Raw genomic sequence first — 57,513 nt, 5'->3', positions numbered from 1 at the left:
GTGGAAAGCAAGAGCAGCATTGATGCAAAGCTTACGTCACTGTCTGCTGGTCTGCGGATGAACATGGTTCCTGACCGAGCGGAAGCAACACTGGTTTCCCAAGATCGATCAACGGCGGTATTGGTTGAGTTGTTCAAAGCTTATCTGGACAATAACGGCTTAACTGGAGATGTACGGGTGGACGGGGATCAGGTCGTTTTAGGCTGCAACGGGGTTTCTGTACACGGAATGGACCCGGAAAAAGGAATCAATGCTGGAACCGAATTGATCCACTTTTTACATACCCTTGCACTGGATGGACGTGCAGCGCAGTTCGTTCAGTTCGTCGAAAAATACTTGTATCGCCAGCACTATGGTCAAGCACTCAACATCGCTCATACCGATGAAGAGATGGGGCCACTGACGATGAACACAGGAATCATCCGCTATGAATCAGACGGAGCCGCTCAGTTTGACATCAATATCCGCTATCCGCATTCACAGCCGTATGAGAACTGGCAGCCAGCGGTGAAACAGGTGCTTGGTGAGTTCGGCTATACACTGGAAACACTGGATCATCTGAAACCGCATCGTGTGGCGCCAGACCATCCGCTAGTTACAACCTTGCAAAGAGTGTATACAGAGCAAACAGGACAGGAAGCTGATGCTATGGCAATCGGTGGTGCGACATATGGTCGTTCTCTCGATGTGGGAGTTGCATTTGGCATGCTGTTCCCTGGCCGCCCTGATTGTGCCCACCAGCGTGATGAACATGTCTTTATTGAAGATATGCTCAAGGCAACTGCACTGTACGCTCAAGCTATTTACGAGTTGGCGAAGGCGTAGCGAATTACGATATGAACCTTGTCTCTAGAGAGGCAAGGTTTTTTGTTCCTAAAAAAATTGGTTAAAAATTCTTCCACGTAATATCAATACTTAGCATCCCTACGTGTTTTTCCTTGATCGTTGCCTTATCTTTTGTAGCTAATTCCGGTTTGTGAAAACAAACGAGGTCCTGATGGTAACCAAACATGCGGCAAATGTCAGGACGAGCCGAATGTATCCCGCACTGATCTTTATGTAAGTCATAGAAAATACAAGTTCCGAAAAAACGTGGCTGATTCTCTAACTCATCCCGAATCTTTCGTGGCATGGTTCTGATTTTCTTTTGAATTTTTTTCATTTCGCTCACCGTTACGGGAACAGGACCACAACATAAACCCCTACAACCTTGGCAAGGTAATTCATTCATCTAACTACTTCCCCCTAAAATTTTCATTGAAAAATGGAATGAAAAAACAAAAAAAAGCTACCTTGGGCAGGCAGCTTCTGAAAACTCGATAATTTCATTAATTTACATGTGCGACAAAGTTAGAGTAACAACATGGCTGGATGAATTCCACGCATCCATTACAGTGTCTTAGTAATTATACCATATATGAACAACTATTTCAGTTTTGTAATCGGAACCTGAAAAATAATCAAAAAAATACTGGTTAAAATGAAACTAAGCACCCAGCCCCAAAGCGGACGTTTGTAATGCAGGTACAATATCGAAAAGGTACACAGGTTAAGTAAAATGGACCAGCCAAAGTGCCACCCGTTTTTGTAGCTGATCACTCCAGCTAGGATAGAAATAAACTCTAATATTCCAAATAGGCAAGTCCACAGCACGAAATACAGAGGAAGAAGAGGTTTGTTTGATGGAAGGTAAGTACAAAACAAAATCGTAAAACAGGGGTATTGAGTAAAAATCATGATCAGCGTTTTTATTGTGCCATTGGGAACAAAATAATCGTGAAAGACCCATTGAGGATGGTCGTAAGTAAGTACCAAATGTAATAAGTTGATCGTGATATAAAAAAGAATCGTGGGGTAGTATTCCTGCCAGTTCCTCCAGTTGCCCCATTTCCATGTTGAGAAAATTGCCAAAAGGGAGTATAGATAAACCATTTAAGGCCACCTTTTACAGTGAGAGTAGTATGCAGTTAACATTTTGCTCCACACAGAAGAATGTTATGCTTCCCTAAAAGTTTGACTCATACGGCACTACTCCAGTCTCGCCATGCCAAACGAAATGTCCTCAAAATCGTCTCTGCCATTTGCGTAAAAAACAGATACTCCTTCTTTGGCAACATGAGCAAACGCTACCCGATGATTGAGCCCATCCCAGTCGATTCTATTTTGGCTGTTTGCTTCATTGCTTGCGTATTGACGGGCAGACTCCTGATCATCCCAAATGGTTATGCTTTCTACATTCGTATGTTCACGAAAAACCTGGTTTACGGCACGTAAGCTTTTCAGTTTTCTCTCAAAACTGTTTTCGTACGAGGGAAGAGGTAGATACACCACAATTCCTTTTTTATCTTGGCTATTTGGATAGGTTTGAAGTGGCAAATCACGAATGGATAGAATTGCTTCTAATTCAGCGAAATTGTCTTGCGGTGGTTGAGCAGTCTGAGTTTCCGGTGGAACAATGCTGCTGGTGTCTGTCGGTGAGCTGCAACCACCCAATAGGAAAAGGGCGGATATAACTATACAGGTTGAACTTCTCTTCAACGAAACCGCCTCCAGAATTACACTTGTCATACAAAGGTACCCCCATTTCATAGTTGTTAAGGCGCGAAACAAGAAGAAAGATGTTCATGAACTATTTTAGAATAAGGGTGGTTTTCGATTCCCCTTTTCTTTCAACTCCATTGATTGTCTGCGTTACAGTAAATGTGACGAAGATATACTTTTGTTGTTCGGGTGCTAATTTAATCAATTTTGTATAGTATCCGGTCTTTTTATCATATTCTGTGAAGATTTCCTCATAATTGGTAAATAGCCCATCCGCCTTAAATCGATGTTCAAATTGTTGTCTGCTTGATACCGAACAGAAATATATACATCCTGATCATCATAAACAGTTGCTTCAATTGGGTTGGACATGACATCCAGGATTGCATAATCTAATATTTTTACACTGATACCGCCGACACTAATCCATTGCTTTCCTTTGGAATCTTTCATCGTCATAGTAAAGTGGATATAATACTCTCCTGACTCTTCCGGAATAAAGGAGCCGTATGTATAATATTTAGATCCAATTTGCATGGTTTTCGCATTTTCAATGTCCCAGTATTTTTGGGAATCTACAGTGTAACGAAAACTACTTTTAACAATTTCACCATCAATGGGTGTTACTGCCTTCACATTTACCTTCTTATTCAGCTCCAACTTATTTTTGTTTGTAATGGTTATAATCGTATCAGATGGAGCTGGTGCAGCAATCGAGCTGGGAAGTATAAATATTTGCAAGAAAATGAAGAGAAAACAACACTTCCAAAATTTCATAATGATCCCCCTTGTGAAAAATTGTATCTTTTAAGTTTATCACAATTGGAAAATGTTGGGGTTAATAAGGGATGGAACCAATTTTCTCGATTCTCAACATTTCTTTCCTTTTTGGTGATAATAACGTAGTATAGGTGAAGCGGTCTTTTTAGGGAAGGAAGTGGAACAATGGTGAAATCATTTGAAGAGTTTGGCTTGCGATCGGAAGTTATGCAGGGGATTAAAGACCTTTTTTATAAAGAACCAACCCAAATTCAAGCAGAAGCAATACCGTTAATTTTGGAAGGGAAGGATGTAATCGGTCAAGCGCAGACGGGCACGGGGAAAACCGCAGCATTTGTCTTGCCGATCTTGCAACACTTGCAAATCCAAAAACGGGATATTCAAGCACTCATCCTTACACCAACAAGGGAATTATCCATCCAGATTGCTCAGGAAATTGAAAAGTTGGGCAAGCATTTGGGGGTTAATGCTCTATCATTGCATGGTGGCACAGACATTGAGCGGCAGATGAACAAGCTGGAGAGAGCCGTACATATTGTAGTGGGAACTCCAGGACGAATCTTGGATCATCTTACCCGTGAAACCTTGCATTTTGGACGCATCACCACATTGGTTTTGGATGAGGCTGACAAAATGCTGGAGATGGGTTTCCTGGAAGATGTGGAGAAGATCCTGTCTACTACTTCGACCAACAAACAAGTGCTGATGTTCTCAGCGACCATGCCAGATCAGGTGAAACGGTTGGCTCAGGTGTTTATGAAGCAACCACCTCACTTGAAAATCGAGACAAAACAGAAAACGGTAGAGCGAATCGAACAAATCTACTACCAGATCAACCAAACGGACAAGATGGATGCCCTTCTGGATATTATTGAAGTGGCGAAGCCGTATCTGGCCATCGTCTTTGCCAATACGCAAGACCGGGTGAAGCATCTGACACAGCGTTTGCAGACGGAAGGCTATGATGCCAAGGCGCTCTATGGAGATTTGTCCCAGAAAAAACGCGAGCAACTGATGAAAGAATTCCGCAACATCAAGTTTCAGATTCTTGTAGCTACAGATATTGCTGCTCGTGGTCTGGATGTGGAAGGCGTAACACATGTCATCAACTATGACCTGCCTTCTGATACGGAAAGCTATATCCATCGTGTCGGCCGTACAGGTCGAGCAGGTCAAACAGGGATGGCGATTTCATTCGTTTCGCCTCGTCAAAAGGCAATCCTAACCCGAATTGAGAAAGCAATCAAGACTACGATTGAGCAAAAATTGCTGACACCTGGACGTCATCTAGATGCTGGCCGCAGAGAGCGTTCCAAGGAACGAGAAGAGCATTTTTCTGAGCTTCGCAAGCAAAAAGTAGTCGAAAAAGAAGCGGAGAAGAAGAAAAAAGAGACTCCGTTAAAAGAAGCGCTCAAGAAAAAATCAAAAGTAAAACCGGGCTATAAGAAAAAACTCGCTCGTGAAGCTGAAGATCTGCAAAAGACATACGACCAAAGCATCAAACGCCAAGAGGCGATCAAAGCAAGAAAAGAAGCCCGTGCAAAAGCAGCACAAGAAAAGGCAAACAAAGCTAAAGTTGGACAGCAGACGAGAACGGGACAGACCCGATCAGGGCAATCGAGATCAAGCCAGTCTCGATCAGGTGCGCCTACTGCAGGAAGAAGAAAGTAAAAAACAAAAAATCGTAAGCGATGCAAAACCCTTTGCCGATGTGGCGAAGGGTTTTCTTTGTTTAAAAAATAAATGTTTTATCACATTAACTTAAAAAATTATCGAATCAAGCTCTAAGTATATAAAATATTTATACAAACCATTATAATGGCAAAAAAACGCAGGAGAGGGATGACTGCAAATGGAGGGAATCATCAGTTTCGGTGAAGGGCTTTTATTTGGGATGTCTCTGCAATTATCCATCGGCCCCGTATGCTTGACTGTTTTACAGCTTGCCATGACGGAAGGCTATAAAAAAGCGTTGCAGATGGTGCTTGGTGTAACGATCGTTGATGCTCTTTACATCGTAGCGGCCAGTCTTGGAATGGATCGTCTATTGGAGATAGAACAACTGCGGAATTTACTCGTTTTGTTGGGTGGGGGACTTCTCATTTATTTTGGAATCAGTTATCTTCGCTCGGCAGGAAAAGCTTCCCATCATCGTTTGGTTAAGGGTAATCCGTTCTGGTATGGAGTTGTGCTGACCCTCACCAACCCGTTGACGATTCTGTTTTGGGCGGGCATCTTTGGAGCATTGCTGGCATCTTCCCACATGAACAATGTGCAGATTTTCTCTCTTCCCTTATTTTCTCTAGGCTGCGTTTTTTCCACACTTCTGTTCTTGTCTCTCATTGTCTATATTGGGAAGACGCTCTCATTTTTGTTTCGACCTGCCGTTCAAAAGATATTTCATCTTCTGCTAGGTCTAGTCTTTCTCTTCTTTGGCTTACGCATGTTGCTGCTAACATTCGACAAATAATTAGAATCCCTTGTGGCGTTTTTCCCATAATAGAAGTAAAATTACTTTTAGTAGTTTGGGAGAATTGGGAAACGGGAACTAGAAAAAATAGAGAGTACAACAGGACCGTTATTACAAGGGGAGAGATTGTCGATGAGCGAAGAAGTTTGTTCGGTCTGCGGATGCCCGAAACCATCTAACCTTGATTATTGTACGTTTTGCAATGACAAGGAAAAGAGTGAATATAAACTAGTAAAGGACTTTCTCAGATCCAATCCGAATTCAAATGCCATGCAGGTGGCGAATGCGACAGGAATCTCCGTTTCGAAAATAACCAAGTATTTGCGAGATGGATTACTCTATCGAAGTGATGATAGAAGAACCAGATAAGCGTAAAAAGACCTACGATCCAATCAGAATCGTAGGCCTTTTTTTTTTCAAAGCTGTCAGGTAGAGTACTCTACAGCCAGCGAAGCCCCTTGGGGTAATGATTTTTCAATTGTCCATCCACCATTTTTCCCCATCCGAGTGAAAATCCGTCGACTGTAACCAACGTCCAGCCATTTTTCCCGGAAACGGTAACACTTTCTCCTTTCAGATAGCGCAGTAGCATGGGATCATCGGCACTAAAGTTAATCGAGCGGGAAACATCCTCTTTTCGTAGCGCTAACGCAAGTGCATGAGAGGGTTCCATCCGGTTTTTTTTCACTGTGCCCAGATGCCAGCCCGCGCGGACAATTTTCAACCCTTCCAGAGGCAACTGTGCTTGAGGAAGGTGGTACAACTGTTCACCGAATAAGATTAGAGAATCAGGGGAGACACGGCCTTCCAGACTAGCAGCAGCATCCTTGGCGAAAGTAGCCCAAGCAGCAAGTGCTTCTTTGGAAATTGCAGCCGCTTGCTTTCCTTGCTTTTTGCCTTTCTGTCGTTTCGAGCCTGCCAGTCTTTCAGCAGATTCCGTCTCTTCCAGTGATTTGGTCAGTTTGGCTACGAAGTGACCTTCGCCTTCTAATAAATGCGGCCAGAGACGTGCCGACTTTGCCAGACTGGGGTCCGCACCAGGTGCCCAATCAGGATGTCCTGGTGAGAAACAGGAGGCATGTGGCACGGTCTCGATGACGTATTCGGGGTGAGCATCAAGGAACTTCGCAAGGGTGATCTCATTCTCCAACGGTGCAAAGGTACAGGTAGAATAGACCATAGCTCCACCAGGCTTCAGCATGGCATGTGCTGCCTCAAGAATATCCACTTGCATCAGATGACATTTAAGCACTTTGGCTTCTGACCAGTCATCGATGGCTTCTGGCAGCTTCCGAAACATTCCCTCTCCCGAACAAGGAGCATCGACCAGGATTCGATCAAAAAAGTGCGGGAAAAACATCGCCAATCGCTCCGGTGTTTCATTGGTGACAAGCGCATTGGTTATGCCCAGACGTTCGATGTTTTCAGAGAGAGCCTTTGCCCTGATGGGATGGATTTCGTTAGAGATGAGAAGTCCCTCACCTTGCAGTGCTGCTGTCAGTTGCGTTGATTTCCCTCCTGGAGCGGCACACAGATCAAGCACAACTTCTCCCGGTTGGGCGGCGAGCGCCGCAGCTACAGACATGGCACTTGGTTCTTGTAAATAGTAGAGACCTGCTGAGTGGTAGGGGTGTTTCCCTGGACGATCCTCCCCTGAATAATAGAATCCCTCCGCACACCAGGGAACGGGGCGCAGTGAAAAGGGAACCATTTCTCGAAGAAGTTCTGTATCAATCTTTAATGGATTCACCCGCAGGCCATGCCAGGCAGAATGGCTGTAGCTGTCGTGAAATGTTTGATACTGCTCTCCTAGCAGTTGTTGCATTCGATTGATAAATGGAACGGGTAATTGACGTTGCATATAAGCCTCCGTAACAAGGGTATCGAAATAGAGGAAAAATGAAGAACCATGTCGAAGATCACATGTATGTGAGGTGAAATTACCTTGAAAGTATCCCGTGTCGAAAAACATAGAACCCAAAAGCGCGTGGATGGAGACGTGAGCCTTTTTTGGATAATGGGATTGCTTTTTTCTGTCTTCGTACTTTTGTTTGAGTTCTTTATAAAGATACCTGAGCAAGCCGAATGGTTGCAAGAGATGGAAATGGCACTGTTCAGTGCAAGCTTTACCCTGCTCGCTTTCTACCTGCTTGGACTGACGTTTGTTTTTTCACGGCAAGAGGAAGCAGGTCTGGTCAATCATCAAATCATCATCTATGTATGGTTGGGAGCCATTTTGTTTCACTTGTTTCTCATGATCTATAACGTGGGTAATGAACATGTCTACAAGGCCGGCATCATTCTTTTTTTGGGCCCGCTGTTTCTCACCATTTTTCATTTTATCACGTATCTCGCAGCTTTGCGTGAATCTCGCAGGCAAGAGAGTCTGGCTACTTCTGCTTCCTATGAACGAAGCGCCTACCAGTACATTTTAGAGGCAACGAAGGTACATAGTGAAATTGTCCGTCTCAAGACCTTGTACCCAGAAGTCGATCAGATGCTCAATGCAAATGAATTTCATGGAAAAATGGATCGGTTTATTCTTGAAATGCAACAATTCCTGCAAGCAGAACGGTTTGAACGCAAAGATGTGGAAATGTTAGAAGGTCATTATTATTTCCTGGAAAACTTGCTTACTCTTGCGAAACAACATCCAGGAGTGATGGAATCAAGAGTTTTTGGGCATCGAGATGTGCAATCGTAAATATATATTGGAGGGACCAGTATGTTTTGGAAAAAGAATAAAAGTGTGGAAGCAGAAGTAGCAGCAACGATTCAAGCACCGACGCCAGTGGTAAATAATGCTGAAAAGGAACTCAAAAAAGAGATACAAAGCCAGTATGAACGAATGGGCAGAATTATTCATCAGCACGGAATCGTAAACAATCAACATGGAGAGCTTGCCAGACTAACCAATCGGGTGAAAAATACGGTTGAACAGATTCAATCCATTAGCGAAGCATCAGACCAATCGGCCAACCAGTTATTCGCACGAGGCGAGAAGTTAACCGGGATCTCCAATCAATCGGTCGTCCGCTCTCAGGAAGGGAAAAAGGCGTTGGAGGATGTGGTTTCTGTCATAGCTACATTGGAACAGGAATCCGCTCAAAGCTCGCTTTCCATGAGTCGTCTGGAGGAACGTTCCACCGAGATTACCAGCATCGTTCAGGTAATCAGTGATATCGCCAGCCAGACCAATTTGCTTGCTCTCAATGCGGCAATTGAAGCAGCTCGTGCAGGAGAACAGGGACGTGGTTTTGCGGTTGTTGCCGATGAGGTTCGTAAATTGGCAGAAATGACGGCGAATTCTACGAAAAGCATCGCCCAACTGATTGAAACCATCCAGCAAGAGACCAAGGTTGCACTGTCCAATTCTGAAAAAAGCACTACCGCTATCAAGAGTGGTTTAACTATTACAAAAGTTGCATCCGAGAAAATGGATGAAATCGTAGATGCATTTGGCAAAGTAAGTGAAGAGGTTGGCGGTGTAATGACGATCATCCGCAACCAGAAAGCACTTGCTGATGATATTGCCGAGCAGACCACCCAAGCCAAGGGATTGCTTGATGAAGTGCACGACCAAATTGTCCTGCATGTGAAAGAAGCAAGCGTAGTGGACGAAGCATTGGAAGAGAGCGTCAAAGAACTGAAGAATATGCTTAAAGGATAATCGAGGTAGTGATAAAGGACTATTGGCCAGATTTGGGGCCGTAGTCTTTTTTTTGTAAAATTACCTTCAAATCTGTATTGAAACTACCTCAAGAATAAGTTATGGTTATTCGATATGAAATTCTCAAAAAGGTGTGGAATAAATGATCAAGACGATACAGATTAACGGCACTCCGGTTTTGTTTGTGGTAAATAAGGACTACTTCGTTACCAGTCAAACCGGACGGACAATCAAGGGAAAACTAACAGAGATCGGCTCTGAATCATTACAGTTCGAATGTCCCATTCCTGGGGGGAAAGTTCAGCGACAATCGATCGAGATCAATCAAATTGTGGAAGCGAAGAAATTTTAGTCAGTCACTTCAGGTTCCATCATTACCATATTTTGATCATTTGCGTGCTGGTAACATTATGCTAACTTGAATAGAGTACCGCGATCATATCCAACTTTTTGGAAATCGTCGGTACGTTTTTGCAAAAAAAATTAGCCGAAACTTGAAAAAGTGCGGGGGACAAGCATTCGTTCAGTGGCAATCACTTGAGCGGATGCAAATAAGGATTTCTGCTTTTTGAAATCCTTTGGGGTGAATTGCGATAAGATCAAATTCAAAAAGGAGGATGTTTTCCGGACTTTTTGAAATTCCTCTTATGCAACGGGTTACTCCTTAATCCGAATCCGACAGCTAACCTCGTAGGCTCAGGAGGAGAGTATAATTGAAGAAAAGCTTTTCCAGAACCCTGCTTGCAGTAAGCTTGGGGTTGTTACTCACGGGCATGTCATCCAGTGCATTTGCTGCTGAAGACACGCATGTGATCGCAAAGGGAGATACCTTCTGGAAAATCTCCAAGTTGTATCAGCTTTCACTGAAAGAATTGTTGAAAGCAAATGACGAGAAAGACCCGAATCGACTTGTTCCTGGAGCGGTTATTCAACTTCCAGAACAGCCAAAACAACAAGAAGTGCCTCAGCCAAAGGCGCTATCAGCAGAGAAAAAGGAACAAGCAGCGAAAGCCGTACCGACCGTCACCACTTATGCAGGAAAGACAGTCCACTATGAACGGATAATTGCTGCCAAAGCAACAGCTTATACAGCATCGGCCGCCGAGAACGGAGGCTACGCTGGGCGGGATTATTTCGGAAACCAACTAAAAGTGGGAAGTATTGCAGTCGACCCATCTATTATTCCACTAGGTTCTACCGTTTACATAACGGGGTACAAGGCGAATCCAGTGATTGGCAGCGGAATAATGGGGAAAGCCGTGGATATCGGAAGTGCGGTAAAAGGCCCTAAAGTCGATATTTTCATTCCAGGTTTGGAACATGCGATTGATTTTGGGATTCAAAACGTAAAGGTCTACGTTTTGAAAAAGTAACAAATGACAAAATGAAGCCCACCTCGACTGTGCGAACGTACAAGTCGGGTGGGCATTTTTTTTCGTATGTAACAAACCTTCAAGAGGAAACTTTTCGTAACGCAAGCAAAGTCAAAAAGCTGAGCGCCTGCTGAAGCTCTAGTGACAAATGTTCGGCAAGCTCAGGAGTTACACCTTCTTTGTACACGGGCTGTTCTACAATCAATTCAAAACCATTTTCCAGTGCGAGCTGACTGGCTTCCCATGGCATCAAGGTGTTTTGGATCGTAGGTTCACCGTACAGTCTGCGATAACTGTGTGTCCGTGGCGCAGCGGTCGGGCCAAGGATGCCTAGGAGCAATACTCCACCTGGTTTCAACAACCGTGACAATTCGTGCAATGTGTAGAGAGGAGATTCTGTCCATTCAATTACGTTAATTGCCAGTATACCGGCAAAGGAAGATGAATGATAGGGCAACTGAGTGACGTCACCTGTGTCGAATGAAAGAGCAAGCTGTGGCTGAAACCTCTCTCTGGCAAGCTCCACCATTTCCTCTGACAAATCTACCCCAGTAACTGTATACCCTTGCACCGCCAGTTTCCAACTGCCATAGCCATCTCCACAACCAGCATCAAGAACAGCCCCTGATTCAGGACGAACCAGCTTTGTAAAGAGGGGGAGTACTGTTTTACGGCTGCCGGATTCCCACATATTTTCGCTGCGAGAATGCCAATCGGCGGCGTTGTGATTCCATTGCTTTAGAACACTCGAATTCCAGTTGCTTTTTTTACTTTGCATAAAGTGGCTCCTTTCAATGGTCAGCAGAAATGGAGAATAGCAATAATTCAATCATACCATAGATTCCCATTTGTTTTGGAGTGGTTTCAAGAGTGGCGTAGAATACTAGAGGACTTCTTTAATGGATAAAAGCTTTTAAGCGTCACCCCACACTCTTGCACTGGTAAGCGCTTCCATTATAATTGTAAGAAAAATGTGATATTTATCACAGGAGGCTGAGTGAATGAGCACAACTGACTTTTTTCCAATTCAGGATTGGGATTATGTGGAGCTATATGTAGGCAATGCCAAACAGGCTATGCATTTCTTCACGAAAGCATTTGGCTTTGAAGCGTTTGCCTATGCCGGTTTGGAAACAGGCTCTCGTGAAAAGGTTTCCTATGTACTGAAACAAAATCACATCACCTTTGTCCTGTCCGGCGCACTTGCCCCAGAACATCCGATTGCTGAATTCATCAGGAAACATGGTGAGGGCGTAAAAGATATCGCTCTTCGTGTCGAAGACTGTGAAAAAGCATTCCATGAAGCAGTAACTCGTGGAGCCATTCCAATCAGTGAGCCAACCGAATACTCGGATGAATTCGGAACAGTGAAAAAAGCTACCATTGCCACGTATGGTGACACCATCCACTCGTTTATCGAGAGAAGCAACTACAAGGGAGCGTTTTTCCCCGAATTCAAGGCATATGAATCGCCTTTCAAGGGAGAGAGCACGGGTTTGATTGGCATTGACCACATTGTCGGCAATGTAGAGGTGATGGATGAGTGGGTTGGCTATTACGAAAAAGTCATGGGCTTTACAGCTACTCAAAACTTCGATGATGACGATATCTCAACCGAATACTCTGCCTTGATGTCCAAAGTGATGCAAAGTGGTACTGGACGGATCAAATTCCCGATTAACGAGCCAGCAGAGGGACGACGCAAATCTCAAATTCAGGAGTTCCTTGACTTCTACAAAGGACCTGGCGTCCAGCATATTGCTCTTTTGACCAACGATATTGTCGATACTGTCTCCAAGCTGCGTGCCAACGGAATTGACTTTTTGTATGTGCCTGATACCTACTATGAGGAATTGCAAGAGAGGGTAGGTGCCATCGAAGAGAACATGGAGCAACTGAAAGGGTTGCGCATTCTGGTTGACCGTGATGATGAAGGCTATTTGCTTCAGTTGTTTAGTAAGCCGCTGGTCGACAGACCGACCCTGTTTTTTGAGATTATCCAACGCAAAGGAAGCAGACGTTTTGGTAACGGAAATTTCAAAGCGCTGTTTGAAGCATTGGAGCGTGAGCAGGAGTTACGTGGAAATTTATAAAGGAGCACAATCATAAGAGAACACAAGCCACCAGGGGGTAGCCAATCCATTCCTGGTGGCTTTTTTTGGGTTTTGACAGAAAATTTAATGAATTTAATGCAATTAATAGAACTTATTCATTTATCGTGTTTCTCTTTCCCGCTTTCCGCTAAAATGACAGAACAAAACCATTTCAGTCATAGGAGAGGGGAGAAAGCCTTGGAAGTATTAGGACTTATCGTTTTAAATGTCATTTTGCCCGTCTTCGCACTCATCGTAGTAGGCGCTTTTCTCCATAGAAAATTTTCCTTTGATATGAACACCTTGTCAAAACTAAGCAATTACTTCCTGATGCCAGCGATTGGCTTTGTCAATGTGTACGAAAGCAAAATGGCGGGAGAAATGCTGGTTGCCATTATCGGTTTTTTACTCCTGCAAAATCTGTCGCTCATGATTCTGGCTCATGGAATAGCCAAAGTGGCAAGATTTGATAAAGGTCTCTCCGCCACATTTAAAAATAGTGTGGTACTCAATAATTCAGGCAACTTCGGGCTTCCTGTCAGCCAGCTTGTTTTTCAAAACAATCCGGTAGGAGCATCGATTCAGGTCATCGTCATGATTTTTCAAAATCTCATTACGTATACATACGGATTGCTCAATTCCGTTTCGACACAACACAGCCAGACTTCCAAGATCATCACCGAGTTCCTGAAACTGCCGATCCTGTATGCGTTATTGCTGGGGTTACTTTGCAACTACTTCTCGATAACGTTTCCTTTATTCATCTGGAACCCGATTGAAAATGTAGCGAACGCATTTCTGGCAATGGCACTGCTGACTTTGGGAGCACAGAGCGCCTATTTGAAAATAACCCGTATAACATTGCCGCTGTTTCTCAGTTTGACGGGCCGGCTGATTCTTTCCCCAGTCGTTGCCTTTATCCTGATATACTGCTTACGGTTAGAGGGAACGGTTGCACAGGCGTTGTTTATTGCCAGTTCATTTCCTTCATCGAGGAACAGTGCCCTGTTCGCCTTGGAATATAACAACCACCCTGAATACGCTGCACAAACCGTTTTGCTTTCTACTCTAGTGAGCAGTATCACGGTGACAGTCGTCGTATATTTATCGAATAATTTGTGATAAACGCTTGAGAAATCAGGCGTTTTTTTGTTGTGTTTCACAAGTTTGCCAAATTTAACGCATAAAAATGTCACGTGAAAATTGTTACGAAACCGTGAAATAGTGACATTAATCATCAGTTTTGAGTAGATATCAACATTTCTAAGATGGTTACTAAAAATAATGTTCGGTTTTTGCTTGAAAAAATTGTCGAACTTGTGAAAAAGATAAGAGGCTATTTACCTGTTTGTGTATACTTTTTGACAACCAAAAAAGCTGTGATTTTTGTTCCATGTACATGTAATCGGGTTGAGGTAGATTTAACTTGTGAAACGCTTTCAGCCCTAATCTAATCCATAATTTCAAATTTTTGAGAGGATGATTGTAATGAAGTACGGAAAACATCTTGGACTGTCTTTTGTAGCTTTAACACTCTTGCTTGCTGGTTGCAATAGCAGTCAAGTCGCTCAAAAACAAGAACCAGCAGCAGCACCGACACAAGCAACAGCAGCGGCAGCAACAACAGAAAAACCGAAATTGGATCAACCTCCTGTGCCAATGAAAATTCAGCGTGAAGGAAATGTCGTCAACATCGAGATGACTGCGCAAATCACGAACGTTGAGATTAACAAAGGTGAAATGTACAATGCATGGACTTTTAACGGTACTGCTCCAGGACCAGTTGTTCGTGTGAAAGAAGGAGACATCATCAACTTCACTCTAAAAAATATGGACCCAAGCATTCCTCACTCCATGGACTTCCATGCGGTACATGCAGCGCCAAGCAAAAAATTCATTGATGTAATGCCAAATGAAAGCGGTACTTTCACATATCCAGCGAATCGTCCGGGTGTATTCATGTACCACTGTGGTACTAAACCAGTTCTTGCTCACATTGCAAACGGAATGTACGGTGTCATCATCGTAGAACCGAAGAATGGCTATCCAACGGATAAAGAGATTGATGTTGAGTATACACTTGTTCAAAGCGAATGGTATAAAGAGAATGATTTGAATTCCTTTATGAATGATGTTCCGAAATATGTTGTATTCAACGGAAGTACGTTTGGTTTGAAAGAGAAGCCTTTACTTGCTAAAGTTGGTGACAGAGTTCGATTGTATGTGAACAATGTTGGACCGAATGAGGTTTCTTCCTTCCACGTAGTAGGTACGATACTTGATCGTGTATACCTTGATGGTAACCCTGCCAACATTCTCACAGGTATGCAAACTGTAATGTTACCAGCTTCTGGTGGAGCAGTTGTTGAATTTACTGTAACTGAAGAAGGCGACTACTCAATCGTTACTCACCAATTCAACCATGTTCAAAAAGGTGCTTCAGCAATTTTGCGTGTAACAAAAGACGGCAAAGATAACAACACAGCACCAATGAGCCACTAAAAAAATCACTTCAAGATGCCTTAGCCTGGGGAACCCCTCGCTGAGGCATCTTTCTTTTGGGCTTTTCTATAGACAATCAAACTGATCTATATCAAAATAGTAGCAATGGAAAGAAGTCTGAATTTTTTACACTAATCCTCCTAAATGGTCAGTATGCACAGAAAACAGTTCAATCAAGTGAGAGAGAAGGTGATACCTGTGAACATGAAGGTAGAGTTGCTCGTCGGAAACCAGGTTTCGTTCGCACAATCGCCCCCTTATACCTCCTAAAAAGGACACAAGAAATAGGGGCTGACCACCCCTAAAAGGGGGAACCATTGATGGGTAAAAAGTTCTTGCTTCACCCGCTCACGGTACGATACGGCGTTTTCATGCTGGGATTGGCCGTCATGGGGTATGGAATCGGAATGATGATAGAAGCCAATCTGGGCGTGGCTCCATGGGATACGTTGCATATTGGATTACAAAAGACGTTTGGACTGACCATCGGCATCTGGTCACAGATCGTCGGGTTGACCATTATTATTGCGTCCTATGTGATTGGCAGGATCAGACCAACCATCGGCATGTTTTTAAACATGTTTTTCTTCGGACTGTTTATTGACTTGTTCATGTGGCTGGATTGGATTCCGACCGGTGACACCGTAATCGAGCGCATTGTCATCTTTACGGCAGGGCTGCTCATCTATACGTTTGGCACAGGAATGTATATCTCACCTCGAGTGGGAGCAGGACCACGTGACAGCTTTATGCTGGCGCTTCATGAACGAATGGGTTGGGGCATCGGCAAAGTCAGGGTCGGGATTGAATGCACGGTTACGTTAGTGGGCTTTTTGTTAGGTGGCCCAGTTTCGTTTGGGACACTGGTTACGGCACTGGCGATCGGACCATTAATCAAGCAGTTTATCCCGCTTTGGGAGCGAATGATGGCCAAACCGTACGGAAAAGTACAGAAGGAACATCTGACTCACTAGCAGCTCAAGTAGAACCACCACGTCAGCAGTCACTTGCGTGGTGGTTTTTTACATTCAAAATCAGAGGGGGAAGAGTGTATGGTATTGATTCGTTTGGCAACGGTTGAAGACATTGAGCAACTGACCCAAATGCGTTGGGATTATTCTGAGGAAGAGAAGCGGCCGAATTCATCTACCTATGAGGAGTTTTATCAAGTATGCAGATCATTTTTGCTGAATGCTTTGACTAGTGGAAACTGGTTTATCTGGGTTGCTGAGACTGAGGGCGTGATCGTGTCCCATATGTATTTGCAAATCATTCATAAAGTCCCCAGACCAGGGCAATCTCCAGACCCTTATTTCGGCTATGTGACCAACGTTTACACACGCCCGGGATATCGAAGCCAGGGTATCGGAAGCAGTATGCAGACAGCGATCGAAGAGTGGTCAAAACAAAATGATGTAGAGTTTTTGATTGTATGGCCGAGCCAGAAAAGCGTCCCGTTTTATGCGGCCAATGGTTATGCCAGATGTGAAGAAGCAATGGAAAAGTTTTGGTGAGGAGGAAGGTCAAAAAATGATCCCTACAATTGAAACGGAACGAATGATCCTTCGCCCTTTTATCTTGGAGGACGCGAGTACCGTTCAAGTACTGGCTGGCGATAGAGAAGTCGCAAAAACGACTTTACATATCCCTCATCCCTATCCAGATGGAGCGGCAGAGCAATGGATTGCCAGACATAGTCACACTGCCACCAAAGGAGGAGGATATGTATTTGCCATCACAAAACGGCCATGGCCGTTTTGTCGACCGCAAGCGGTCATATCTACTTTTATGAAAAACGTCGAGACGTTTTTCACAGAAAATCATACGTCTGAATTAATGGGTTGCATCAGCATACTGATCGATCAGGAAAACCATGTAGGGGAACTGGGGTATTGGCTAGGCAAACCTTACTGGCAAAACGGCTATACAACCGAGGCAGCCGAGCGAGTGCTCCAATTTGGTTTCGAAGAACTGAAATTGAACAGGATTTACGCATGTGCCATGCAAAAAAACAAAGCATCCACGAGCGTGATGCAAAAAATCGGATTGAAATATGAAGGAACAATGGCACAAGCCGTTTATAAATGGGGAGTCTATGAAGATGTCTCTATCTATGGTCGTGTTCGATCTGAGTAATGGGCCCGGATGTTTTTTCGATTAAACAGCTTGGCCGTCCCGACACATACAAGCACCGACAAAGGGAAGGTCAACAGATACATATTCGTAAAGTAAGGCACTGCTTCCGCACTGACAAACATCATGACAGCCTTCCAAGTGACGATACCATCTCCGCCACCGTCACCACCAGTTGCAACAAAGAAAGCACCGATCAAAAAAATCAGGATTTTTTCTGACAGGGCAGGAACAAGGCTCATCCAAAAAGCAGCTTTCTCGATCGGGTATTCTTGAGATCTTGCAGCAAATAGCCCACCAATCACATAAGGAACGACGACCATTACCGAACCGAGCACGAGCCCAGAAACATCCCGGTGCTGGTCAATGGGTAAACCGATGATTCCCATATAGGTCCACGAGCTACAAAACAAAACAACAAAATAGGACACGGTAATTACAAACCAGCCGTCTGTTGTTCTCATCAATTCCACTTCCTACTCATTTTTCTAAAATATGTATCCAGTATAACATAGACAAAGAAATAGCCCCTTCAACGATCAGAAGGGGCATTGGATATTGGTTGATGTTTTACAAAGGCTTTGTCTTTCTAATCAACGAGAGTACTACGAGAAGCAATAATACGCCAAAGCACACCACCGTGCTGATCAAATTGTTGAGATCAGTTAGAATCGCAAACATAATGATTACTAGAGCTGCTATTGTCATATAATTGCTATAGGGAAACAGTCGGACATGGAACAACGGTAATTTCGTATAAGATTTACGCAGCTTGATCTGAGCCAGACAGATCGTAATCCACAAGAGCAGCGTGACAAAACCTGGTATACCCATCAGGTAAGCAAATACGTTGGATGGGGTCAGATAAGCTGCCAGTGCCCCGATAAACAGACACAAGGAGCTGATAGCCAGTGCGTTTACAGGCACCCCTTGTTTGCTCAAACGGGTAAATGAATGGGGAGCTTGCCCGTCCGTAGCGAGCGAATAAAGCAGTCGAGTTGTTACGTACATCCCTGAGTTGGCAGCAGAGACAACGGCGGTAAACATGATGAAGTTCATCACATGAGCAGCGCTGTCTAGTCCGAAGGCAGTCAATACTTGCACGAATGGGCTGCTGGCTTGTCCCAATTCATCCCACGGCACTAAACCGCAAATAATCAAGAGTGGCAGGATGTAGAACAGCGCAACACGAAAGACAACGCTTTTAATGACCTTGGGCAGTACTTTTTGTGCGTCTTTGGTCTCAGCGACGGTGACACCAATCATTTCCGCACCACCGTACGAAAAGAGTACAATCAAGAGAGAAGTTAGCACGCCACCCCATCCATTCGGCAAAAATCCACCGTGTGCCGTGTAATTGGCAAAAGGAGAAGTTGCCCCGGTTGAAGGTCCGAACAAAAGATACCCACCTAGCAAAATGAAAACAACAAGGCAGAGAACTTTGATGCCTGCCAACCAGAATTCCAATTCACCGTAATTTTTTACATGGGTGATATTGAGCAAAATCAATCCGGCTCCAACAAGCAAGGCGAGCAACCATAAGGGTGTAGAGGCAAACCAGAATTGCAAAAATGAACCGGCAGCAACGATCTCAACTGCCATGACCAACACCCAGTTAATCCAGTACATCCACCCCATGATGAACGAGACTTTAGGACCCAATGCTTTCTGAATCAGTTTTCGAATGTCGAGCGAGGGATAGGCAGAAGCCATTTCGCCAAGTGCACTCATCACCACCAATAGCATAAGTCCGCCGATCGCATAGGCAATGACAACCCCGGGGCCTGCAATCGAGATCGATTCAGCGCTTCCCTTGAATATACCTGTTCCTATCATGCCGCCGATAGCCATCATTTGGATATGGCGTGGAAGTAAGCCTGTTTTTAATTGTTGTGTAGACATAGTGAATTCTCCTTGTGCTTTGTTACATAAAAGCATAACAGCATAAAAGCACAAAAGTAAGTAGTATTTAAAAAGTTTCAATAGAGGAATAATTCACTATAGTTAGTCAGAAAGAAAACAAAAGAAAGAGGGTAGGAAAAACATGATTCGATTCGGCGTTATCGGAACCAACTGGATTACAGAGGAATTGATCCATGCAGCAAGTGAAATAGAGGATTTTTCATTGACCGCAGTCTATTCCAGAACGGAAACGAAAGCGAAGGAATTCGCAGCAAGGTTCAACGCTCCTCATGTATATACAGACCTCGATACCATGGCCAATAGCAGTGAAGTGGACGCAGTATATATCGCAAGCCCCAACTCGCTCCATGCAGAGCAGGCAATCACGTGCATGAAACACGGGAAGCACGTACTTTGTGAAAAACCGATCGCTTCGAATGCAAGAGAGGTTCAGGAAATGTTTCGAGTCGCCAGAGAGAACAATGTTCTATTGATGGAAGCGGTCAAATCTACCATCACACCGAATTTCCGTGCGATCCAGGCTAATTTGCACAAGATCGGCAAGCTCCGTCGTTTTACCTCCAGCTTCTGTCAATATTCCTCTCGCTACGATGCCTATCAGGCAGGGACGATCTTGAATGCGTTCAATCCGGCCTTCTCAAGTGGTTCTTTGATGGATATCGGGATGTACTGTGTCTATCCGATGGTTGTGCTGTTTGGCAGACCTTCTGGTATTCAAGCAAGCGGTTTGCTGTTGGAATCGGGAGTGGATGGACAAGGAAGTATGCTCGTGAAGTATGAGGACAAAGATGCTGTACTGATGCATTCCAAGATAACCAATTCCAACCTGCCCTCAGAAATTCAGGGAGAGTTAGGCACCATTGTTATTGATAAAATCAGTAGCCCGAATAAAGTAGAAATACGATACAAGGACGGAACACTGGAAGACCTTACCCAGCCACAGGTGCCTCGGACAATGGTCTATGAGGTAAGGGAATTTATCGAGTTGATTACCAAAGGCGAGGTAGAATCGCCAACCAATTCCTATCGTAACTCCTTGATCGTCATGGAAATCCTGGATGAAGCAAGAAAACAGATGGGAGTAGTGTTTCCTGCTGATAAGAGGTCAGGAGAATGATATGGCAGGAAACATTCTGTATATCCCTTTAAGCATCATCATTTTGACGGTACTCCTGATTGCGGCGGTAGTAGTGCGAGTGAAAAAGGGGAAGATTGCGCTACGTAAATTTTTGCTGATTTGCCTACCAGCATTCTTGGTTTTACAAGTGTATTTCTGGAATCATGCAGTCAATAACTATGTGAAAAGCTTCTTGTTTCCGAGTAAAACCTTTACGTGCAACTACAAAGAGGACATGAAAAATTTGCATATTCCTCTCCCAAAAAGAACGGTATTTCATGGGAAAGAAGATGGTTGCTCGCCGTTCTACACCACGTACGCAGATATTGGAGAGATCACTTCGTTCTACGAAGAAGAACTGCAAATAATGAAAAATAGAAATGAAATTTTGAATTACCATTCTATCGAACGAGATAGTGGCTATTGGGCAGAAGAAAAAGGATTCATACTTGAACTTTTATCGGGTGCTGAAGTGGAAGTAATCATATACCGAAGAAATGAGACAGATCGTTGGACAATAAAAATTAATGGAAATGAATAAGCCGTTTCAAGGAACGATCTGTTATAATATTGTTTGGGGTAGAACCCTTTATTGTTCCATTCAGGAGGTTTATTCTCATGATTATCAAATTCATTCGCTTGCGTTAATAAAAGCAAATCATCAAATGTGCCCATCATTTTTTAAAAAGCAAGATGATCAGGGTTATTTTTTGTACCTATTTATTAACGAAAAAACGAATGAAATGAGGAATCATCATGAACGAAAAGATCATCCAATGTAACGGTGTTGAAATCTGCACAGAGAGTTTTGGCAACCCAACGAATCCGGCAGTCTTGCTGATTATGGGAGCTACGGCCTCCATGATTTGGTGGGACGAGGTTTTTTGCCAGAAACTCGCTGACAGTGGGCGATTTGTCATTCGCTATGACAGTCGAGATGTCGGGCGTTCTGTGGTATATGAGCCAGGGAATCCGCAGTACTCCATTGATGACATGGTGGATGATGCGGCAGGAGTGCTTGATGCGTATGGCATTGACCAGGCTCATATTGTGGGCATGTCACTGGGCGGAATGATTGCTCAATTGCTTGCGCTGAAAAACCCACAAAAAGTCCTTACGCTTACACTTGTTGCGTCGAGCGTGTTTAGTCCGGATAACCCTGATTTACCTCCGATTGACGAGAAAATTCTTGCCTACCATGCAAAAGCGGGGTCAGTGAAATGGGGAGATGTACAAACGGCTACAGCCTTTATGGCAGAAGGCTGGGGATTGCTCTCGGGATCGAAGCGTCCAGCTGACAAGGAAAGGGCGTATCAGCTCGCAGAGCAGGAAGTAAAAAGAGCCAACAATCTGCTTAGCATGTTCAACCATTCTCTGCTCAAAGGTGGAGACTCCTATTTTGGGCGTATCAAAGAAATTAACGTACCAACCTTGGTGATCCACGGAACAGAAGACCCGGTTCTTCCATATGAACATGGTCTGGCTCTTGTGGAGGAAATACCCCATGCACAATTGCTCACCCTTGAAGGGGCGGGTCATGAGGTTCACCGTGATGATTGGGATACAATTATTGACTCTATTTTGAAGCACTCTCATGTAGTATAATAGAAGTGATTGATAGATAAAAAATAATTCAAAGGGTTACAACCTGTGTCATTTTGACCGATTGTAACCCTTTTTCATAGACGAACGAGAGGGGGGCAGACATGTCTTTTACCTCAAATAATTCCTTGCAAAAGAAAATCCTGTTGCTTCTCATATCGTGTCTGCTATTTCTTCCTTTCTATACAGGTTCTAATGAAACGATCAATGCGGATACGACTACCAAATATACTTCGCAAAACACAGGTGTTTTTCATCTTTCCACGGTCCGCTTGAAATCCTTCTCGACCAAGTATTCGTGGCAAAAGATTCAGCTTGATTTTGCCAAAATCGGAAAAGATATTGAGCCGTATTCTCGTGAAATTCTTACCATTTGCTTTCTGTTAATCATTCAGACCATACGCAAATGGATCTTCCTGATGCCGATCAAGTATCGGTCGAGGTTCTTGATTTCCCTTCTCTGAGGAACGATTACACATTCCAAGGAGGAGAAAACGAATATGAAATACACAGACCAAGAAGTAAAAATGATCAAGAAGACAGTCAAGGAACTAAAAGTATTTGGTGTTTGTTTTGTGCTATTGATTCCGGTCATGTTTTTAATCAAATATCTCGTAGAATAACACACGTGTAACTCCCCTCTCTGCTGATTGGGGAGTTGTCTTTTCAAAGGAGTGAGGTACATGCCGATGTCTGCGTTTTATCAGCAACTGCGTCAGAAAATAGGGACACAACTCATTTTCAATCCCTGTGTCGCAGCGATTATCCGCAATGAAAAGGAAGAGATTCTATTCCAGAGGCCATCACTAGACAGTGACATTTGGAGTTTGCCTGCGGGAGCGATCGAACTGGGAGAAACACCTGCCGAGGCAGTCATTCGTGAGGTGTGGGAAGAGACGGGACTACACGTCATCCCGCAGCAATTGCGGGGGGTATTTGGCGGGAAAGAATACCGATATACATATCCAGACGGGAATCAGGTGGAATATGTCATTTTCATGTTTGAATGTTCTTTCGCAAGTGGGACACTCCAGGCGATTGACGGCGAATCGGCTGATTTGCGTTATTTTGACGTGCATTCTTTGCCGAAACTGGCACTACCCTATCCGCTAGAGATTTTTCATCCAACCTCATCGGAAAAAACCTACTTCCAGTCAAAAAAATAAAAGAACAAAACTTGAGTCCAATACACGTTACAGTCGTGCTCTCGGCTAGGTTTTGTTCTTTATAAAAAACTGTTACATTCCCTAAACCACTTTCCGAACTTCTTTCCGTTTTGCCAGCAGCAGGGCCATCAAGGCGTCCTCGAAGTTGTTCGTCTGCGGGGACCATTGGCGGATGATATGCTCAATCGTGTCATGAGCAGCGATTTTGCCTTCATCCATGATGATTACCCGATCTGCCAGCTCTTCAATATCCCTCATGATATGGGAGGAAAGAATAATTGTTTTTCCTTGTGATTTGAGTTCAAGAAGCATTCTTTTGAACTCAATCATCCAAAAAGGATCCAAGCCATTTGTAGGTTCGTCTAACAAAAGCAGCGGGGGAGAATGTAACAAGGCTTGGGCGAGTACGAGTCGCTGCATCATGCCTTTGGAGTATTCGCCAACTTTTCGTTTGGCAGCATGGGTAAGACCAACCTGTTCAAGGAAGTGATCGGCCTTGTCAGCGGATTCACCACTAAGCTCAGCATAGAACGACAAAATCTCTTTGCCTGTGAGGGTACGCGGGAAAACAACGTGATCCGGCATATACCCGATGTAGCGTCGAAATTCCATTTCCTGCGGTCGGACAGGTGTCCCGTTGATCTTGATTTCTCCGCTCGTCGGCAGCAGGTTACCGACAAGCATTTTCATTACTGTACTTTTCCCGGCTCCATTGCCTCCGCAAAGCGCAACACATTCGCCAGGTCGTACATGAAAGGTGATGTCCGAGATTGCGACACCATTGCCAAACACTTTTTGGACTTGATTCAATTCCACCATGTTCATCAGGATAGCCTCCGTTTCAGTGCGGCAATGGACAGCCATACAGGGATCATAACCCAAAGGATGGAAGCGAGAAGCAGTGGGTAGTGGGAGATTCCCATCCGTTTGAGTTCACTAAGAAAATAGTAACTTGGGCCAAAGATGGACTCTCCACCGAGTGCAAGGACGGTCCAGATGCGAACGACTTCTGCAGGATTGATCATGGTCGAAAAGGACAAGAAAGGTATGATCCACTGATTCGGCATAACCATCACAAGGCCAATTACTACAAACTCATACATAAGAATCGAGAAGCACCAAACCAGGATCGACAGGCCAAATGCTTGCATCCTTGTTTCAGCACGAATCCCAATCCACATGGCGATTGCTAAATAATTAAAAAGCAGCAAGAGAGAGGAAATGATAAAAATGATATAGGTTCCAAAATCGCCGCTGCTTCCAAAGAAGAGCAAGAGCAAGCCTACGAGCCCGTAACTCAACGCAACTACGGCAAACAGCGAAGAGGCAATGCCAATGTATTTCCCGAGAATAATCTGCGAACGGGTCAGTGGATAGGTCGTTAACAGATTGAACCCGCCGTCCTCAATATCCCCGGTGACCATTGATGTACCGAAGATGAGGGCAATGATTGGCATGATGTATAGAGATAGATTCAACAAACTGGCTGTTGTTCGGTTAAAGCCTTGAAAACCACTCTCTGCATAGGAAAAGACATCAAACAAGATTACGGTAACGGCTAAGCAGGAAAAAAGAACAGTAAAGCTGAGCAACCACTTGTTGCGAACGGCAATTTTGCACTCATGCTGCGCAATGGTTTTGATAATTGATCTGTTCATTAGCGCCAACCTTCTCCTTAATGTGAGGGTTTTTTACGTTCCGGTTTTGCTTGTAAAATTTGTTCACCTGTCAACAGGGCGTCTTGCAAATTCTTTTCTTTGCTGAATTGTTCTGCTTGTGCTTTATCTTTGAATGCGACAATATCATAATTCATCGGTGAACCTACACCCGTATTGGTGACAAAGGTTGCAGCCTCCAGACGGACCCACTCATTGGTGTTCAGGTCTCTGACATAACGGTCTGCAATTTTTTGCTGGGAGCCTGCATCGATGAGATAGTCTACCATGCAGCCGATATCGTCAAATTTCATTGAGGTGCCATCGCCTAAAAACAGTTGAGCTGCGAAAGCTCCGTCTTCTACTGCCATTTTGCACTGCCCACATGTATCTACTGCTGGATTGATGGCGACAGGTTCATAGGTCTTTTGCCCGCAACCAGTAAGGAACACCAGGACGCAGACCACGGAAAGAAGGAAGAAAATCGTTTTATTCTTCTTGAAATATGACATCATGATGATTTCAGCCCCTTGTAATAAATTCGGATGCTACTGACAAATAAAATTAGGATGAATGCAGTAAATGTGATTGGCAAAGTTTGTTTTGATTCGTCCTTGACTGATTTGAGAGAAAGCGGCTGGAGCAGGGGATATTGATCTTCAATATCCTGTTTGTCATTCTCCGGCACAAATTTTTTGATCGAGTTCAACATGACGACCGCCGGACTTTCAAAAAACAACTGCAGCTCTGGTTTTTTCTCCATCAAACCGTAAAACATGTCTCCACTCCGGTAATGTAACTCGCCAATCCCGTCTTTGTTTACATCTATTCCACGGTAGTCGTCCCAATAGTTGCCTTGTTTGGTGTCGTCAAACAAGTTGCTGTTTTCGCCCAGATTGCGGATTTGTCTCACGTTGGCAATCAGATTGTTTTGGAAGACGGCATTGTTTTTGGAGACCTGTTTGATTTCAATCCCTGTGTTGTTGCCTGCTATGGTGTTTTTAAAAAAGGCCGAATCATAATTGTTTTCGAAATAGATTCCTCGACTGTTATCCACGATTTCATTCTCAGAGACAGAGACATTACGGCAGTCGAAGAGGAAGACCCCTGCACCCGTCGGTCCTTTATTGTGAAGGAACTGGTTATTGCGGATATCGAGGTAAGCACTTAGCATGACCATCGCACCGGTCATGTTGTTCACAGAGCGGTTCTCCGTGAATTGCAGCTCGTCAGAGTCCATCGTATGAATCCCGTAACGGGCATCGGTGATCGTATTTCCGTGAATGACACTGGTACCGGAAAAGGAGAAGTAAATCCCATCCTGAACGTGCTTCACCTGATTATTCAAAACCTGATTTTGTGATGATTCATTAAAGAAGATACCGAATCCAAGAAAGCCTTCCTGATCGAAGCTGCTGATCTGATTCTCCCTGATGATGCTTCCATGCCCTTGATAGACGTGGACACCGTGAAACACATCGGTAATCTGATTGTTTTCTACGACAGAACTGTTTTTCGTAATATAAATTCCAGCAGAGCTGCTGCCGCTGCCTGTTACAGTCAAGTTCTTGAGGGTAACTTGATTCGCATTGACCGTAATGACATTTCCATCCCGGTCACCTTGAATGATGGCACCCGATGTTCCAATCAATTGCAGTGGTTTGTTAATTACGATGTCTCCTTTATAGAGACCTGCCTCAAGTTGAATCACATCATGTTCGCCAGCCTCATCAATCGTCGATTGAAGAGATTGTGACGGAGACGCCGTAATTGACTTGGCTTCCGTACTGGTAGCAAATCCAAGCAATAAAAAAAGCAGTAGTGATAAGAAGCGACCGCTACGCACGAATGTTTGTCCTCCTTTCATCTGTTGTTTGGGCAAGACAACTAGCTTCATGATAGTTAAACTGCAAACGATTTCATGTGAAAAATTGCACGCTTTTATGTGAACGTTTTATGAATAATGGATTTGATGTGAAAATTTTTCGGATGGGTTTTGTCGAAAATTCTCAGAACGTGAAAGAAGTATCATAAATATGGTAAACTATAGAGAAAACACAAATGGGTTGGGTGGCGATACAGTTTGCAACCGTTCGAAATAGAAAAAGTATTACAACTCGCAATCTCATGCGCCAGAACAGCAGGAGAATTAAGTCTGACACGATTGAAGGAACCGTTCCTTGTTGAATACAAGACCTCCGCATCTGACCTGGTGACAGCCGTTGACAAAGAAGTAGAGAAAGAGGTCGTCCAAACCATTCTTTCGCATTATCCTAATCATGGTATCCTGGGGGAAGAAAGCACGATTCAATATGACCCGAATGAGTTTGATACCGTCTGGATTATTGATCCGATTGATGGTACAACCAATTTTGTCCACCAGCAGATCAATTTTTCTGTATCGATAGCGGTTTACCATAAGGGCACGGGTATTGTGGGTGTCGTGTATGACCCATCACGTGATGAAATGTTCCATGCGGTAAAAGGCCAGGGTGCTTTTCTTAATGGCCGCAAGCTGACATTGGATCGTGAAGTGAAGCTTGAAGAAGCACTGCTTTGTACCAGTGTTTTTTGGAATAAGCGTGCGGAACAGATGGGGATCGATCTCATTGTGAAGAAATTGGCTGGCAAGGTGAGAGCTGTACGTCTGCTGGGCAGTGCAGCATTGGAGATGGCCTATGTTGCTGCGGGACGCTTGGATGGGTATGTCAGCTTGCAATTGAACGCATGGGATTTTGGTGCTGCCCGAATTATTGTGGAAGAAGCAGGGGGAACTGTCACCAAGATGACTGGTGAAGAACTTCCCTATGATGAAAAAAGCAGTGTAGTTGCTTGTAACCCTACTTTTTATCAGGAACTTCAAAATTATGTGTCGAATTGGCAGGAGAGCGAATAGCATCTAATCAGTAGGGAATGAAGCTGAACTGAGGTGATGTGCATGACGACATCTCGCTTCATCAGAGACAGCATCGGGATAATACGAGAGAATCAGGCAAGATCAGGTGCGTTTCTGGCTTCACCCGGTTTTTCCCACTATCAGTATTCATGGTTGCGTGATGGAACGTTTATTGCCTATGCGATGGATCTGGTGGATGAGCATCAGTCTGCACTACGGTTTTATCAATGGTGCAACCGTGTCGTTCTCCAACATGCAAATAAAGCCAGGCAAATCATCCAACGAGTTTTGTCTGGAGAGAAAAATATAGATTCCAACCTGTTTCTGCATACACGTTTTTCAGTGGATGGCAATGAAGTTACAGGAGAATGGGGCAACTTTCAATTAGACGGCTATGGAGCATGGTTGTGGGGATTAAGCCAGCATCTCCAGCTCACAGAGGGGCAAGGAATGCTGCCTATGTTCCGACAGGCAATTGAAGTTACCATTGACTATCTGAGTGCATGCTGGAGGTTGCCAAACTTCGACTGCTGGGAAGAACACGGGGATCAGGTACATTCGTCTACCTTGGCAGCGATCTACGGTGGACTTGCAGCCATTTCTTCCTATCTACCCGAGCGACAAAAGCCAATTGTTCATCTATGTGAGCAGATTCGCAAATTTGTATCTAACGAGTGTGTAACAAATGGTTTATTTGATAAATCAGCAGGTAGCCCAAACATCGATTCAAGCCTGATTTGGCTCTCCGTACCTTATGGCTTGGTAGAAGTAAATGATATACGAATGATCCAAACCGTCAGAGGCATTGAACGAGAATTACTATACGAAGAAGGGCTCCATCGGTATAAAGAGGATACCTACTTCGGGGGTGGACAGTGGATCTTATTATCTGCATGGCTTGGATGGTACTACACGCAACTGGGGGAGCGGGATAAAGCCCATCGCATTCTAGCCTGGATCGAAGACAGGTACACTTCGGAGGGGCTGTCTGAACAAGTGCAAGATCATTTGCTGGCTCCCCGGATGTACGAGAAGTGGGTGAACCAGGTTGGTCTGCCTGCCAAACCGCTGCTGTGGTCACATGCCATGTATTTGATTCTTGCCTCGGCGCTTGGAAGTGGAAAAAGATGAAACGCCTGTCATGGGATTGACAGGCGTTTTTTTCTGTGAAAAACGTCTCGACGTTTTTCATTAAAGTAGATGTGACCGCTTGCGGTCAACAAAACGGTCATGGCCGTATTGTATGAAAAAAAGGACCACTTTCGGCTGGAAGGGGACCAACGAAAAGTGGTAGGAATAAAGGACGCTATGTCCATCGTAGGGTCTGACACAGTAACTATACGAAACTTCTTTTAAGACGGGATAGAGAAAAGATGGAGAAAACGTTAAGTTTGTGTAAAGCCCTTTTTTAGCAATAGTAGACGAGCATACATGCAGGTCCAACGCTTCCCTCATAAGGTATATAAGGTCAAGTCCTTCGTAGATGAGATGTGACGAAGGCTTGGTCTAAACTTCATTCAATAAGGAGGGAAGTAACTATGGGAAACTTTGGAGGACGTAACTTTTTCTGGATTATCCTCATCATCTTCATCATCTTCTCATTGCTTGAAGACTAATTTTTCTACAGGAATCGGAAAAACACGCTAACAAGAAAACACTCCTGAATGGTTTGATTCATTCAGGAGTGTTCCTACTTTCAATGGTCGTGACCTCTTACTGCAAGACATACGAGATAGTAGACGTACTGTTTTGATAGTTTGCCAACTTCGTTACAATCGTTGCTTTATAAGTTCCTTTGGTACTTTTCTTTGTGGTGGATACGGAAAACTTTTTGATCCCGGCAGTATCGGTAACACCTGAGTAGGTAGTGACTTTTCCAGTCGGTGCAGTGATTGTAAGCGTAACGGATGCTCCTGCTAAAGGTTGACTGGAGGCGTTCGTAACTTTGGAAGTTATGATTACGGTCTCTCCCGGACGATAAGTATTTTTACTCGTAGTTAAGGTAGTAATCGTTTCAGTGGATACAGGGGCTGGTGCGGATGTGGTTGACTGCAACCCTTCATGTACCGCTTTCCAGAAGTTTTCGTCATCCAAGCGCAAACACCATACGGACACACCAGCCAGGTTGTACGTATTTGCGAAATTGCTCTTGATTTTGATACTTTCTGCATTTTCGTACCAGACTGTATGATCGGAACCGTCTGACGCTTTGTACGTGAGGAACGGAGATTGGGCTGTGCTATCCCACTTTGGTGTGCTTCCCGTGGTGGAAATCAGATTCGGAATGGCTTTCCAGGCAACCGCTTTGCCAGTTGAAGCTGTCGTATTCCAGTCATAGCCATAAGCAGGCAGCCCCATGAGAACCTTGCTTGAATCGATTTTAGAAACAGCGAATTGCAACACCTTTTCTACCCAATCGGCTCCAGCGACAGGTCCTGGTGTACCCCATGGACCGTTTTGGTCATAGGTCATAATCTGTACATAATCAGCAGCTTGTCCCAGTGCAGCGTAATCAAATGCTCCTGACCAACTGCACGTAAAACAATCGGAAGTTTTCGCCATGACAGAAACTATCAGTTGGTACCCGTTTGTGTTCAGTTTGGCTCGCAAATCGCTGATGAACTGACTGTATAGCGAACGGTCGGAAGCGAGCATATTTTCAAAATCTACATTTGCTCCCGTAAATCCGTTGTTTTTAACTGTAGCTACAATATTATCAATGGCAGCTTGACGAATCGTAGCATCCGACAGAATCGTATGAGCCAAATTCTGGTCAAAGCCTCCACCGTTCAGTTGATTGGTAAATGCTGCAAAGGCCTCAATATTGTTGCTGTTTGCATAAGAGACGGCATCGGTTGGAGTCGTTCCTACCACTTTGCCAGTCAAATCTACGGAATAGGTCATCGTTGAAATACGAGACAGGTAGGAGCCGTAAGAAGTAAGTGATTGATATGAGTTTTTGTCACCGGAGTAATAGACGTTGTAGTAGCCGAGTACGGTTTTAGTGGAAGAGGTGTCTGCATTTACTTTTGCTTGTGGAGTGGAAAAAGAGGTAATAAGGAGTGCAAGCAGGGCAAACAGGAGATATGGTCTGATTTTCATGCTGATTCCTACCCTTCATGGTGTCTATGTTTACAAGAGTAGGAGATTTCCAATAGTGAGAACAGATGTAAAAAGTAACTATTTTGTTACCAATTATCTCCTGCATTCCCAGCGAAACTGGTGCTAGTTTCCCACAGGAAGGACAATAGAAAAGGCAGATTACCTCGTAACGGGTAGTCTGCCTTCTCCTCAGTATCTATAGAACCATTTTTCAAAATTATTTCTCAAGCAGCTTCAAAAATTGTCGGGTGCGTTCCTGGTCTGGCTGTTGGAATACCTTGGCTGGTGTACCACGTTCCACGATGACACCTTGATCCATAAAAATAACCTCATCGGCTACTTCTCGGGCAAAGCTCATCTCGTGACTGACAATCACCATCGTCATTCCCTCCTGTGCCAGTTCCTTGATTGCTTTCAACACTTCGCCTACCAGCTCGGGGTCGAGAGCAGAGGTCGGTTCATCGAACAACATGACATTCGGGTCCATCGCCAATGCCCGGGCAATCCCCACCCGTTGCTGTTGTCCTCCAGAAAGCTGGGAAGGGAAGTAATCCAGCTTGTCAGCAAGCCCGACCTTGGCAAGCAGTCGCTGTGCTTTTTGCCGTGCTTCTTCCTTTGATTTTTTCTGAACGGTTACAGGACCTTCCATGACATTCTCAACAGCGGTCATATGCGGGAACAGGTTGTAGCTTTGGAAAACCATGCCAGTCTGCTTGCGCAGAGTTGATATTTGCTGTTTGTCTACACGTTTGGAGAAATCCAGATGAAGCTGATTGATTCCTACGACACCTTCATCGGGTTGCTCTAGGATGTTGAGGCAGCGAAGCAGGGTGGTTTTTCCAGAACCGGACGGGCCGATGATGACAACTACTTTTCCTTTTTCGACAGTCAGGGAAACCCCTTTTAGCACGTGAAGATTTCCAAAACGTTTGTGTAAATTTTGAATCGTTATCACAGTTTCAGTCCCCCTCCTGCATTACACGTAGCGGTCTAATCGTTTTTCTAATCTTTCTTGCACAACAGAGAGGGCAGTACAAATGATCCAGTAAATGAAAGCAGCCTCAGAGTAGACTAGCAATGGTTCGTATGTGGCCGCAGCAATTTCTTGTGCCTTACGGGTCATCTCCGGAACCAGTATCGCAGCAGCAAGTGATGTATCTTTCACCAGACTGATGAAGGAATTGGATAAAGGCGGAATAGAGACGCGTGCCGCTTGTGGCAAAATAATGCGTTTCAATGCTTGTGTATATGTCATACCCAATGAGTATGCGGCTTCCCATTGTCCTTTTGCGACAGAAAGTATTGCTGCACGGACGATTTCCGAGCAATAGGCTCCGACATTCAATGAAAATCCGATCACAGCAGACGGAAATGGATCAATGGTGACGCCAACGCTCGGCAAACCGAAAAAGATAATGAACAACTGGACGAGTAGTGGAGTCCCTCTAATGATCGACACATAGGCACGAGCAACCCAACGAAAAATTCCTACTTTGGATAGACGGGCCAATGCTGTAATGATTGCAATAACAAGACCGATTGCAAAAGAGACCAACGTTAAGCTTAAAGAAAAAGTGAAGGCTCCTTTCGCCAAAGGGAGAAAGGAGCTTTGCGCAATGTCAATCCAGCGCGCTAGTTTTTGAGGGTCATCGAACAGGTTATTTAGAAACATCGGCACCAAACCATTTCTCAGAGATTTTCAGGTATGTGCCATCTTTTTGCATTTCGTCCAACGCTTTGTTTACTGCATCTACAAGTTCAGTGCTGCCTTTGCGGAACATGAGACCGTTTTTCGCAACATCTGAGTGCTTGGCAACGATCTTGATTGGTGTGTCAGGTTTTTGGTTGAGAAAATCAAGCAAGGACAATCCATCATTGATTGTTACGTCAACACGTTTGGAGGCAAGCAAGTCAATCGCCTGGTTGAAGCCTTCTACAGCAACAATCTCAGCGCCGTTTTGTTTTGCGATTTCAGTCAGGTTGCTTGTTAATGTTTGAGCTGCTTTTAAACCTTTAATATCTTCAAAACCTTTTACCGTTGTATTGTCTTTGTGTGTGACAAGTACAGCACTAGAAACAATGTACGGGTTAGAAAAATCGTATTTTTCCTGACGATCAGGACGAATTCCTACTTGGTTGGCAATCATGTCGAAACGTTTGGAATCAAGTCCGGCAAACATAGCATCCCATTGTGTTTCCATGAATTCAGCTTTTACACCAAGGCGGTTTGCGATTTCTTCGGCAATTTCCACGTCAAAGCCGGTCAATTTTCCAGATTGGTCATGGAATGTAAACGGTGCATAGGTTCCTTCAGTACCAATCAACAGCTTGCCATCTGCTTTTACTTTTTCGAGCAAATTGGCTGGTTCTTTTGTTTCAGTCGCTGGTGTGGCTGGAGCAGTGCCTGTATTTGGAGCTTGAGCGGACGGTGAGCCGCAACCTGCTAAGACTACGACAAGTGCAAGAAACATAAACATTAGTGAAGAAATTTTTTTCATAGATGTAATCCCCCAGTAAACCGATATGATTTAATGTTGCTACTTTAATTCCAATTTATTATTTTGTCAATACACTTCTCATGAATCTGCTGATCTGCTATGATGTACAAGTGAATAACGAGAGTTCGGGACCCCCTCCTCTCGCTAAACAAAACTAGGGGAGAGTTGAAAAATTTTCTGACCACTCTCCGCGCCGATTTTTGAGTAATTGCATGCGTGATGAGTGGTTTTTATTATTTTCCAATTCCTTCTCCCTTATCCAAATGGAAGTGAGGATTACGAAATGAATACAAGTTTGAATCCGATTGCTCACGTGGAGGTGACTATCTAGATGTCCACATTTGATTTTCCACGCAAGGTGCAGAAGCTGCATGAGGACATTCACCCCGAGCAACTGCGCTATCACAACAAGCGGGTTGCAGTAACGAAAACATTCACATTCGATGCCGCCCACCATCTTCATATGTATGAAGGAAAGTGCATCAACTTGCATGGACACACCTATCATCTGGAGATTACCATCAGCGGCTTTGTCAATGAGATTGGAATTAGCGTCGATTTCGGTACGATCAAGCTGATCTATGAACAGGTAATCAAAGACAAGCTGGATCACCGCTATCTAAATGAGACTCTGCCACCAATGAACACTACAGCAGAAAATATGATCGTATGGATCTGGGAGCAAATTGATCAGCATCTGGAAAGCGCAGGACTGAAACAAACAGGCTGCCGTATAGAGAAGCTGAAGCTGTATGAAACTCCTACCAGCTATGCTACGTTACTCCGTGAGTGGATGGAGGAAGAGTAGGATGGAAGCGATCAATCAACTTCATGAAGACCTTTCGATGGAAGCGAAACTACAATGGAAGCTTCCGATGGTGGAGATTTTTCAAACGGTCGAGGGAGAAGGAACGAGAGCTGGATTTCCGACTACTTTCGTCAGAATATACAACTGCAATCTTCGTTGCACCTGGTGCGATACCGTCTACAGCTACGCACCACATCCTCCAGAGTTTATGGCTACGATTCAGGAGATTGTCCAGCAGGTAGAAGAATTGGGCAACCACTATGTCTGCCTGACGGGTGGAGAACCCCTGATGCACGGAGAAAAATCTCTTGCTCTGGTAGAGGCATTGTCACAAATCGATGCGGTCATAGACATTCATATCGAAACCAACGGGGCTATTGATTTAACCGATTTTGTCGCCCTTCGATCATCCAATTCTTCTATTAAGAACAAAGTTCGTTTCATCATGGATTACAAGCTGCCGGGCAGCGGTGAGATGGAGCGAATGATCGAAGGAAATCTGGAGTTACTTGAACCGCAGGATGAACTGAAGTTTGTCGTGGCAGATGACACCGATTTTACGGTTGCCTGTCAAGTACTGGATCAATACCAACCGCAAGCACTAGCCTTATTCAGCCCCGTATGGGAAACGATGCCGCCTGCGAAGTTAGTAGATAAAATTCTTCAGTCGGGTCGCAAAGGAATCAAATTAAACCTTCAAATCCATAAAGTCATCTGGCATCCAGAGATGAGGGGCGTATAGGAGGAGACACGCATGATCTCAACACAACCAAAAGCCGTTGTCGTTTTAAGCGGTGGTCTTGATAGCACAACCTGCATGGGAATTGCCAAGGAAGCGGGGTTTGAGTTGTATCCGCTAACGTTCGACTACGGTCAGCTTCATAATCGGGAAGTAGAGCAAGCCCGCAAAATAGCCGCTTTCTATGAAGTAAAACAGCACAAAGTCGTCAATATGGGTTTCCTCAGAGAAATTGGCGGAAGTGCGTTGACTGATGATTCTGTGGAGGTACCAACCGATGGCGTGGAAGACGGTATTCCTGCAACCTATGTACCTGCACGAAACCTCATCTTTTTGTCGTTAGCAACCGCTTATGCTGAAGTGATCGGTGCTACACGGATTTACATCGGGGTAAGTGCCGTTGATTTTAGCGGCTATCCGGATTGTCGTCCAGCATTCATCCAATCGATGAGCGGTACGATTAATCTGGCAACCAGAGTGGGAGCAGAGGGAACCAGGCTCTCCATCGAGACACCGCTGCAAAATTTGAGCAAAGCCGATACGGTCAAGCTCGGTCTTTCTCTCGGTGTTCCGTATCATTTGACGACCTCTTGTTATCAAGGCGATGAAGAAGCATGCGGAGTATGCGACAGTTGTCGTCTGCGTATCAAAGGGTTCAAGGAAGCGGGAGCCAAGGACCCTATTCCATATGCAATACCAGTCGAGTGGTAAGGAAGTTCAAAAAGTCCGGGAAACATAGCGTTCGAATTTCTGCGTTGCGTTGCCCCTCCGCTGCTCACGTAGACTCACCTACGTTCCGCTGCTCGGGTCTTCCGCGCCTTGAACTTCGAGGCTCTGTTTGTCCTCCTTTTTGAACAGATTTAAAAATTGAAAGGAAGATGCACAATGGCAGTAGTAGAACATAACCACAGCAAATACAACAACATTCGTTTCGATACACAGGACGAGACAGCAATCATGGTCGATATTCTGGAAACCATTCCTTATGAGTACGTAGGCAAATGGACGGAGATCATGATGCCAACAAACGAATTCACATCCGTGTGCCCATGGTCTGGCTTGCCGGATTTTGCTGATCTCAAAATCTATATCGTACCGAACGAAAAATTGATTGAAATGAAATCGCTCAAATACTATTTGACTTCTTACCGCAACGTAGGTATTTACCAGGAGCATGCGACAAACCGCATCTTGAATGATTTGGTTGCTTGTTGCGATCCGCTCTACATGCGTATCGAAGCAAATTGGAATGCTCGTGGCGGTCTTGGAACCGAAGTATTGGTTGAATATAAGAAGGAACAATAATCGCTCAAGGAGACGACTCAAATGAACGATTGGCGGATGTATCAAGACGCTACCAAGGAAGATAAAGAGGGCTGCGCATGGCACGAGGTGCTGCGAGCGATCGCCCAGTTGAATGGCACGACCAACACAATCGTCCATGCCGCATATGGTGAGCACGTCGATCTCGTAGTGGCAGGCGGCAATGATGGTGTTGTACTTGTGCAATGGAAAGAGTACGAGCCAAAAGAACAGCATTTTGTTCTTTCCACCTCACAACCTTCGGGGCTGATGAAGCTGTTAACGGTTGAAGGAGTAGAAGGTTCCTATCCGAACGAATGGTGTGTTTCCCTTGAGCAGGCTGTTCCCGTTTGTGGAGACTTGCTTCGTACCTGCGAGCGCCCTGAATACGAATCACTTCACTGGAATCACATTGAGTAGAATACTGTTGAGTAGTACAATGAAGATCGGGGATTTGATGCCTCGGTCTTTTTTATTTAGGGGGTACATGTGAAAAATGGAAATGCAACCATTGTTTACTTCGATACTAATCATGGCTGTCATCATTGCGATCGGTGCATTGATTGCAAGCCGTTCTCCATTTACGACAGATGCAAGACAGCTCATGATTACGATTATCGTGAATGTAGCAATGCCCTGTATTATTTTGTATGGAATATTCGCCACGCCAATTGACCAGCATTTGTTGACTCAAATATTCATAATTTTCATTGTTTCTGTGCTGATTAACTGCCTAGGAATGCTGATGGGAGCCATTGGTGCAAAAACGATGGGACTTCCTTCACAAAAAGTGCGGGAAATGGCGATCGTCTCGGGATTAGGAAATACCGGATTTATCGGATTGCCTTTATGTGCTGCTTTGTTTGGGCCGAAAGGTGCATTGCTGGCAGCCGTGTTTGACGCCGGTCTTGATTTTACGATATGGACGATTGGTGTTATGCTTTTACAAGAAAAACAGGAATTTCACATCAAAAATTTGCGAACACTGTTGAATATTCCTATGATCGCCATTATTGTCGGACTTGTGATTGCTACTTTGGGCATTCAACCTCCAGAGGTAGCGAAACAACTGACAGGTATTTTAGCGAACCTCGCTTCACCGATGGCGATGCTTTATATCGGCATGTTGATTCCCACCTTGTTGAAAAACAAGCGCACGGTTTCTCTTCCCATGCTTGGTTTGCCTATTACGATCAAGCTGTTTTTATTCCCCTTGGTGACAATACTGATTTTGTATCTGTCATCTCTTGATCCTGACATCACCCAGGTGGTACTGATTCAGGCAGCGATGCCAACCATTGCGATGGCGTCGATTCTGTTTGCGCGTTATGCCGCTGATGAAGAAATGGGTGCGATGACAACGGTTTTCTCAACACTGCTTGCGCTGGCTACCATCCCGGCGGTTGTGATGATGGGAAATTTGATTTTGCATTTGTAGCATGCGCATACTTGGTACATAGGAGGTGTTCCCTATCATGATAGAGGTATTGAAAGCCTTTGGGGTAGGTGCTGTTTTTGGTATAGTCGTTACGTTTCTGCGTCTTCCGCTCCCCGCACCGCCGACACTGGCCGGAGTAATGGGCATCGTGGGTTTGTTTGTAGGATATTTGGTTGCATCACAATGGATAAAATAATTTGTAATAATTTGTAACGTTTTCAAGGTTCATCCGTTAAATAGTTAGAATGGTCAATAGAATGAAAGAAGGAATCGACATGCTGAAAAAAATAGCTGCTCTGCTTCTTTGTCTAGGTATGCTTACTGCAGTGATTATACCTGCCCAGGCGCAAACGACGATGAATCTCCAGATGGGAGGAAAGTATGTTCAATTAACCAAGTCCTTGAAAAAAATCAACAATCGCACGATGATCTCAATCGATGATGCTGCCAAACTTTTGTTCGGAACGGTCAAAAAGCAGAATAAGGTTGTTACCCTGACAGTAGGCTCTGTTGAATTTGGATTTGACACTTCTGCCCCGCAAATACGAAAAAATTCTACCTGGATCAAGGTGGATCAGGGGGCCATTCTGGACAACGGGACCGTGTATATTCCACTGCGTTGGGTATTGGAGCAATTATCCTTCACTGTCGGATTTAATGCCCAGACCCAAACGATCACCGTGAATTCACAGGGCAAGCCTGACGAGTTTCATCTATTGGAAATGTCTAGCCTGAACAGTGACGAGAAAAAGTTTATAGAAGAAGTGCGAAAGACAAGAGGCGTTCATCAACAAGGTGAACTGGTAGTCATTGCACTCGGAAGTGTGCCAAATCCTGGATATGGGATTGAATTTGACAAACAAAAAGGAAGCTGGGAGCAGGTAAGAATATTTGTGAAACTGACCAATCCCCAGCCTGGACAAATGTATCCGCAAGTCATCAGTTACCCGTATCTTGTTGGCAAAATAAAACTTGCACCTTATACGACTATTGAAGTAGTTGATTCGGATACACGTAAAACGCTCTTCCAAGCTGATTAAACAACCAAATAGACGAAAAGCCAAAACAGCCACATGTGATCAGACAGTGGCTGTTTTTTGATAGAAAAATAAACAAAAATTAAATTTTACAAATTTTATCTATTTTTGTAACTACTAACAAAGTCGCTTCGTCTTATATGGTGGGGAGTAAATACAAAAAATGGAGGATGAGGTATTTTGAAGAAGTTGAGTACAATCATGGCAACTCTTTTAGCGGTAAGCCTGGTTTCTGCAACACCTGTATGGGCTGCGAAAAATTCAAATGGCAATGATAGTAGCCCGGAAAGAGAGAAGCTGAAACATCAACTTATGCTTCAATCCGATGAAAGTCTCACAGTAGGTCAAAACTGGAAACAATCTGCTGAAAAACTGGACATGCTATTAAAGAATGCAAAGAAAAAATCAGTTGCGATTGAAAAACTGCCTAAAGATGTAGAAGAGGCTCTCGAAAAATTGTATCAATCATTCCCGAATTTGAAAGATTTGAAGCTCGACAGAGTAGAGATTATTACTGAATCAAATGACCAACCAGAAATGTGGTACTATTCCTTCAATAAAGAAGTCATCAAAAAAGAAGGCAATAAAAACGTTACTACATACATCAGCGCTTCCGTCTTAGTTGAGGCAAAAACAGAAAATGTTGTCTCCTACAGTTACTACGACTCAGGGGCTAAAAACACAAAAACACCAACGGAAAAAGTTGCAAAGGAGAAAGCTTCTTCCTTCCTTTCTAAAGTATTGGGTGATGAAGCAGAAAAGTTCAAAATTACTGATGTGTTCATCACTCAAGAAGAAATTGACAATGAATCTCGCGGCTATGCATATGTAAATTTTTCACGATTGATTCATGACATTCCACTTTCAAACATGGGGGTTAGCATCGTTATTAATGGAGACGGTCAAATCGAAAGTTATAACTGTGACTTGCGATTAAATAACATTGACGAATCCGACTTCCCGAACCCGAATAAAGCAATCAAGAAAAAGGATGCAGAAAAGGCTTTTGAAGAGTTATCTGATTTAAAACTTGTCTATGCGAAAGAACAAGTGATCGAAATGGATACGAAAAAGAACAAGTACAAAACAAAACCGGTACTGAAGTACGTCCCGGGCTTCAACGGTCATATCGATGCTTTAACAGGTGAAGAGATTGAATACTATTACGGGAAGTATGAAACTCCAGAAACAGTTAAGCTTTCGGCAAAAGGAGAAGAGATCATTCTCAAATCACGTCAAGATGCTGAGGAATTTCTGAAAGATAAATTTGATTTAGACGTAAGCAGTTGGAATTTCAGAGAAAAAGAGTATGACAGCTTGGATAAGAAGGTCAAAAGATTTTCGTGGGATCAGGGAACGGATGAGCGAAGCCAGTTAGTGATAATTTCTATAGATCAAAAGACAGGCAAGTTACTTGACTATATCAACAGGGATGTTTTAGAAGATAAACAACCAGAAATCAAGATTTCAAAAGAAGAAGCAAAAGAGCAAGCTATCCAGGCTATCGAAAAATTTGCAGAGAAAAGTGTAACGGAAGGAGAACTGGCCTTGGTTGGTTCACCAACTTTTGAAAACATACCTGATTGGGTGGATGAAGACAAACTTCCGAACATCATTCGTCAGGGCTATTATTTCCGCTTTAATCAACTGCATCAGAATGTTCCTGTGGAAGACAGCTCCTATCGTGTGCAGATCGATGCGGAGACAGGTGAAATCGTTAGACTCAATTTCAGTGATGATTACGACAACAGTGTTCTGCCGGCTAATGAAGATACGGTAACAAAACAAAAGGCAACGGATGCGTACACGGATAACCTTTCATTAGAAATGATGTATCAGTATCCTGAATATTATGGGCAGGTGGCTCCTGAACCTATTCTTGTGTATTACTCCAAGGATAAAAAGACAGGCTATATTGATGCATTTACCGGAAAAATAGTTGAAATAAAAGTTAAATAATGGGTTTTGCAAGAGACGAGCTTTGATATTCAAAAGGCTTGTTTCTTGCGTTTGCAGTGTATTTTGATTGTCGAAAGCATTGCCTAAAAGAGAAGGGGAATATTTATCTTTCATGTAAATATTGGCAAGTGTATAATAACTTTGAATTACAAATATATAGAAATTATGGGAGGAATCGGTTGTGAAAACAGCAAACAAAGTACTGGCGGCAGTGATGGCAGTAAGCCTTCTATCGCCTGCACCTGCATGGGCTGCAAAGCAAAATCAAGATGAGAGAGAGTCCAAACACTCACGCTATCAACAGCAACTGGAGTATGCTGAAAAGGGAATACAACCGCTTTATCCTTATGCAATCAATGAGCAGAAAACGAAACTTCAAGAATGGGACAAGCAACCAGCCGTATACAAAAATGCAAAGAAAAAACAAATCAATGTAGAAAAAATGCCCGGAGAGATGGAGGATGTCCTGAAAAAGGCATACGAAATTTTCCCGGAACTCAAAGAGATGAAAGTCACGGAAGGTACTATTCTTTTTGAGGATGGCGAACGTCCAGAGCTGTGGGGATTCGAATTTGAAAAAGAGGCGAAAAATAAAACAGTTGCACGTGCACGATTAACCATTGAACCAAAAGACGGGATCATCCTGAACTACGATATGTACAACAATGAGTGGGAATACGATAAGTCCGTTACAGAAAAGCAAGCAAAAGAGCAGGCAACAGCTTTTGTGAAAAAAGTGCTAGGAAAAGAAGCAGGAAAATTTAAAGCAACGACTGTCAAGTTATATGGCATTGATGAAGATGATGATGACGATGATGATGACGATGACGATGATGATGAAGTTGTAAAATACGGATTCGTTGATTTCTCTCGGATGATCAATAACGTTCCTTATGCCAATGGAGGACTCAACGTCGTCATTGATGGTGAGGGAAGAGTACGTAATTACGATTGCGAATGGACAAGCCTGTTTATCGATGAATCAGTATTTCCTGATCCAAAAGATGCGATCAAGCAAAAAGATGCAAAAAATGCCTTCATGAAGCTGGAAGACATGTCCCTGTTATACCGCAAGGCGCAAGTAATTGAGATTGATTATGAAAAAGACGAAGAGAAAACAAGACCGGTGTTAAAATATGTTCCTGACTATTATGGAAACATGGACGCAATTACCGGTGAAGAAGCAGAGGATATGGAAAGAGATGGCCAGGCAACTTCGGAGAGGGTAGAGCTGACTCCGGAAGGCATTGAACTGAAAGCAGCTTCCCGTGAAGAGGCAGAAAAGCTGCTGAAAGACGTATTTGCCCTCGATGTTGCTGGTTGGGAATTTGATCAATATCCAGATGATGACGATGATGAAGACGAAGAAGAGAGCCAATATATTCGATATTCTTGGTATAAATATGACAAGAACAGCGATCAGGAAGTTGAACTAATGGTAAACAAAGCAACAAATGAAGTGATCAGATACTATTTCGATGAATATCTTGATGATGAAAATGAAGACGATGATGTGAAGATCTCAGAAAAAGAAGCGAAGAAAATTGCTCTCGACACGCTGCAAAAATATTTGCCAATCGATATGAAAAAAGGAGAGCTCGTTCTGCGGTATTCTCCGAATCTCGCTAATCTTCCGGACTGGGTAGATGAAGAAGAGATTCCATCGTATTATAAGGAACGTGACTACTACTATGTCTTGCGTGAATTGCATCAAGATGTTCCGATTGAAGACAGCACATCCTGGGTACGAATTGACAGTAAGACTGGCAAAATCCAGAGCTTGGGCATCAATCGGGATAATCAAGAAGTCAAGCTTCCTGACAATACCAAAACCGTATCTGCAGAAAAAGCAGAGGAAGCCTACGTGAACAATCTCGATTTCAGATTGGTCTATGTATGGCCTGAAATCTATGATCAAAAAGCACCAAAGCCAGTCCTCATCTACTCAACTGATACTCGTTATGCAGGATACATCGATGCATTCACGGGTCGTTTGGTAAAACTGAAAAAAAAGAATGACGACTAAATAAACAGCGCTTGTATTCGTTGCGTAAAATATGGTACTGTATTGGAAATGAGTGTAAGAAATCTTTTATGAAGGAGGTGCAAGTACGTTGATCGGTTCCGTTCAAGCATGGTTTATTGTTGAAGCTACTAGTTTGACACATGATTTTTTCCGCCAAGGGGGAAGTCTGTCTTCTGGCAGCTATACAACTGAATGGAACAACGATAATAAGGCGTACCTGCATCAGTAAGCTTAACTTGTAAATTCGTAACTTTTACCAGTAAAGCCACGGGTAGCATGCCTGTGGCTTTTTTTGCGTTCAATTTTTTACCAGGTGGGTTTAAGGAGGAAATATCGATGATCATCATTTCTGTACAGAACCTGTTTAAATCGTATGGATACAATCCTGTTTTGGAAGATGTTTCGTTTGAAGTTAAAGCGGGAGATCGCATCGGCTTTGTTGGGCCTAATGGTGCCGGCAAAACCACGCTGTTCCGGATTCTTTGTGGGATGGAAACCGTTGATAAAGGGCAAGTGTTTCGGACAAAGGATTGTAAGTGGGCGTATTTGCCGCAAACTCCACAGTATCCGTCGGAGTGGACCGGAGAGCACGTCATCCGCAGTGCCTTCCATGAAGCGCTGACCCTTGCCGGCCAAATGAGGCACGTAGAGCAGTTGATGGGTGACCGTTCACTCGGAGATCGGTTAGAAGTTCTGATGAATCGTTATCAAGCCATGCAAGAGCGATTCGAACAATTGAATGGATACCAGATTGAGGCTACCATGTCACAGGTGATCAATGGGCTGGGTATAACGAAAACAATGCTGGCAACGCCATTTGAACAACTGAGCGGTGGAGAGAAAACCAAAGTCGGTTTGGCAAAGATATTGTGTGAGAAGAGTGATGTACTGTTACTCGATGAGCCTACCAACCATCTGGACGTGGAGTCGATGGAATGGCTGGAGAAATTCCTGCTTGATTACGCAGGCACAATTCTCATTATCTCGCACGATCGTTATTTTCTCGACGCAATTGCTACCACCATCTGTGATGTAGACAACGGGAGCATTCAGGTATATGAAGGGAACTACTCCTTCTTTATCAAGGAAAAGGAAGAACGGCTGTTGCGTGAATTCGCCGAGTATCAGGAGCAGCAAAAAAAGATAAAAAAGATGAAAGAAACCATTAAACGTCTGAAAGAATGGGCAAACCAGTCCAATCCTCCGAATGCAGGGCTTCACCGTCGTGCCAAAAGTATGGAGAAAGCATTGGAGAGAATGGAAAAAATCGATCGACCGAAGCTGGAAAATGAAAAAATCGGCCTTCAGTTTCACCGGGCAAGCCGAAGTGGGGAAGAAGTGATTGTCCTTGAAGATATCGATATGGGCTTTGGAGAAAAACAATTGCTGTACAAAGCCAATCTGCTGCTTCGCAACGGAGACCGAAAAGCGCTCCTCGGCCCAAATGGCTGCGGCAAATCGACACTGATCAAAATGGTGATGGGCCAGTTGGAACCCTTGCAAGGAAAGTACAAGATAGGTCCGAGCGTGAAAGTCGGCTATTTGTCCCAACAAGCCATTGAAGGAGATCCAAAACGCAGAGTTATCGAGGTATTTCGAGATACTGTCGATATGACAGAAGGCGATGCCCGTCATGTGCTGGCCAAGTTTCTGTTCTACGGAGAGCAGGTGTTCAAGCGGCTGGAGAATTTAAGCGGCGGCGAAAGAATGAGATTGCGGTTAGCGCAGCTTATGCATCAGGAGATGAACCTGCTGATTCTCGATGAGCCGACCAACCACCTCGATATTGACTCAAGAGAAACGTTGGAGGAGGCGATCGTCCACTTCCGAGGCTCTCTGCTAATCGTCTCGCATGACCGTTACTTCCTGCAAAAAGTGGTTGATGGCGTATTTTATATCGAGAATCAGCAAATTGTTCATTATGAAGGAACCTATCAGGAAACCCGTGAGAAAAGACAACGGGAGCACAAGGTAAAAGATGCCCAGAAACAGAGTGTGAAAACGCAAGCGGCACAATCACCAATCCAGCCAACGTCAGTCCAGGTACAGGAGAAGCGTGAAGCTGCCCCGCAGGAGACCAAGCGGGTAAACACGTTCAAAATCAAGCAGTTGGAAGAGCAAATTGATGAATGGGAAAAGAAACGTGATGAGTTCCAACGGTTGCTGGCCAGTGGTTCCAACGACTATGAGCAGTTGCAGACTTGGCAACAGGAAGTAGATCAATGTGAAGCGAGAATCGCCGAGTTGTATGAGATGTGGGAAGGGATGCAGGGGTAAGGAAAAACAAATCAGCCCGCCTATTTAAAATAGACGGGCTGATTTACTTATGCATGCAATTTTCTATACTTGTGAATGAATCGAAGGAAGGCTTTTCTTCCGAATTTCAAAGATGGCAAGGAGAAGAGCGATACAGATTGCACCCAAGACAAAAGGCCAGGTCGGCTGGATTTCGTACAAGAATCCAGCAACAAGTGGACCGACAATACGCCCCAGGCTGTCCATTGAGCTCATCATCCCCGAAGTGACACCCTGACCAAGAGAGGTGCGTTGAGTAATCATCGCAGTCGAAGTGGCACGAATCATCCCTTGACCAGCACCGAAAAACGACAAAACGATCGCAAAGGACCAGAAATTGTAACCAAACGAAACTGCAGAAAAGCCAATGACATACAACAACAGACCTAGAGCAAGGATGGCTGGTTCACCGAACGTTTTGACCAGTCTGCCAATCATTCCACCTTGGATGATCGCTGCAATAATCCCCATCACCAGGAACATATAGCCTAAATCCTTCGACGTCAGTCCGTACAAATCAGCGATATAAAGCGCAAAGACAGCTTCAAATCCGGCAAAAAATAGTGAGACGAAGAACAAAATATTGTACATCAGCGAGAGGGGACCGGTCAGTGCCTCAAGCGGATTGCGTCTCTTTTCACGAACGGCATTGGCACGTTTTTCACGCGGCAAGCTCTCTGGCAACACGACGATTACGGTGAGAAAGGTTAGAAATGCCAAGAGACCAGATGCAAAGAATGGGTAGGAAAAATGATACTGGCTGAGAATACCGCCGATAGCAGGACCAAAAACAAAGCTTAGCCCTACACCAGCACCGATGATCCCCATTCCTTTGGCTCGTTCCTCAGCAGGGAACCAGTCGGCTACCATTGCGCTGACTGTCGGAATCGCTGCTGCCGATACGATACCGGCCACAATCCGATAGAATAGCATTTCCGTGTAGGTGGTCGAAAGTCCAAACAGGACAAAGGTGACAGAAAAACCAAGTAGTCCAAACAGAATCAATGGTTTTCGTCCCACCCGATCAGATAAAGCCCCCCAGATGGGTGAGAAAATAAACTGCATGATATTATAGCTTGCAAACAGAATGCTGATTTCAATAGGTGTAGCGCCGATTCCTTTAGCGAAATAAGGCAAGATGGGAATGATAATACCAAAACCAAGCATCATGAGAAACATGATGATAAAGAGCAGCAGCAGATGTTTCTTTTGCACTACGAAAACCTCTTTCTACGAAAAAATGATAACAAGAAGGAAGCTTTTTTTACCATACGTGATGAAAAGAGGGAAGTCAAGCAATGTACGAACATCAATTTGTTGCAAGACGTGCTATAATGAGAGTTTAGTACGGATGAGAAACAGAGCAAGGTGTGTGATAGAGAATGGATCAAAAAATACTGTATTATTTCGCTTGGCAGGAAGACATCTGGCTGGATGAATTTCTGGATCGCTTTCAGGAGGTCATTGCGCTTGTTCCTACAGCTAAGTCGCTACAAGAAATTCAGGATGCGCCTTCACAGAACAAAGTAATTGTAGTCAATGTAGAAGAGCAGCCGGATGAGACTGAGTTGTTCTTGCAGACTCTTCTCAACACCAGTCTGTATGATAATGTACCTGTATTCTTCGTCGGGTTAGACAGTGAACAAAAGAAAGCGGAATGGGTGTCCCGTTTTCCGAGAGCCAAGGGTATCGTTGTAGAAGAACATACCTATGATTATAACTATGAACCGATTCTCAGTCAGATCGAAGCGGAGTGGGAGAAGTGAAACCAGCATCCGATTTTAATTGGAAAGAATTCTTGAATCGCTTTGGGATTTTCATCTATACTGGTGATCCGGAAGGCGATTTGCTTTTAATTGAAGACGAGATTCGTGAACTGAGACAATTGCACATGATTGACGATGAGGAATTCATGAGTGCGATGATCGAGATTCGCAAACGCAAAAATGAATTGAATTCATAAGCAAAACAAAAAAGAGTCCACACGACAAATGTGGATTCTTTTTTATTTGTACTTTGAGCAAAACTAATGGATGCTTTTCTTTTTGAAGCGTCCGCCTTTGACATCGTGAATGTTTCCGACAGCCAGAAACGCAGATGGATCAACTTCTTCTACAATTAACTTCAGCTTGGCTTCTTCCAGACGGCTGATGACGCAGAAAATGACTTTTTTGTCGTCACCTGTGTAGCCGCCTTCTCCGTTCAAGTATGTAACCCCACGTCCAAGACGGGCGACGATGACGTCTCCGATCTCTTTATAATAATCACTGATGATCCAGACCGATTTTGATTCCTGGAAGCCCTCTATTGTAATATCTATCATCTTGTAGGCAATGTAGTAGGCAATAAGCGAATACATCGCATGATCCCACCCGAAGACGAACCCGGCACTGGCCAAGATGAAGAGGTTGAAAAACATGACAATTTCGCCAACAGAGAAAGGTAGTTTTTTAGTGAAAAGTATCGCAACGATTTCTGTCCCATCCAACGAACCGCCGTAGCGAATGACCAGGCCAACACCAACGCCTAGAATGATTCCGCCGAAAACAGCAGCCAGAAGCGGATCTTCAGTTAAACCTGGGACGGGGTGCAGCAGTGTCGTACCAATCGACATGATCGTGACACCGAACAGTGTGGAGATTGCAAATGTTTTACCAATTTGTTTGTAACCGACGAGCAAGAAGGGCAAATTGAGGACAAAGAGAAAAACTCCCAGAGGAAATGCGGAGAGATGGGAAAGAATAATTGATATTCCGACTATTCCTCCATCGATAATCTGATTTGGTACCAAAAAAATTTCAAGTCCCACTGAAACAAAAATGGCTCCAAGCAATATAAACAAAATTCGTTTAATTAATTTTGGATAACTCAATTTCTGATGTGATACTTTTTGTACAGCATTTTCCATGGTGATGCCTCCTTCTTCTGTGATATAAACATTTTCTTATGCCCAACAATAATCATAACATAGGATGGATGCTAATTTTTTCTCATTTGGTCAAAAAGTCAAGGAAATATCTTTTTAACTCATTTGGCAAGCTATGATATAATCACACTGCCAATAATTCGCAGGGAGGACGAAGAGGAATGACTACCCAATATGCTACCGTTGATCAAGTGGCGATTAATACGTTGCGTACTCTCGCAATTGACGCCATCGAAAAAGCAAATTCAGGACACCCAGGCATGCCGATGGGTGCAGCGCCGATGGCACACGTTTTGTGGAGCCGTTTTATGAAAGTGAATCCGAAAAAACCAAGCTGGATTGATCGCGATCGTTTTGTTTTATCTGCTGGACATGGCTCCATGCTTCTCTATGCAATGCTGCATTTGATGAAGTATGACGTGAGTTTGGAAGACTTGCATAACTTCCGTCAATGGGGCAGCAAAACACCTGGACACCCTGAGTACGGACATACACCAGGGGTAGATGCTACGACTGGTCCACTTGGACAAGGAATTGCTACTGCTGTGGGTATGGCTATGGCAGAGCGTCATCTGGCAGCTACATACAACCGTGAAGGACATGAGATTGTCAACCATTACACCTATGTCATTTGCGGTGATGGCGACTTGATGGAGGGTGTATCTGGAGAAGCATCTTCTTTTGCAGGCCATCTCAAACTTGGCAAATTAATCGTATTGTACGATTCCAATGATATTTCACTTGATGGTGAACTGAGCCGTTCTTTCTCTGAGAATGTGGCACAGCGTTATCAGGCATACAACTGGCAATACCTTCGAGTAGAAGATGGGAATGATCTGGCTGCGATTGATGCTGCTCTTGCAGAAGCACGTCAGGACTTAGACCGCCCTACATTAATCGAAGTAAAAACAACTATTGGTTACGGAAGCCCGAACAAAGGCGGCACTTCCGCATCTCATGGTGCGCCACTTGGCAAAGACGAAATTAAATTAACGAAGCAAAACTACAACTGGGCCGAGGATGCTGAATTCCATGTGCCGGATGAAGTAAATGCTTTTTATCAAGCAAAAGCAAATGAAGGCGAGAAACAACAGGCTGAGTGGCAAGCTCGCTTTGATGCGTATGCAAAAGCTTACCCTGAGCTGGCAAAACAGTTTACACTCGCAATCAGTGGTGAATTGCCTGAGAACTGGGATGCTGAGCTGCCAGTATACGAGGTTGGCACCAAGCTTGCTACTCGTGTAGCATCTGGTAATGCAATTAATGGACTTACCAAAAATGTTCCTTTCCTCATTGGTGGATCGGCTGACCTGGCTCACTCCAACAACACCGTGATCAAAGGTGGAGGCGATATGCTTCCAGGCAGCTACGAAGGTAAAAACATCTGGTTCGGCGTACGTGAATTCGCAATGGGTGCAGCCCTCAATGGTATGGCACTTCACGGTGGACTCAAAGTATACGGTGGCACATTCTTCGTCTTCTCTGATTATGTGCGCCCGGCAGTGCGTCTGTCTGCGTTGATGAAACTGCCTGTAACCTATGTATTTACTCATGATTCCATTGCTGTTGGTGAAGACGGACCGACGCATGAGCCGATCGAACATCTCGCTTCTTTCCGTGCGATGCCAGGTCTTACTGTGATTCGTCCTGCTGATGCAAATGAAACAAACGAAGCATGGCGTTATGCAGTTAGCCGCAAAGATGAGCCTGTTATGCTTGTGCTGACTCGTCAGAACCTGCCTGCAATGGCGGAAACGCAAGCAAAAGCGGCAGAAGGCATCTCCAAAGGAGCGTATGTAGTTGCAGATGCAGAAAACGGGCAACCGCAAGTTCTCCTGCTCGCCTCTGGTTCCGAAGTAGCTCTTTGCATGCAAGCTCGCGCCGAGTTGGCAGCAAAAGGCATCGGGGCACGTGTCGTAAGCATGCCAAGCTGGAGCCTGTTTGAGCGTCAATCCAAAGAGTACCGTGATTCTGTGATTCCACCTAGCGTCAAAGCACGTGTAGCAGTGGAAATGGCTGCACCACTTGGGTGGGAACGCTACTCCGGCGATCATGGTGTCGTTATCGGAATCAATACATTCGGTGCTTCTGCTCCTGGAGACCGCATCATGAAAGAATACGGCTTCACAGTAGAAAATGTTGTGGAAAGTGCAGTGAAATTGCTCTCCTAACAAGCAAACGGAAGAAAACGGTTAAAATCAGCTAAGCCTTTCTCGTGACTTCACGAGAGGGGCTTTTTTTCAATTATATGAGGGTGAATGGCAGGATTTCCTCCCTCGACAAAAGGAATATGATGTGGAATCATAGATAGCTAGAGGTGATCTTAGGGCCGTGGCGAAACTTTTTGGCGCAGATATCGTCTATAGTGTTGGAGAGAGGAAAGAGACCAGGAGGTACACAATGGCTCAAGCCAAGAAAAAAGGAAAAGCAAAGAACAGATGGCTGATGTTTGTCATTTCGTTTCTTGTTTTACTGATGTTTAGTGTAATTGGTGGTTACTTTGCCCTGATGTATGCGGGCGGGCAAATGATCGACATGCAAAAAATTGCTGATATTAAGCTGGAAGCATCTGAATTGTACGATAAAAATGGCACAAAAATCGCAAACCTTTACGTAAAAGAGAACAACCGCACCTATGTCAAATACACCGAGATTCCGCAACACGTCATTGATGCTTTTATTGCAGTAGAGGACAGAAGATTTTTTGATCACAACGGGATTGATATGGTTCGGATCGGCGGAGCGATCATCAAGGATATTACCCATGGAGAGCTGGTTGAGGGTGGCAGTACGATTACCCAACAGCTCGCCAAAAACGTATTCCTCTCCAATGAACAGACATTCTGGCGCAAAACCAAAGAAATGAGTATCGCAATTAATCTTGAGCAGAAATACTCGAAGCAAGAGATTATGGAGATGTATCTGAACAAGATTTACCTCGGTCACGGGGTTTTCGGGGTTCAGAATGCAGCACAATTATACTTTGGCAAAAATGATATTAAGAAAGTTACGTTGGAAGAAGCAGCGATGTTAGCTGCGATTATTAAGGCGCCATCACACTATTCACCGTTCCTAAAGCCTGATAAGGCAAAAGAGCGTCGTGACACGATTCTTCGTCTGATGATGGAGCAAGGCTTCATTACACAGGAACAGAAAGAAGCAGCTCAAAAACAACCGATTCCTACCAAAAAGACGAAGCTGGACGGAGCAATCCCGGCTGGTTATGAATCGTATGTTGATTACGTCGTAGGGGAAGCAGAAGAGAAGTACGACATCAGTGAAGAAATGCTGTACCGTGGAGGCTGGAAAATCTACACGACATTCGATCCAAAAGTCCAGGATGCGATGGTGACAGCCTTCAAAAACGACAAGCTTTTCCCGAAAAAAGGGCCAAAGCAGATCGTTGAAGCAGGTATGGTCGTGATGGACAAAACAGGCGGGGTTGCAGCCATTATGGGTGGACGCAATTACTCGCACAAGGGCTTCAGCCATGCTGTGGGAATGACTCGTCAGCCAGGATCTGCATTCAAGCCGCTTGCTGTCTATGCTCCAGCTTTTGAAGAGAAAGACTACAATGCCAATTCTACATTGCCGAACAACAAGCAAGATTTCAACGGATACAAGCCGAACAACTGGAATGGAAAGTACAGCGACAGCGTAAGTCTCAAGTATGCAATGGAGCAATCATTGAACATTCCTGCCGTCTGGCTGCTCAATGAGATTGGTATCGGTAAAGGGATCGACTATGTGAACAAGTTCGGTATCCAACTGGATAAAGAAGATCGCAATCTTTCCATCGCTCTGGGTGGACTTAGCAAGGGAACCTCTCCGCTCAAAATGGCGCAGGCGTATACAGCCTTTGCCAATGGAGGGGTGATGTCGGAAGCACATGCCATCACCAAAATCACGGATGACCGAGACAACACCGTTGGTACGGCACAATTGAAGCAGACAACCGTGATCTCAGCGAAAACAGCGTGGGACATTCATAATCTGCTTGTTGCAGTAGTGAAAAACGGGACAGGGAAAGCAGCGCAAATGGATCGCCCTGTCGCCGGGAAAACAGGTACGACACAGTCACAGCATGGCAGTTCAAAGGCAAATCTGGATGCGTGGTTCGTCGGCTACACGCCTGAATATGTGGGAGCCGTCTGGATGGGCTTTGACAAGGAAGACAAACAGCATCTTATGTACGACGGAAGCTCCAAGACGGCGAAGCTGTTCCGGGAGGTTCTGAACAAAGGGCTGAAAGGTATGAAGGTGACCTCGTTCCAACCGCCTGCAGGTATAGAAGAGAAAAAGCAAGAGGAAGAAAAACCAATCACTCTTGATGCTGTTCTTGCCATGGAGAATTCTGAACCCAAGGTTGTACTCAGTTGGTCAGGAGCCGAAGGGCAAGATTTGACCTATGATGTATATCGCTTTACTGATTCCCCGGACAATAAAGAAATGTTGCTTGCCGGAACAAAAGAGACGACATTCGTTGATCCAGTTCAGGGGGCTGTGCTGTATAAATACGTAGTCATGGCACGAAAAGCGGACGGCAGTGAAGGGCAAATTTCCAATGTTGCCAATGTTGATATTTCTACACTTGAACAGATGCTTCAGGACAGTGAAAATCTGCATCAGGAAGGTACAGAGGATCAACCAGATCAGGGTAACGGTGAGATTCCGCCGCCAGATATTCCAAGTGATAACACCGGTGGAACACCTGAAGATGGTTTGAATCCGGATGGGAACGGTCAAGACGGCAGCAATCAAGGTGGAAGCGATCCAAACAACGGGCAGAATCCGGATGGAGGACAGACCACTCCAAATCCAGATGATGCGGGGGAAACGCCTCCGCCAGGAATTGATTTGCCGGTGGTTCCGTTGCCAGACCAGCCTACCAATAACTAACTGGTCACCTTCGACAAAAAGTTCCTTTTTCGGTAAAGTTGACAGTTTTTATACTATTTTCACTTCTTGCCACACATGATACAATTGACCTACATTAGAGAAAACGGGTTACCCGTGTGAGCGACTTAACGAGGGAGGAAATCACATGTCCGATAAACAACAAAACCTTCATGAGTTTTTTGCAGAAAAAATGGAGAAAGCAAAAATTCAATTTGAGCGGGCACTTGATTGCAAACATACGGATTTCGATGATTTGTACCCATACATGAATGAGCAGCCACAATTCTTTTGGTACAAACGTTATGTCGCTTGGTCTGAATTGCTAACAATTGTGAAGCTGGCAGATGAACTCGGACTCGAATGGCAAAATCAATTCTCTCCGCTCCAGGTTGAATTCATTCAAGGAAAAGTGCTCCAGGGCAAAGTGTTAGACAATTGGTATCCTGAAGGAGATAACAAAGAAGAAGAAAGTGTTAGTCAAATGGAAGAATAAGTATGTTTGTCACCAATGAAATAAGACACAAGGATCTGTCTCCACTCGAGACAGATCCTTTTTTGTTTGCGGTATTCACTGTCCCGGTATTATTATCAAAATAATTGACATAATTATGACCTGGTACTAATATCAAGTTATAATACCAGAAATATAAAGCGAAGGAGACAACCGAATGCGATCAAAAGCAAGAATTACAGCTATTGGTACCTACGTACCTGAAAAAAAACTTACCAATGACGATTTAGAAAAAATTGTTGATACAAACGACGCTTGGATTGTACAAAGAACTGGCATGAAGGAAAGAAGAATTGCTGGTGATAATGAATATGCCTCTACATTAGCTTATAAAGCCATTGAAGATTTAGTAGAGCATTATAATAAAGACCTTTTCGACGTGGATTGTATATTGGTATCAACGACTACACCTGACTACGCTTTTCCAAGCGTTGCCTGTCAAATACAAGAGCATTTTAATATTCAACAGACCGGTGCTGTTGATTTCAACGCAACTTGCGCTGGTTTTACTTATGGGTTACATCTGGCGAATAGTTTAATTACATCTGGTCTTCATCGCAAAATTTTAGTTGTAACGACAGAAACCTTATCCAAAGTTACAGATTACACAGATCGGACCACATGTATCTTATTTGGAGATGGAGCCGCAGCAGTTCTAATAGAAAAAGATGAAAAATTGCCGAGTTTTATAGCTACCCATATTGGTACAAATGGGGAAGGAGGTATGCATGTTTACCGTGCGAATTTATCGAACACCATGTTTGGAAATCCTTTAAAAACTCACGGCAAGATGGTTCAAAACGGAAGGGAAGTATATAAATGGGCATCACGCACACTGCCGATTGGTATTAAAGAGTTGTTGCGTCAATCGGAGTTACCAATAGATAAAATGGACTGGTTTGTTCCACATAGTGCAAATTTACGAATGATTGAATCCATCTGTGAAAAGTCAGGTTTCCCGATAGAAAAAACACTAACTAGTGTAGAGTACATGGGAAATACCTCTTCTGTTTCTATTCCATTAGCCTTACAGATAGGGATAAACGAAGGAAAGTTAAAAAATGGAGACACTCTTTTACTTTATGGATTTGGAGGAGGACTTACACATGCTGGACATATCATTAATTGGAATTTACCAAAGTAAAAAGATGAAGTGTTTGAAATTGATGGAAAGGGTCTCTCGAAGGGATACTAAGAAATAAAGAGGATCCAGGCTCAAATAAATGAGTTTGGATCCTCTTTTGCACGCTTTCTTTCTTCATCAATGCAGCCAACTATACGTAACGCCAGGAGTCTCCTCATCTTTTCCCGCAGGCAATAGAAAGGGTGAGGCGTTGGACCAGGTGGCAGGTGCTGATTTTTTATTGGAAATGACGACTTCCGTCCCGAGCGAAGTAAAGGAGTACAGTTCTTCCACATCGTTATTATGGAGTCGGACACAGCCTAATGACTCGTTTTTGCCGATACTCGATGGTTTATTGGTGCCGTGAATGGCAAAATCGGTATTGGCAAAAAGCATGCCCCGAGTCCCGTAGATGCGATCATGACCAATAGGATTGTTGATCTTGTGGCTGATCCGGAAAAAACCTTGTGGGGTAGATTGTTCTTGCCCCAATCCAATCGGGTACCTGCGCACAATATGGGATCCGCTAAGCAGGGTCAAGCTGTAAGTAGCTTGATGAATATAGATTTGCAGCGGCTCCAATGAAATCATTGGCTCTGGATAGGAAAGCAGCGGAACGACTCTGCGCAAGCTGTTCCAGGCATCTGTGTTACGGAAGGAAGCGGGATAATAAGGCCATTCCTGTGACGCCATCCCGTTTGTTTTGTCTTTCGTTTGGGTGAGCGCCCGATTGTCTGTTCGTTTGATGAATTGTGGAATGGCGCTAACCGTGTTTTGCGGATAGGGCCTATCCAATTCGCTCAATTTATTCGGTAACCGCCCGGTGGTTTGATAGTAACGGAACAAGGCATTGCGTATCGTCAGCACTTTTGCCAGTTCCGTTTGTTCTTTTGCCAAGGCTTGCTTACTCGTAGTGACAAGCGCATCCTTTTCACAAGAACAAGCAGGATCAAACCATTTTTGCCGGATGATTGTTTTCTTGACGGGATCAAACTGCACGATGCCTTTTACCTGCCGAGGCTGATAAAATAAAAGTGGTGTATAGAGCGGCAGGCCGTCTGTTTCAGAGATCGCAATAACGGTGTATGGTTTGGAATAATAGAGTCGCCGTTGTGTTACATACTTTTCCACCTGCTTCGCTGCTTCCTGACTGGACATTGACGCTGGAACAGCAATTACTTCCGTATGGGAACTGGCGACCCGCAGACCGGGTTGTTCTTCGGAGATGCTGCTGTCCTCTTGTTGGGTAAACAGACCAGAAAACAAGGTGGTTAGAAAAAGAAGAGCAGCAATCCCTCGCCTGAGGATTTGCAAACGTTTTTTTTGCTTTTTCTCACGGAGCAAACGATGATAAGCCTCACGAGCGTCTTCAGTTGAGGAAGTGTCGCCTTGTTTCGCCCACACAGCCCTGCGATAAGATTCCAGCGCTTTATCCGGCTGATTCAGCTTTTCCCATTCACGCCCAAGATACAACCACCCGATTACATCATCGGGGTTATTTTTTGTATAAAAACGATAAAAAGCAAGCTCATCAAGGGCAGGATACTGCATCAGAAAAGTCATTTTTTCTTGGTAAAAGTCAGCCTTACTCACACGTCTCCCCCCTATCAAACATATCGGTAGGAAATGGTAAAATGATTAGATACAATCAGGAAAGGATCGAGAGGCATGAACAAAACGGATCGGTTGCTGGCGATCGTGCTGGAGCTGCAACGCAAAGGTACACTTCGAGCGGAGGATTTGGCTGCCATTTTCGAGACGAGCGTGCGGACGATCTATCGGGATGTTCAGGCACTAAGTGAGGCGGGAGTACCGATATTTGGTGCTCCAGGAGTGGGATACTCTCTGATGGAAGGTTATTTTTTGCCGCCGATCAGCTTTACCGTTGAAGAAGCTGTGGCGTTGCTGATCGGTACGGATTTTATTGAACAGAAATTTGATTCAGACTATGGGGCGATGGCTAGTACCTCCCGTAGAAAAATCGAGGCTATTTTACCAGAGTCGGTACGTAAGGATGCGGAACAGGTACGCACAACCATCAGGCTGCTGCATGCAGGAGAAGGGTCAATTAGTGTTTTGGAAAAAGAGTATCTGCAACTTCTTCGTCAAGCCATCTCGGAAGAGCGCAAGGTCATGTTCCATTATGCCAAAAACAAACCGGATGCGGAAGGAAATCGCAGGAGTATTCGGGCCGTTGCGCCATATGGACTCGTGCTTGTAAACGGCTATTGGATTCTTATTGCTCATTGTGATCTTCGGGGAGAGATTCGCCATTTCCGCTTGTCCCGAATGAGTGATCTCAGTATTCTCGAAGACAAATATACATGCCCATCTGATTTCAATTTGCAGGAATACCGGCCGCCCGATGACCGTAACATACGTGTACGTGTTCAGGTAAAATCCAGCATTGCGGATAAAGTAAAAGAGGCTTACAACTTCTTTAAGGAGGAAGTGGTAGAGTGTACTGACGGACTATTGGTAACATTTCGTGTCCGTCAGCCAGAGGATGTGCTTCCATGGGTACTTGGATGGGGAGCTGACGTGGTCGTACTCGAACCGGAGTCACTACGTATGCAGGTTCGAAAAGAAGCTTTAAAAATGTTGGAATGCTACTGACATACTGCTGTCAGTAGCACTTGTATATAGTGAGAGACAGATGATGAATAAAGGAGTGTTACGCCAATGAATACAATGGAAATCGCTCATAAAATGGAAGAGATCACGAATCACTACTTGCAAGAATTGGATCACTTCACATGGGAGCAATTGAGACAAAAGCCAAGCGAGAGTGAATGGTCACTCGGGCAAATGTATCTTCATCTCATTAACAGCGCAGTTTATATGCAACTTCGAAATATCGAATTGTGCAGGAAGGGGGAAGCAGGTTCAGTAGTGATAAATGGAGCCAAGTCAGAGGCAGGCGCTGCGG

The 57,513-nt window shown here is 44.2% G+C and carries 60 protein-coding genes, 1 pseudogene and 1 riboswitch (1 of these 62 only partly in view); of the genes and pseudogenes, 42 read left to right on the top strand and 19 right to left on the bottom strand.

Annotated elements, in window-relative coordinates:
* Positions 1-825, top strand: the 3' portion of a protein-coding gene (pepV, locus tag ACPW7N_RS18090; protein WP_425652513.1) for a dipeptidase PepV. It extends 621 nt beyond the left edge of the window; the window shows 825 of its 1,446 coding nt (coding positions 622-1,446); its start codon lies off the left edge, out of view; it ends in the stop codon at positions 823-825.
* A gap of 61 nt (positions 826-886) precedes the next feature.
* Here pepV and ACPW7N_RS18085 read toward each other — a convergent pair whose 3' ends face one another.
* From ACPW7N_RS18085 to ACPW7N_RS18070, 4 genes are all read right to left on the bottom strand, one after another.
* Positions 887-1,231 (bottom strand): YkgJ family cysteine cluster protein, encoded by a 345-nt coding sequence (locus ACPW7N_RS18085; RefSeq protein WP_425652512.1) that lies wholly within the window; start codon positions 1,229-1,231, stop codon positions 887-889.
* Positions 1,232-1,425: 194 nt separating this feature from the next.
* Positions 1,426-1,932, bottom strand: a complete 507-nt coding sequence (locus tag ACPW7N_RS18080) for a CBO0543 family protein (RefSeq protein ID WP_425652511.1) — start codon at positions 1,930-1,932, stop codon at positions 1,426-1,428.
* A 96-nt stretch (positions 1,933-2,028) separates the two neighbouring features.
* On the bottom strand, positions 2,029-2,568 hold the full coding sequence (locus ACPW7N_RS18075; RefSeq protein ID WP_425652510.1) for a hypothetical protein: 540 nt from the start codon (positions 2,566-2,568) through the stop codon (positions 2,029-2,031).
* Positions 2,569-2,742: 174 nt separating this feature from the next.
* Entirely contained in the window at positions 2,743-3,318 is a 576-nt protein-coding gene (locus ACPW7N_RS18070; protein WP_425652509.1) for a hypothetical protein, read from the bottom strand.
* 168 nt (positions 3,319-3,486) lie between these two features.
* On the opposite strand from ACPW7N_RS18070, the gene ACPW7N_RS18065 reads away from it, so the two are divergent.
* The 3 genes from ACPW7N_RS18065 (at position 3,487) to ACPW7N_RS18055 (ending at position 6,160) form a co-directional block, all read left to right on the top strand.
* Positions 3,487-4,992, top strand: coding sequence for a DEAD/DEAH box helicase (locus ACPW7N_RS18065; RefSeq protein ID WP_425652508.1), 1,506 nt, complete (start codon positions 3,487-3,489; stop codon positions 4,990-4,992).
* A gap of 181 nt (positions 4,993-5,173) precedes the next feature.
* Positions 5,174-5,791 (top strand): LysE family translocator, encoded by a 618-nt coding sequence (locus ACPW7N_RS18060; RefSeq protein ID WP_425652507.1) that lies wholly within the window; start codon positions 5,174-5,176, stop codon positions 5,789-5,791.
* A 132-nt stretch (positions 5,792-5,923) separates the two neighbouring features.
* Positions 5,924-6,160, top strand: a complete 237-nt coding sequence (locus ACPW7N_RS18055) for a hypothetical protein (protein WP_425652506.1) — start codon at positions 5,924-5,926, stop codon at positions 6,158-6,160.
* Positions 6,161-6,230: 70 nt separating this feature from the next.
* On the opposite strand, the gene ACPW7N_RS18050 is transcribed toward ACPW7N_RS18055, so the two are convergent.
* Positions 6,231-7,652, bottom strand: a complete 1,422-nt coding sequence (locus tag ACPW7N_RS18050; RefSeq protein WP_425652505.1) for an RsmF rRNA methyltransferase first C-terminal domain-containing protein — start codon at positions 7,650-7,652, stop codon at positions 6,231-6,233.
* An 84-nt stretch (positions 7,653-7,736) separates the two neighbouring features.
* Between ACPW7N_RS18050 and ACPW7N_RS18045 the strand changes: the two genes are divergently transcribed.
* The 4 genes from ACPW7N_RS18045 (at position 7,737) to ACPW7N_RS18030 (ending at position 10,834) form a co-directional block, all read left to right on the top strand.
* Positions 7,737-8,495 carry a hypothetical protein gene (locus ACPW7N_RS18045; protein WP_425652504.1) on the top strand — a complete coding sequence of 253 codons (759 nt, stop codon included), beginning with the start codon at positions 7,737-7,739 and terminating at the stop codon, positions 8,493-8,495.
* 21 nt (positions 8,496-8,516) lie between these two features.
* Positions 8,517-9,461, top strand: coding sequence for a methyl-accepting chemotaxis protein (locus tag ACPW7N_RS18040; RefSeq protein ID WP_425652503.1), 945 nt, complete (start codon positions 8,517-8,519; stop codon positions 9,459-9,461).
* A gap of 142 nt (positions 9,462-9,603) precedes the next feature.
* Complete coding sequence (locus ACPW7N_RS18035) at positions 9,604-9,813, top strand: hypothetical protein (RefSeq protein WP_425652502.1); 210 nt, start codon at positions 9,604-9,606, stop codon at positions 9,811-9,813.
* Positions 9,814-9,936: 123 nt separating this feature from the next.
* A riboswitch (cyclic di-AMP (ydaO/yuaA leader) is annotated at positions 9,937-10,174 on the top strand.
* A complete protein-coding gene (locus ACPW7N_RS18030; RefSeq protein WP_425652501.1) occupies positions 10,175-10,834 on the top strand; it encodes a 3D domain-containing protein in 660 nt (219 codons plus the stop codon).
* 79 nt (positions 10,835-10,913) lie between these two features.
* Here ACPW7N_RS18030 and ACPW7N_RS18025 read toward each other — a convergent pair whose 3' ends face one another.
* Positions 10,914-11,612 carry a class I SAM-dependent methyltransferase gene (locus tag ACPW7N_RS18025; RefSeq protein WP_425652500.1) on the bottom strand — a complete coding sequence of 233 codons (699 nt, stop codon included), beginning with the start codon at positions 11,610-11,612 and terminating at the stop codon, positions 10,914-10,916.
* 223 nt (positions 11,613-11,835) lie between these two features.
* On the opposite strand from ACPW7N_RS18025, the gene hppD reads away from it, so the two are divergent.
* The 6 genes from hppD (at position 11,836) to ACPW7N_RS17995 (ending at position 17,565) form a co-directional block, all read left to right on the top strand.
* The gene (hppD, locus tag ACPW7N_RS18020; protein ID WP_425652499.1) at positions 11,836-12,927 is read left to right on the top strand and encodes a 4-hydroxyphenylpyruvate dioxygenase; all 1,092 of its coding nucleotides are present in this window, start codon (positions 11,836-11,838) and stop codon (positions 12,925-12,927) included.
* A 198-nt stretch (positions 12,928-13,125) separates the two neighbouring features.
* Positions 13,126-14,049: an AEC family transporter gene (locus ACPW7N_RS18015; protein ID WP_425652498.1), complete on the top strand. Its 924-nt coding sequence runs from the start codon at positions 13,126-13,128 to the stop codon at positions 14,047-14,049.
* Between the two features lie 366 nt (positions 14,050-14,415).
* Positions 14,416-15,429, top strand: coding sequence for a multicopper oxidase domain-containing protein (locus tag ACPW7N_RS18010; RefSeq protein ID WP_425652497.1), 1,014 nt, complete (start codon positions 14,416-14,418; stop codon positions 15,427-15,429).
* A gap of 320 nt (positions 15,430-15,749) precedes the next feature.
* Positions 15,750-16,403, top strand: coding sequence for a YczE/YyaS/YitT family protein (locus ACPW7N_RS18005; RefSeq protein ID WP_425652496.1), 654 nt, complete (start codon positions 15,750-15,752; stop codon positions 16,401-16,403).
* A 78-nt stretch (positions 16,404-16,481) separates the two neighbouring features.
* Positions 16,482-16,943 (top strand): GNAT family N-acetyltransferase, encoded by a 462-nt coding sequence (locus tag ACPW7N_RS18000; protein ID WP_425652495.1) that lies wholly within the window; start codon positions 16,482-16,484, stop codon positions 16,941-16,943.
* A gap of 16 nt (positions 16,944-16,959) precedes the next feature.
* Entirely contained in the window at positions 16,960-17,565 is a 606-nt protein-coding gene (locus ACPW7N_RS17995) for a GNAT family N-acetyltransferase (RefSeq protein ID WP_425652494.1), read from the top strand.
* On the opposite strand, the gene ACPW7N_RS17990 is transcribed toward ACPW7N_RS17995, so the two are convergent.
* Together ACPW7N_RS17990 and ACPW7N_RS17985 are read right to left on the bottom strand one after the other, a co-directional pair.
* Positions 17,541-18,026: a hypothetical protein gene (locus tag ACPW7N_RS17990; protein ID WP_425652493.1), complete on the bottom strand. Its 486-nt coding sequence runs from the start codon at positions 18,024-18,026 to the stop codon at positions 17,541-17,543. The two genes, ACPW7N_RS17995 and ACPW7N_RS17990, sit on opposite strands and share 25 nt — an antisense overlap.
* Before the next feature lie 106 nt (positions 18,027-18,132).
* Entirely contained in the window at positions 18,133-19,464 is a 1,332-nt protein-coding gene (locus ACPW7N_RS17985; protein WP_425652492.1) for an amino acid permease, read from the bottom strand.
* A 142-nt stretch (positions 19,465-19,606) separates the two neighbouring features.
* On the opposite strand from ACPW7N_RS17985, the gene ACPW7N_RS17980 reads away from it, so the two are divergent.
* The 6 genes from ACPW7N_RS17980 to ACPW7N_RS17955 all read left to right on the top strand — a co-directional run bounded on the left by ACPW7N_RS17980 (position 19,607) and on the right by ACPW7N_RS17955 (position 23,370).
* The gene (locus ACPW7N_RS17980) at positions 19,607-20,602 is read left to right on the top strand and encodes a Gfo/Idh/MocA family protein (RefSeq protein WP_425652491.1); all 996 of its coding nucleotides are present in this window, start codon (positions 19,607-19,609) and stop codon (positions 20,600-20,602) included.
* Between the two features lies 1 nt (position 20,603).
* Complete coding sequence (locus tag ACPW7N_RS17975) at positions 20,604-21,143, top strand: hypothetical protein (protein ID WP_425652490.1); 540 nt, start codon at positions 20,604-20,606, stop codon at positions 21,141-21,143.
* A 215-nt stretch (positions 21,144-21,358) separates the two neighbouring features.
* Positions 21,359-22,207 (top strand): alpha/beta fold macrolide esterase, encoded by an 849-nt coding sequence (gene mle / locus ACPW7N_RS17970; protein ID WP_425652489.1) that lies wholly within the window; start codon positions 21,359-21,361, stop codon positions 22,205-22,207.
* Positions 22,208-22,308: 101 nt separating this feature from the next.
* Positions 22,309-22,668 (top strand): hypothetical protein, encoded by a 360-nt coding sequence (locus ACPW7N_RS17965; protein WP_425652488.1) that lies wholly within the window; start codon positions 22,309-22,311, stop codon positions 22,666-22,668.
* 36 nt (positions 22,669-22,704) lie between these two features.
* Entirely contained in the window at positions 22,705-22,827 is a 123-nt protein-coding gene (locus ACPW7N_RS17960; RefSeq protein ID WP_425652487.1) for a hypothetical protein, read from the top strand.
* Between the two features lie 60 nt (positions 22,828-22,887).
* On the top strand, positions 22,888-23,370 hold the full coding sequence (locus tag ACPW7N_RS17955) for an NUDIX domain-containing protein (RefSeq protein WP_425652486.1): 483 nt from the start codon (positions 22,888-22,890) through the stop codon (positions 23,368-23,370).
* An 81-nt stretch (positions 23,371-23,451) separates the two neighbouring features.
* On the opposite strand, the gene ACPW7N_RS17950 is transcribed toward ACPW7N_RS17955, so the two are convergent.
* From ACPW7N_RS17950 to nosD, 4 genes are read right to left on the bottom strand one after another with little or no spacing between them, the layout of a single operon-like run.
* The gene (locus tag ACPW7N_RS17950; protein ID WP_425652485.1) at positions 23,452-24,195 is read right to left on the bottom strand and encodes an ABC transporter ATP-binding protein; all 744 of its coding nucleotides are present in this window, start codon (positions 24,193-24,195) and stop codon (positions 23,452-23,454) included.
* Positions 24,195-25,028, bottom strand: a complete 834-nt coding sequence (locus tag ACPW7N_RS17945; protein WP_425652484.1) for an ABC transporter permease — start codon at positions 25,026-25,028, stop codon at positions 24,195-24,197. Before ACPW7N_RS17945 ends, ACPW7N_RS17950 begins: the two co-directional genes overlap by 1 nt.
* A gap of 17 nt (positions 25,029-25,045) precedes the next feature.
* Positions 25,046-25,540, bottom strand: coding sequence for a nitrous oxide reductase accessory protein NosL (locus ACPW7N_RS17940; protein ID WP_425652483.1), 495 nt, complete (start codon positions 25,538-25,540; stop codon positions 25,046-25,048).
* Positions 25,537-26,871, bottom strand: a complete 1,335-nt coding sequence (nosD, locus tag ACPW7N_RS17935) for a nitrous oxide reductase family maturation protein NosD (protein WP_425652482.1) — start codon at positions 26,869-26,871, stop codon at positions 25,537-25,539. The genes ACPW7N_RS17940 and nosD overlap by 4 nt, the downstream gene beginning before the upstream one ends.
* Positions 26,872-27,108: 237 nt before the next feature.
* On the opposite strand from nosD, the gene ACPW7N_RS17930 reads away from it, so the two are divergent.
* A complete protein-coding gene (locus ACPW7N_RS17930; RefSeq protein WP_425652481.1) occupies positions 27,109-27,921 on the top strand; it encodes an inositol monophosphatase family protein in 813 nt (270 codons plus the stop codon).
* A gap of 42 nt (positions 27,922-27,963) precedes the next feature.
* Complete coding sequence (locus tag ACPW7N_RS17925) at positions 27,964-29,052, top strand: glycoside hydrolase family 15 protein (RefSeq protein ID WP_425652480.1); 1,089 nt, start codon at positions 27,964-27,966, stop codon at positions 29,050-29,052.
* Between the two features lie 582 nt (positions 29,053-29,634).
* On the opposite strand, the gene ACPW7N_RS17920 is transcribed toward ACPW7N_RS17925, so the two are convergent.
* From ACPW7N_RS17920 to ACPW7N_RS17905, 4 genes are all read right to left on the bottom strand, one after another.
* On the bottom strand, positions 29,635-31,023 hold the full coding sequence (locus tag ACPW7N_RS17920) for a glycosyl hydrolase family 18 protein (protein WP_425652479.1): 1,389 nt from the start codon (positions 31,021-31,023) through the stop codon (positions 29,635-29,637).
* A 217-nt stretch (positions 31,024-31,240) separates the two neighbouring features.
* Entirely contained in the window at positions 31,241-31,978 is a 738-nt protein-coding gene (locus ACPW7N_RS17915; protein WP_425652478.1) for an amino acid ABC transporter ATP-binding protein, read from the bottom strand.
* Between the two features lie 21 nt (positions 31,979-31,999).
* On the bottom strand, positions 32,000-32,695 hold the full coding sequence (locus ACPW7N_RS17910) for an amino acid ABC transporter permease (RefSeq protein ID WP_425652477.1): 696 nt from the start codon (positions 32,693-32,695) through the stop codon (positions 32,000-32,002).
* A complete protein-coding gene (locus tag ACPW7N_RS17905; RefSeq protein WP_425652476.1) occupies positions 32,682-33,521 on the bottom strand; it encodes an amino acid ABC transporter substrate-binding protein in 840 nt (279 codons plus the stop codon). The genes ACPW7N_RS17910 and ACPW7N_RS17905 overlap by 14 nt, the downstream gene beginning before the upstream one ends.
* Positions 33,522-33,852: 331 nt before the next feature.
* On the opposite strand from ACPW7N_RS17905, the gene queD reads away from it, so the two are divergent.
* The 12 genes from queD (at position 33,853) to abc-f (ending at position 45,107) form a co-directional block, all read left to right on the top strand.
* On the top strand, positions 33,853-34,329 hold the full coding sequence (gene queD, locus ACPW7N_RS17900) for a 6-carboxytetrahydropterin synthase QueD (RefSeq protein ID WP_425652475.1): 477 nt from the start codon (positions 33,853-33,855) through the stop codon (positions 34,327-34,329).
* A gap of 1 nt (position 34,330) precedes the next feature.
* Positions 34,331-35,071, top strand: a complete 741-nt coding sequence (locus ACPW7N_RS17895) for a 7-carboxy-7-deazaguanine synthase QueE (RefSeq protein ID WP_425652474.1) — start codon at positions 34,331-34,333, stop codon at positions 35,069-35,071.
* Positions 35,072-35,083: 12 nt separating this feature from the next.
* Positions 35,084-35,779 (top strand): 7-cyano-7-deazaguanine synthase QueC, encoded by a 696-nt coding sequence (gene queC / locus ACPW7N_RS17890; protein ID WP_425652473.1) that lies wholly within the window; start codon positions 35,084-35,086, stop codon positions 35,777-35,779.
* 174 nt (positions 35,780-35,953) lie between these two features.
* Positions 35,954-36,373 (top strand): preQ(1) synthase, encoded by a 420-nt coding sequence (queF, locus tag ACPW7N_RS17885; RefSeq protein ID WP_425652472.1) that lies wholly within the window; start codon positions 35,954-35,956, stop codon positions 36,371-36,373.
* A 21-nt stretch (positions 36,374-36,394) separates the two neighbouring features.
* On the top strand, positions 36,395-36,790 hold the full coding sequence (locus tag ACPW7N_RS17880; protein ID WP_425652471.1) for a hypothetical protein: 396 nt from the start codon (positions 36,395-36,397) through the stop codon (positions 36,788-36,790).
* A 76-nt stretch (positions 36,791-36,866) separates the two neighbouring features.
* Positions 36,867-37,808: an AEC family transporter gene (locus ACPW7N_RS17875; protein ID WP_425652470.1), complete on the top strand. Its 942-nt coding sequence runs from the start codon at positions 36,867-36,869 to the stop codon at positions 37,806-37,808.
* 37 nt (positions 37,809-37,845) lie between these two features.
* The gene (locus ACPW7N_RS17870; RefSeq protein ID WP_425652469.1) at positions 37,846-38,004 is read left to right on the top strand and encodes a XapX domain-containing protein; all 159 of its coding nucleotides are present in this window, start codon (positions 37,846-37,848) and stop codon (positions 38,002-38,004) included.
* Positions 38,005-38,083: 79 nt separating this feature from the next.
* Positions 38,084-38,848, top strand: a complete 765-nt coding sequence (locus tag ACPW7N_RS17865; RefSeq protein ID WP_425652468.1) for a stalk domain-containing protein — start codon at positions 38,084-38,086, stop codon at positions 38,846-38,848.
* A gap of 177 nt (positions 38,849-39,025) precedes the next feature.
* Positions 39,026-40,804 carry a YcdB/YcdC domain-containing protein gene (locus ACPW7N_RS17860; protein ID WP_425652467.1) on the top strand — a complete coding sequence of 593 codons (1,779 nt, stop codon included), beginning with the start codon at positions 39,026-39,028 and terminating at the stop codon, positions 40,802-40,804.
* A 181-nt stretch (positions 40,805-40,985) separates the two neighbouring features.
* Positions 40,986-42,830, top strand: coding sequence for a YcdB/YcdC domain-containing protein (locus tag ACPW7N_RS17855; RefSeq protein ID WP_425652466.1), 1,845 nt, complete (start codon positions 40,986-40,988; stop codon positions 42,828-42,830).
* Positions 42,831-42,918: 88 nt separating this feature from the next.
* Positions 42,919-43,059, top strand: coding sequence for a hypothetical protein (locus ACPW7N_RS17850; protein ID WP_425652465.1), 141 nt, complete (start codon positions 42,919-42,921; stop codon positions 43,057-43,059).
* 107 nt (positions 43,060-43,166) lie between these two features.
* On the top strand, positions 43,167-45,107 hold the full coding sequence (gene abc-f, locus ACPW7N_RS17845) for a ribosomal protection-like ABC-F family protein (protein ID WP_425652464.1): 1,941 nt from the start codon (positions 43,167-43,169) through the stop codon (positions 45,105-45,107).
* A 63-nt stretch (positions 45,108-45,170) separates the two neighbouring features.
* Here the strand turns inward: abc-f and ACPW7N_RS17840 are convergent, their stop codons facing one another.
* Positions 45,171-46,340, bottom strand: coding sequence for an MFS transporter (locus ACPW7N_RS17840; protein WP_425652463.1), 1,170 nt, complete (start codon positions 46,338-46,340; stop codon positions 45,171-45,173).
* 167 nt (positions 46,341-46,507) lie between these two features.
* On the opposite strand from ACPW7N_RS17840, the gene ACPW7N_RS17835 reads away from it, so the two are divergent.
* Both ACPW7N_RS17835 and ACPW7N_RS17830 read left to right on the top strand, forming a co-directional pair.
* Entirely contained in the window at positions 46,508-46,891 is a 384-nt protein-coding gene (locus ACPW7N_RS17835) for a hypothetical protein (RefSeq protein WP_425652462.1), read from the top strand.
* Positions 46,888-47,088 carry a YqgQ family protein gene (locus ACPW7N_RS17830; protein WP_425652461.1) on the top strand — a complete coding sequence of 67 codons (201 nt, stop codon included), beginning with the start codon at positions 46,888-46,890 and terminating at the stop codon, positions 47,086-47,088. Before ACPW7N_RS17835 ends, ACPW7N_RS17830 begins: the two co-directional genes overlap by 4 nt.
* A gap of 63 nt (positions 47,089-47,151) precedes the next feature.
* On the opposite strand, the gene ACPW7N_RS17825 is transcribed toward ACPW7N_RS17830, so the two are convergent.
* The gene (locus tag ACPW7N_RS17825; RefSeq protein WP_425652460.1) at positions 47,152-48,033 is read right to left on the bottom strand and encodes a YitT family protein; all 882 of its coding nucleotides are present in this window, start codon (positions 48,031-48,033) and stop codon (positions 47,152-47,154) included.
* A 179-nt stretch (positions 48,034-48,212) separates the two neighbouring features.
* Between ACPW7N_RS17825 and tkt the strand changes: the two genes are divergently transcribed.
* The 4 genes from tkt to ACPW7N_RS17805 all read left to right on the top strand — a co-directional run bounded on the left by tkt (position 48,213) and on the right by ACPW7N_RS17805 (position 54,605).
* Positions 48,213-50,222: a transketolase gene (gene tkt / locus ACPW7N_RS17820; RefSeq protein ID WP_425652459.1), complete on the top strand. Its 2,010-nt coding sequence runs from the start codon at positions 48,213-48,215 to the stop codon at positions 50,220-50,222.
* Between the two features lie 229 nt (positions 50,223-50,451).
* Positions 50,452-52,950, top strand: a complete 2,499-nt coding sequence (locus ACPW7N_RS17815; protein ID WP_425652458.1) for a PBP1A family penicillin-binding protein — start codon at positions 50,452-50,454, stop codon at positions 52,948-52,950.
* Between the two features lie 145 nt (positions 52,951-53,095).
* Positions 53,096-53,443 carry a hypothetical protein gene (locus ACPW7N_RS17810; protein ID WP_425652457.1) on the top strand — a complete coding sequence of 116 codons (348 nt, stop codon included), beginning with the start codon at positions 53,096-53,098 and terminating at the stop codon, positions 53,441-53,443.
* A gap of 175 nt (positions 53,444-53,618) precedes the next feature.
* Complete coding sequence (locus ACPW7N_RS17805) at positions 53,619-54,605, top strand: ketoacyl-ACP synthase III (protein ID WP_425652456.1); 987 nt, start codon at positions 53,619-53,621, stop codon at positions 54,603-54,605.
* 117 nt (positions 54,606-54,722) lie between these two features.
* Here the strand turns inward: ACPW7N_RS17805 and ACPW7N_RS17800 are convergent, their stop codons facing one another.
* Positions 54,723-56,177, bottom strand: a complete 1,455-nt coding sequence (locus tag ACPW7N_RS17800; RefSeq protein WP_425652455.1) for a L,D-transpeptidase family protein — start codon at positions 56,175-56,177, stop codon at positions 54,723-54,725.
* A 75-nt stretch (positions 56,178-56,252) separates the two neighbouring features.
* Here ACPW7N_RS17800 and ACPW7N_RS17795 point away from each other — a divergent pair, with 75 nt between their 5' ends.
* Together ACPW7N_RS17795 and ACPW7N_RS17790 are read left to right on the top strand one after the other, a co-directional pair.
* Positions 56,253-57,200, top strand: coding sequence for a helix-turn-helix transcriptional regulator (locus tag ACPW7N_RS17795; protein ID WP_425652454.1), 948 nt, complete (start codon positions 56,253-56,255; stop codon positions 57,198-57,200).
* A 66-nt stretch (positions 57,201-57,266) separates the two neighbouring features.
* Positions 57,267-57,513, top strand: a pseudogene (locus tag ACPW7N_RS17790) (DinB family protein); the annotation flags it as partial.

Source organism: Brevibacillus nigriterrae (assembly GCF_049846925.1).
GTDB lineage: Bacteria > Bacillota > Bacilli > Brevibacillales > Brevibacillaceae > Brevibacillus_H.
The sequence above is the reverse complement of the archived record's forward strand: the minus strand, read 5'-3'. Positions and strand labels throughout refer to the sequence as shown.

Bases quoted from the DNA above. Each gene is read 5' to 3' on its own strand.
- ACPW7N_RS17925 (WP_425652480.1), top strand. From the start codon at position 27,964: ATGACGACATCTCGCTTCATCAGAGACAGCATCGGGATAATACGAGAG.
- ACPW7N_RS17950 (WP_425652485.1), bottom strand. From the start codon at position 24,195: ATGAACATGGTGGAATTGAATCAAGTCCAAAAAGTGTTTGGCAATGGT.
- ACPW7N_RS18025 (WP_425652500.1), bottom strand. From the start codon at position 11,612: ATGCAAAGTAAAAAAAGCAACTGGAATTCGAGTGTTCTAAAGCAATGG.
- ACPW7N_RS18005 (WP_425652496.1), top strand. From the start codon at position 15,750: ATGGGTAAAAAGTTCTTGCTTCACCCGCTCACGGTACGATACGGCGTT.
- ACPW7N_RS18050 (WP_425652505.1), bottom strand. From the start codon at position 7,652: ATGCAACGTCAATTACCCGTTCCATTTATCAATCGAATGCAACAACTG.
- ACPW7N_RS18010 (WP_425652497.1), top strand. From the start codon at position 14,416: ATGAAGTACGGAAAACATCTTGGACTGTCTTTTGTAGCTTTAACACTC.
- ACPW7N_RS18000 (WP_425652495.1), top strand. From the start codon at position 16,482: ATGGTATTGATTCGTTTGGCAACGGTTGAAGACATTGAGCAACTGACC.
- ACPW7N_RS17815 (WP_425652458.1), top strand. From the start codon at position 50,452: ATGGCTCAAGCCAAGAAAAAAGGAAAAGCAAAGAACAGATGGCTGATG.
- ACPW7N_RS17805 (WP_425652456.1), top strand. From the start codon at position 53,619: ATGCGATCAAAAGCAAGAATTACAGCTATTGGTACCTACGTACCTGAA.
- ACPW7N_RS17910 (WP_425652477.1), bottom strand. From the start codon at position 32,695: ATGTTTCTAAATAACCTGTTCGATGACCCTCAAAAACTAGCGCGCTGG.
- ACPW7N_RS17825 (WP_425652460.1), bottom strand. From the start codon at position 48,033: ATGGAAAATGCTGTACAAAAAGTATCACATCAGAAATTGAGTTATCCA.
- ACPW7N_RS18080 (WP_425652511.1), bottom strand. From the start codon at position 1,932: ATGGTTTATCTATACTCCCTTTTGGCAATTTTCTCAACATGGAAATGG.
- hppD (WP_425652499.1), top strand. From the start codon at position 11,836: ATGAGCACAACTGACTTTTTTCCAATTCAGGATTGGGATTATGTGGAG.
- ACPW7N_RS18060 (WP_425652507.1), top strand. From the start codon at position 5,174: ATGGAGGGAATCATCAGTTTCGGTGAAGGGCTTTTATTTGGGATGTCT.
- ACPW7N_RS17955 (WP_425652486.1), top strand. From the start codon at position 22,888: ATGCCGATGTCTGCGTTTTATCAGCAACTGCGTCAGAAAATAGGGACA.
- queC (WP_425652473.1), top strand. From the start codon at position 35,084: ATGATCTCAACACAACCAAAAGCCGTTGTCGTTTTAAGCGGTGGTCTT.
- ACPW7N_RS18065 (WP_425652508.1), top strand. From the start codon at position 3,487: ATGGTGAAATCATTTGAAGAGTTTGGCTTGCGATCGGAAGTTATGCAG.
- ACPW7N_RS17980 (WP_425652491.1), top strand. From the start codon at position 19,607: ATGATTCGATTCGGCGTTATCGGAACCAACTGGATTACAGAGGAATTG.
- tkt (WP_425652459.1), top strand. From the start codon at position 48,213: ATGACTACCCAATATGCTACCGTTGATCAAGTGGCGATTAATACGTTG.
- ACPW7N_RS17940 (WP_425652483.1), bottom strand. From the start codon at position 25,540: ATGATGTCATATTTCAAGAAGAATAAAACGATTTTCTTCCTTCTTTCC.
- ACPW7N_RS18070 (WP_425652509.1), bottom strand. From the start codon at position 3,318: ATGAAATTTTGGAAGTGTTGTTTTCTCTTCATTTTCTTGCAAATATTT.
- ACPW7N_RS17960 (WP_425652487.1), top strand. From the start codon at position 22,705: ATGAAATACACAGACCAAGAAGTAAAAATGATCAAGAAGACAGTCAAG.
- ACPW7N_RS17995 (WP_425652494.1), top strand. From the start codon at position 16,960: ATGATCCCTACAATTGAAACGGAACGAATGATCCTTCGCCCTTTTATC.
- ACPW7N_RS17835 (WP_425652462.1), top strand. From the start codon at position 46,508: ATGGATCAAAAAATACTGTATTATTTCGCTTGGCAGGAAGACATCTGG.
- ACPW7N_RS18040 (WP_425652503.1), top strand. From the start codon at position 8,517: ATGTTTTGGAAAAAGAATAAAAGTGTGGAAGCAGAAGTAGCAGCAACG.
- ACPW7N_RS18075 (WP_425652510.1), bottom strand. From the start codon at position 2,568: ATGACAAGTGTAATTCTGGAGGCGGTTTCGTTGAAGAGAAGTTCAACC.
- queF (WP_425652472.1), top strand. From the start codon at position 35,954: ATGGCAGTAGTAGAACATAACCACAGCAAATACAACAACATTCGTTTC.
- ACPW7N_RS17985 (WP_425652492.1), bottom strand. From the start codon at position 19,464: ATGTCTACACAACAATTAAAAACAGGCTTACTTCCACGCCATATCCAA.
- ACPW7N_RS18055 (WP_425652506.1), top strand. From the start codon at position 5,924: ATGAGCGAAGAAGTTTGTTCGGTCTGCGGATGCCCGAAACCATCTAAC.
- ACPW7N_RS17975 (WP_425652490.1), top strand. From the start codon at position 20,604: ATGGCAGGAAACATTCTGTATATCCCTTTAAGCATCATCATTTTGACG.
- abc-f (WP_425652464.1), top strand. From the start codon at position 43,167: ATGATCATCATTTCTGTACAGAACCTGTTTAAATCGTATGGATACAAT.
- ACPW7N_RS18085 (WP_425652512.1), bottom strand. From the start codon at position 1,231: ATGAATGAATTACCTTGCCAAGGTTGTAGGGGTTTATGTTGTGGTCCT.
- queD (WP_425652475.1), top strand. From the start codon at position 33,853: ATGTCCACATTTGATTTTCCACGCAAGGTGCAGAAGCTGCATGAGGAC.
- ACPW7N_RS17965 (WP_425652488.1), top strand. From the start codon at position 22,309: ATGTCTTTTACCTCAAATAATTCCTTGCAAAAGAAAATCCTGTTGCTT.
- ACPW7N_RS17920 (WP_425652479.1), bottom strand. From the start codon at position 31,023: ATGAAAATCAGACCATATCTCCTGTTTGCCCTGCTTGCACTCCTTATT.
- ACPW7N_RS17895 (WP_425652474.1), top strand. From the start codon at position 34,331: ATGGAAGCGATCAATCAACTTCATGAAGACCTTTCGATGGAAGCGAAA.
- ACPW7N_RS18035 (WP_425652502.1), top strand. From the start codon at position 9,604: ATGATCAAGACGATACAGATTAACGGCACTCCGGTTTTGTTTGTGGTA.
- ACPW7N_RS17795 (WP_425652454.1), top strand. From the start codon at position 56,253: ATGAACAAAACGGATCGGTTGCTGGCGATCGTGCTGGAGCTGCAACGC.
- ACPW7N_RS17990 (WP_425652493.1), bottom strand. From the start codon at position 18,026: ATGAGAACAACAGACGGCTGGTTTGTAATTACCGTGTCCTATTTTGTT.
- ACPW7N_RS17905 (WP_425652476.1), bottom strand. From the start codon at position 33,521: ATGAAAAAAATTTCTTCACTAATGTTTATGTTTCTTGCACTTGTCGTA.
- ACPW7N_RS17875 (WP_425652470.1), top strand. From the start codon at position 36,867: ATGGAAATGCAACCATTGTTTACTTCGATACTAATCATGGCTGTCATC.
- ACPW7N_RS17810 (WP_425652457.1), top strand. From the start codon at position 53,096: ATGTCCGATAAACAACAAAACCTTCATGAGTTTTTTGCAGAAAAAATG.
- ACPW7N_RS17870 (WP_425652469.1), top strand. From the start codon at position 37,846: ATGATAGAGGTATTGAAAGCCTTTGGGGTAGGTGCTGTTTTTGGTATA.
- ACPW7N_RS17865 (WP_425652468.1), top strand. From the start codon at position 38,084: ATGCTGAAAAAAATAGCTGCTCTGCTTCTTTGTCTAGGTATGCTTACT.
- ACPW7N_RS17945 (WP_425652484.1), bottom strand. From the start codon at position 25,028: ATGAACAGATCAATTATCAAAACCATTGCGCAGCATGAGTGCAAAATT.
- ACPW7N_RS17880 (WP_425652471.1), top strand. From the start codon at position 36,395: ATGAACGATTGGCGGATGTATCAAGACGCTACCAAGGAAGATAAAGAG.
- mle (WP_425652489.1), top strand. From the start codon at position 21,359: ATGAACGAAAAGATCATCCAATGTAACGGTGTTGAAATCTGCACAGAG.